We start from the raw sequence: 57,671 nt of genomic DNA on the forward strand, positions 1-57,671 counted from the left end.
CACGGAAGGAAGGTCACGCAGACTTACATTCATCTTTTCACCGCACTTTCATAAATTTTCCATTAATATATTTTCGCACTCCTGGTTAAGCTATTGTTGAAGAAGGTTATTAACTTTCTTCGCAAGAGTGAAAGACGGTTACGGGATTCGTTCAAATGTATATGTTCCTTGAGGGGTGGTTCGCTTGAACAACGTTTAAGAAAACAATCAGCAAGGCATGTCATCAAACGAAAAATGAGGTGTTTACGAAAGATACACATCGATTTGGCCCCACACGACTTACTATTCACTCGACGAAAAAGGTGGTCTTTATTGACCACCTTTTTTTATTTTCCCCCAAAAAATCATTCACCAGTCTCGAATTTTTCTCTTTCTCGCAGTATTTCCTGCTTTTCCAAACAATCTTTGAGTAATCCAGCTGCATAAAAAGCAAGTCCAATTCCTAAAAAAATATATATTCCATTACATAAGGCATTCAAGAAAAACACCCTTTCATTTTTAATTTTACAATAGACGCTATTAACGCTCCTATACCCGGACCTTCTAATACTAATCTTTTCACCTAGAAAAGCTGTTCGAGAATTCGTTTGATACGATTTCCCAAACAGCCATTACCTTCCCTTTATGAATTATTTTTTAAAGTTGTCATCTCATGAATAATTTCTTTATGTTGCGGAAATTCTCCTGTGTCCCATTTCGAATATATTTTCTTTCCATTGACAGTGACTTCAAAAGCACCACCAGAGCTTGGTATTAATTCCATTGATTCAATGTCTGAACGAAGGCTTCCAAAGGCATCTTCTGCGAAACTCGCAGCCTTAGGGGCATAATTTCACTGCATGCAAAATTCAATTTTAACTTTTAAACCCATTTTACATCGCTCCTTTATCTTCATTTATAGGTTTATTGTAGCAAAAGTTTCCCAAGCATGCCATCGGGTAGGTTTGATCATTTGAATGATATTACCGATACTGTTTATAATGGATAGACAAGGAGGTGTCACCCTAACATGACAAAAGATATTACAAGTATACGATTAACATCAATGACTAAAAAAGCTGGTTGAGGATGTAAAATTGGTCCTGATGACCTGGCGCAAGTATTGCGTCACTTACCCTCTTCAAAAGAAGACGCCAATCTTCTAGTTGGACTCGACACATCTGATGATGGCGGTGTCTATAAATTAACAGATGAAATTGCACTCGTTCAAACGGTCGATTATTTTACACCGATTGTTGATGATCCATACATGTTTGGACAAATTGGGGCCGCAAACGCATTAAGTGATGTTTATGCAATGGGCGGAGAACCTAAAACAGTTCTGAATATTGTTGGTTTTCCAATTAAAAAACTCCCTCATGAAGTATTAGCTGCTATCCTTAAAGGTGGAGCGGATAAAGTAAAAGAAGCTGGAGCTGTTATTGCTGGTGGTCATACAATTGATGATGATGAACCTAAATTTGGCTTAAGTTGTACAGGAGTTGTCCATCCAGACCGCATTTTTAAAAATGTAGGAGCTCAGCCCGGTGATCAGTTAGTTTTAACAAAACCAATTGGAATCGGCGTACTAACGACAGCCATTAAAAGGGATAAAGCTTCCGATGAAGAAGCAGAAGCTGCGACGAAAACAATGGCAACATTAAACAAAACGGCAGCTGAAACCCTAAAAAATTATTCTCCTCACGCTGTGACGGATGTCACGGGCTTTGGATTACTTGGTCACGGATACGAAATGGCCAGTGGGAGTAAGGTTAGTTTCAACATTGATTATCAAAGCGTCCCCGTTCTTGATGGTGCAAAAACACATGCAGAAGCAGGCGTCGTTCCTGGTGGGACAATCGACAACCATACTTGGTTAAAGGATAACATCGAATACGATAAAGCACTCAAAGATTATGACCAGTTGATTTTGTGTGACTCGATCACTTCTGGCGGACTCTTAGTTAGCTTATCTAAAGATGAAGCAAGTAAATATGTGGAAGAAATGAAAGAGAAATCCTCTCATGGCGCTTATATCATTGGAGAAGTCACGGAAAGAAAAGAGAAAGACATATACGTGAAATAAGAAAAACGGCATAGCCGTTTTTGTTAAATACAGCGTCAGCTTCCGCCGCCCCCGAGTAGCACCTACGTAGTGTGTGTAGGTGCTACTCGAAAGGATGTGGGTTTCCCTTGATACGTGCGGTGTGAAGGTAGCTGCTAATTTTATAAATTCTTACCTCGTAAGAAAAACGGCATAGCCGTCTTTTGTAATTTCTTTCAAGAAAAAGAGTGTCTACTAAGCCAAAATGGCTTTAGACACTCTTTTCATGTTTTATTCAAGCTCCCTGACCCAAACACGCTCCTGACCATCTCTCTTCGTATAGCCTAGCTCGTCTATTTTTTCCATGATTGGAACAAGGTATTTACGACTTAAACCAAGTGAACTCTTTGCGTCCTGAAGCGTGAATCTGTTCTCAGTATCTTTCTTTAACGTTGTCATGACTTTATCCAATACTTGAGAAGACACGAGATGTTTCTCATCTAAATGGATACAAACGCCCGATCTGATAAAATAATGTTTTAATTCTTCGATAAGAATTTCTGGTATACCTGCTTGCTCAACTATGTGAGAGAAAGTTTCGACCTCTATACCTTGTTGAAAAATGGTTGTCTCGACTTGTTCCATTCTCTTTTTCCACTGCGAAGGATAATGAGGGCGAAACGTTGGAATCAAAACGAATGATCCTTTCTTTTCCAAATCATCCCCTTTAATCGCCCTCTGAATAATCGCCGCCGCAACTTCTTTTCCATAAAATGAAAAATCTTGTTTTACTTGTGCCAGATCTTTACCTTCCCGAAGCGGATTATGATCATGAAAGGATTGAAGATCTTCTTTTATTAACGCCATTGCCTCGTCATAGGTAGCAGATAATAGAAAGAAATTATCTAGGAACAGTATTGTTTCATCAGCTGTCAGCTTTTGATTCAAAGCATAGAACTCATCTTGTTCAATCGCTAATTCATTTAAAACTTCCTTTTCAGTCATTCCTTTGTTTTGCTTCAATACATCAATAAACCGTTCTTCAGGAGTCCCTTCTTTTTTTCGGGACAACTTCTCGATCGTAGCCTCACCAAACTTATATTTTTCACCGGAAGCATCTATCACACTTCCTCCACCAATCGTCTCAGCAGGGCTTGGTCTTCTAAGGATAAAGCGGTCCCCCCGTTTCGTAACAACGGGGTTATCTAACCTTAACTGGCATAGAACATCTTTTCCTTCTGTTAGTTCATTACGATCAAAAAAGACTATCTTTCCATATACTTCTGCTGTTCCAACATGCATTTTCACATACCCGCGCTGCTTCAATGGATACTGAAGTTGCTTAACCGTATCTAATGAAACATCGATCGTGTCCGTTGTTGTATAGTGCTGCGTCGAAACTAGGACATCCCCTCGTTGAATGTCCTGTTTCGATACGCCACCAAGGTTTATTGCCACACGCTGACCGGCACTTCCCTCTTTTTGCGGCTCATGATGAACTTGTAATTGCCTGGCCCTAACCTTTTGTTTTTGGGGAAGAAGTTCTAGAATATCCGCTTCCTTAACCCTTCCTTCATAAACTGTCCCTCGAACAACTGTTCCTTGTCCATGAACGGTAAAGACTTGATCAATAGGAAGTCGAAAAGCTCCTTTAACATCCTTAACAGGAATATCGGCCAAACGCTCTGTAATTTTTTGTTTTAGTTCAGGGATACCTTTTTCAGAAACACTATCCACAAAAAGAAATTCCGTTCCTTCTAGAAATGTACCTTCAATTTGATCATTTATATCCGCTTCGATGAACTCCTTCATGTCCTCTTCGACTTGATCCATTTTTGTGACCACAATTAAGCCCTGATGGATGCCCAGTAACTGAAGAATATCTAAATGTTCCACCGTTTGAGGCATTACGCCTTCATCGGCAGCTACGACAAGAAGAACTAAATCAATCCCTGCCACACCTGCAATCATTTGCCGGATAAATTTCTCGTGTCCCGGAACATCGATAATCGATACTTGTGATTTAGCGTCCAGCTCCAGTCGGGCATACCCTAATTCAATCGAAATAGCCCTTTCTTTTTCTTCTTTCAAGCGGTCAGTTTCTATATTGGTGAGTGCTTTTGTTAATGTCGTTTTTCCATGATCGATATGTCCAGCCATTCCAATCGTTTGAAAACGTTTAGGCATGGTTTTCCCTCCATTGCTTTTAAAGGATCTCTCCTTCATTATCGTACCATAGCGACCAGATTTCACGAAGCGATCAATCCTTAATCCGCATAGGAATTTTAAATTTCACCGAGAAAAAATGAAAATACTGTAACTGCATTCAAAGTGGTTGATTATTATCTCACAATAGCCTATTATTACTTTTGGAGGCAAGCTCATTCTTTGTAAAACACTGTCTTTTATGCGATAATTAATGAACTAAATGGGGCCGGTTGTGTAACTGGTGTTTGCCGAAGTCTTCAAAACTTTATGGGAGGCGCGTGCCGTCTCCGGTGGGTTCGATTCCCACACGGTCCCGCCAAATTACATACTCTCGCAAGGGTTTGCGATGATTTGTCCGATGATTTAAACGATGATACCCCCGTAAGATTTTACGGTGATTTGAACGAGACTCTCGGGGAGAATTTACCGAGACTTCGAGGGTGAAATCTTTAAAATTTAGTTTATTACGTCTTCTATATTCGAAAATAGGAGGCTTTTTATTATGTCTAAAACCGGAAAAATCACGAATAACCGTAAACCTAAAACAGGAAAACGCACTTACGCCAAACGACATTTCAATCGAAACGCTTTAACCGAGGAACCGTTGTCAAAATTGTATGACCGCTTCATGCTCGAAAAAAGAACTCAGGGATTAACTCGAATTACTCTTCAAGGCTACGACATTCATTACGGATATTTCATCTCATTCATAGAGGATAAATACGGAATGAAAGACCTGGCGTATCACGAAATTGTTTCGAGTATCTTCGTAGAATACGTCCATTACCTTACGAGCGAACGTGGGTTAAAAGCAATCTCCGCGAATGTACGTATTAGAACATTACGAGCATTTTTACGATGGTGCTATGAGGAAGAATATATCGATGAACCCATTCATACGAAATTCAAACCGTTAAAAGTTCCAGAAAAACAAGTCGAAGCATTAACTGCCGATGAAGTAAGGAAAGTATTCTCGGTAATTGATAAGGATACTTTCGTAGGGTTTCGCGATTATGTGATGCTCACGCTTATTCTTGATAGCTTACCGCGTGTAACGGAGCTGTGTTCGATTACAAAGGAGAATGTACGCTTAGACGAGAAAGAAATATTACTTGAAGCGGAAGACACGAAAGGTAAAAAAGACCGCGTCTTGCCTATTTCAAATCATTCTCGCAAGCTATTAGAAGAATACTTACTCGAGGTTTCTGACTTTAACGAGGATTATTTGTTCGTCACCTATGATGGACGACCGCTTAATGAGGGAACCTTCCGCAAAAATTTATCGGAATACGGAAAGCTTAGTGGCGTTAAAGGTAAACGAATAAGTCCGCACACCTTCCGACATACAGGCGCATTAATGTATATTATGAACGGTGGCGATCCGTTTAGTCTGCAAAAACTACTCGGTCATCGCGATATTTCCATGACTCGAATTTACGTGAATATGCTCGATGACCGTGTGAAGTTGCAACATGACAAATACTCGCCATTACAGACGTTTTTTAAACGATAACATTAATTGAAGAAATATTCAGAATTATATTATATAATAATTACACTATTAATAGGATGAGCCGTGGATGGTACGTCTTAAATATTCAATTTATCCTGAATAATAGGATGACGACATTATATCGGAGGAAGTATCTAGTAACGTACGCTAGATTAAACTCACTCTCATCTAAAGGGTGTAACCGGTAATGAGTATACAGATTACATTTCAGTGTTCTGTCTCATTTAAAGCGTTTAGAGCAGTTATTGCGCTTTTGTGGGTCGTGTCGCGTTTATATTAAGCGAAGAAGATGGACGTCGAAAGGCGTCTTTTTTCTGTATTGATAGTCCTAAGCGGTCGAGTAGCTATTCATCTTTAAAATAATCATAATCTATAGCTTTTACCACAAATGTATGATTAATATCTACCCCAACACTATGATTAATCATTAACTTTGATAGCTCTATACCATCTATAAGAATAATTTTCTTCGCATCTAGTCGTTCAGCGTATTTCCTAGCATTCTGTGTAAAGTAAGAGGTTGTAATAAAAACGCCCTTTCTCGCACCTTTTCCGTCTAGAGCACCAGAAAAACTTTGAACAACGTCACGTCCAACGGAATTATTAGCAGCATAACTTTTAGCTTGCACATAAATATTATCTAGACCTAATTTATCCTCTTTAATTACTCCGTCCAAACCCTCATCATTTGTTCTTTGTGTAACTTCTCCATCTCCATACCCCATGACAGTTAATAGTTCTACCACTATATCCTCAAATTTCATCCAATGAACACTTCTTAATTGCTTCAATAAATTGTCAGCTAGTTCATTTTTTAATTCATCTAAATTTTCTTTAACAATTGTTAGAGGATCGACTACTTTTTCTAACTCCCCAACTTCTTCATCAATCTCACCTTTACTCTCATTAAGTAATTCGAGACCATCACTTGTTATCTGGTAAGTCAGTTTATTGACTTCTTCAATATAATTTTCTTTTTTTAAGCTGTATCTAACACTACGTACTTTAGAAAGAAATATAATATCTGAATTATTTTCGTATTTCATTAGTCGTTGTATTTCAGTTAGTTTAAAAAAGTCCACTAACTTTTCAGTGATTTCACTTGCCGAGTATGGTTCTCCATCTTTTATCAACTCTAAATAGGGAATCATCATTTCTCCAACAGAAGGAATAGTTCCTTTTACATTTTCATCATAATCTTTATAAGCCCGATCTATCTTGTGTTTTTCAATTATACGCTGTTCTTCTTGTTCGTTTTTAGGCATTCCTTCTTTATTTAGTAACAGTTTAATTTCTGAAGTAGTTAAACCCGCTTCATTAATTTTCTTTAAAAACTTCATTATTCTTAACGACTCCATCGTGTACATAACTTTATTTCTATTTACTTCAGAAGGTATGTAATCTTTAAAGTGTTTAACCCACCGTCTACCATTGGATTCAGACCAACCAACTAATTCTGACATTTTAGTTTTTGATATTAATTTATTATTCTCCATTTGATTCCTCCCTAATTACTCAACTACCTGTTTAGCAAAGTAACCTAAAAAAACAACTTAATTTTTAATATATTCTGTTTATTACTTTAACATAAAATGCCAACTAAAAAGACTTTAATGGTATTCGCTTTTTAAAAAATTGCCACAAATCTCGGTGCATCAGTCGTTGGATTCATTCAAAATAACCGCCCCCCCTCCGCACATATAGTCGAACGTGAAAAAACGAACGAAATCTACTCGAAATAGATATTCGCTCGTCTTTTGTTGATCGAACGGGCTATCGGATAATCAACTTTAAAATATCGGTGGTTATAGTACCTATTACGGCACCTTCTCGATAATCATCTCGTTGCGTCGCTATCGCCTTCCCTCTTGCTCTCTCTCTTCTACAATCATACCTCCAGATAATACATAAGCTTTACAATCACGAGACAGTACAAAAAGACTAAACGACCTTAGTCCTGTGGAATACAAGGCTAAAGCCGTTTAGCATAGTTTTATTATTTCCACTATCTACTTGACAGGGAGCAGTTCAGACTTCGAATCAGCATGTTTTTAATCTATGAAAATAGTCACTTGTTCTCCATTTTGATAAAATTCATAATTCATATCTACTCCATACATTTTTGGAATAGGATCAAAATTAAAAATGAAGTTTTGAGCAAATGATCTAGCTAACGTGTAATTACCATTAGAGTCAAATGTCCAATCATAATCACCCTCTAGAAAGAATTGGAGTACAACTTCCCCATTAACTTCATCAAGTTTAAAATCAGTAATATTTAATTCTTCTCCAGTCTCATAATCAATAGTATTACTACTTCGATCTATTCTGGTTGTAACTTCCTTAAGTAAAGCTTCTTTAACTTCTCCCTCGAGTACTTCATTTTCCGAATTAGATCCACTAATATTCTGAATTGCATCTTCGAGTTGAGCTATTTTTTCTGTATGTTCCTGAACTAGATGAGCTAACCCATTTTTACCTTGTGCAAATACATTCGGATTAACTAACACAAATGCGAATACAAAAGTAAACAATACAATTAATAGTTTTGTTTTTTTCTCCATCCTATCTCCTCCAATTTTATTCACTCTAAATATCCTACCTAAATATTCTACATTTGTAAACATTTTCTCTTTTAATCTATTAAGTATATTTAGTATCTGATATATAACTTCAATCTTCTATCAACATAAAAAGCATTCAGTGTAAAGTAGGAGGTTGTTCAAATCTCTATGCATCAGTCGTCGGATTTATTCGACAATAACCGCCCCCTCCGCAGATATAGTCAAACGTAAAAAAGTGAACGAAAACAATATATAGAAAAAAACGTTCGTCTTTTACTGACGTTTAAATCCATCGATTTGCATTCGTTCTTACCTTCGTCATTAAATCCGAAAGTCTTTCAAACTCGCTGCGATTTCATCCTCACGTATTCCAATGTATCGTTTAGTGGTTGCTTGATCGGAGTGATTGAATATTTCCATGAGCGTCGCTACGTCTTTGTTTAGTCGGTAGTAGTGATATCCGAATGTCTTACGCAATGTATGAGTACCAATATCATTACGTCCTATTAAATCGGATGCTTTCGTCAAAATCCTATATGCTTGAGTAGTTGTAATCGGCTTTTCTCCACTTCGAGAAGGAAACAAATAACCTTCGTTTGGCTCATCTTCTAGGTAATCCGCTATATCACCCATGATTGCGCCTAGTTCCACCGTTCTAACCTTCTTAGTCTTTCCTTCGCTGATTTTCATTTTCGATTTCCCTTTGACGTCCTCTATTCGAAGTTGAACGATGTCGCCTATTCTGAGTCCTGTGTTTACTCCGATATTAAATAGTAATAGATTACGATTAGAGAAGTCGCCCCTTGCCGTCTTACCAGCCACCTTTAATGCATCTCTAAATTCCGAAATCTCTTCCGAACTTCTTAAAGGCTGTACATCTATAATCGATCCTTTTCTATCTTTGGTTTTATTCGCCATCTAGTACCATTCCCTTCGACTGATATTATCGCATTTAACACGTATGCTTTACTCATTATATCGATAATACCATACGTTAAAAAAAGGAGTCAATTACAAAACACTGTTATAAAAGTATTTAACTAGTACGCTTTTAAGTAATAGCATACATTAACGCAATCACTATTCGAAGTCAAAACGATCATTTCTTACGAAGTATCCGCCAGGTTCATATAAGAACGAACGATGTACCGCGACATAAATACTCCTGGCGGTTATGACACGTACTCTACCGCTTATACAAGGCTGTAGTATCGACATTAATGCAAATAATGCAACTCTGTATAAAAAAGCGATTACTAGCGTTTAAACGTCTCTGAGAGAGCGATTCTAATGCAATTAACTTTCGATAGACGTACTGTCATGCGCTCATATCCATATAATGACGATCTCGGCTTTATCATCCGTATATCTCGGTATTTATCACTTATGAGCGTTGTTTTAATAGGAACTATACGGACTAATTTTCGTAAATATGGAACGATAACGTAAAGAGGATAACGAAGTATAATAGTTTAGGATACTATGGCACGACTTTAACGTTTATATATGGCTGTACCGCAACGTTTAAGTTGATCGATAACTATATGTACTATAACGGTAGATAGCGCTGCAACAATGCTTCCCGGAGGTAAGCGTTAATGTTCGGATTTAGTCGTAGTGAGGGCGTATGTTCCTAACCCTCGGTTTTTATAAGGCTGTCTGTCGTGAATAGTTCGCTCAGCGCAGGACATATGCGTTATAATAAAGTGGTAAATAATGGAGGCGTTTTTGTGGATAATATAGGAAAAATGTTAGCAGAAATAAGAGAAAATAAAGGAATTTCACAACGAGAACTCGCTAGGAGAATGGATATAGATCACGCCTATATAAGTAGGATAGAAAAAGGGGTAATCAATCCAAACATCAAATATCTGCAAAAGATTGAGAAGGTATTACAAGTTGGAATCAACTTAACAATACAAAACGAAAAAGAAATATTGGAAAATATAGAATTAACAAACTATGACCATATAAATGAATATAATTTAACTGTAGATGGTAAGAGGCTTTCCCAAAAAGAGATAAAACTTATCGTGAATCTTATCCGCTCATTAAGAGAATAAAATTAAATAACGGTTACAACTCTAATTGAAATACGCACATACTGATAGAAAATCAACGAGTCCCAGATATATTGGTTTCTAAAGATGTTACATGATGAAAGCTTGAATTTTCTAGTTTCTTCTATACTAGTACCTGGTCATAATTTCATGTAACATGATCGAAACTATGAATTACAAAAGCTAAAATCTGTCAGGAGGTGTTGACCATGCAAAAGGAAATAGGTTTTAAAATAAAGACACTTCGTCTAGAAAATAAGATGACACAGGAAGAATTAGGTAAGAGGTTAGGTGTATCAGATGCTTATATAAGTCACATGGAAAGTGGTAGACGCAAAATAAGTATCGATTTTTTAGAAGTAATCGCAGATATATTAGAGGTGACATTACCATATTTTTTCACAGATAAATTAACTGAGTTTCATTTAAATGAAAAGGAAATAGCTTGGATTAAATATTACAAAGTGTTGGAAAAAGAAGGCTTCACCATAGACGACATAAGACTTTGGGTTGAAATAGCAAAAAGCGTAAAAAAGAATATTTGAACAATTTTGCGTTATAATAGTAAATGAGAATTGGGAAGGACGAAGATGTTACTTATTTGCAGTAAGTAGCCTTAGCTTTCGTTCAAATCCTTTCACCCCTCGGCGCTGCAGATATTCTGAAATCGTCATAACTTGTCCCGAATACTCACAAGAAATAGTATCGTTATTCATATGGTAACCTCCCCCATTTTTCGACTCTCGTACTTCGCTTTTCTTTCTGCAAAATCAGACTCATTCTCGAAATGATGATCGAGGAAATATTCGGATATCTCGCCCCACTTCATCTGATACATATTTGTCTTTACAATATTGCTCGAAAGTAGCAAGGCTGGTTCTCGATGCTTCCCCTCTTTTAAATGTGCGTCTTTTGCCACTATTTCAAAATTATTAAACTGCTCTGTCATAAGTCTAATCCCCTTTTTAATCTGTTTTTTTCATGGTGAAGTTTATTGATGCCTAGTTCAAACTAGATTTGCTTTTAAATAACAGCTCATTGAATTTAGATAATTGTTCAGAATTTTTATTTTTCGTACAATTCAAATCTCCTAGTTTTGATAAAAAATTCCACAACTAATTAGCCCAATTTCGAAGCGGCGTTGTATGTCGCAGTATTCAGTTATCCAAATTTAGATTTTATTTTCCGACCAATCTTTTAGTAGTCCTCGCATACGTGACGAAGGCAGATATAATTTTATGGATTCTCCGTTACGGATGCGTGATCGATATACCCACTGTAGTAAATCAGCTACCGCTAGTAAGTCTTGATTCACAGATACACCGTTATCTTCGAAAAACGAGCGTTCTATTGGATTCATATAACGATTGAATACGTAAGCAAGTGCCCATCTGTCTTGGTATTCGTTTGTTGCTCTGGCATTACATTGCAAGAATGATTTCCCATACCCTTTCCCAGCTAATCCTTTTCTGACTAATTCGTGTTCACCTTTTACTGTCGTCCACAAAATTTCCGCTACTTTTGCATTCAACTTATTGCGGAAGTAGTTATAAATATTGTTTCGAACTTCTTCCTCTTTCTCAGCGGACATTCTTTTTAAAAAGGTTGCACTAAATGCGTTAGTTGCTCCGCCTATGTCATTCAATTTCCCTTCGTATACATTCATTAATTCGTATAATTCTTTTCGACTTTCCTTTGTCTTATCATATTCGATCAATTCATACTTTCCATCGTGATATTCAACAGCATGATACTCGTATTGAAAACCATATAAGTCGAAATAGTATCGCTGTATTTGTGCATCGAATAAGTAGGTTAGGATGTATACGTCGTCAAATAATCGAAATACTTGCGGAGGAAATGCCCATATTAGGAATCTTCCGCGATGATAGAAGAGGTTACCTGCTCTCGCTAACATCATTACGCTAGAATACGCAGCTTGTGCATCGTAATCCTCACATGTCCATATAACACGATTGTTTTCTACTTCGATATGTCCTAGTCTTATCAAGTCGGTTATGTCACGGTTTGTAACAGGCGCCTTTTCGATCACGTCCATGACTTCATCGAGAATTAACGTATATCCGCTGTCTGTTAACAATTCTATTAATTCATCGTCTGCGGTCTGAAAAAGTGAGTGCGTTGATACGATGTCTTTACCATCTACAATCATTTCTTTCAAACTTCGCATTTTGCTACCGTCCTTATTACTATTGTTCGGCGCATAGAACGTTCGATCTGTATTCTCTAGAATTCGTTCAACTTCCGCAAGATATGGCGTTATATAAATGAATTTCTCTAGCGGATTAGCTTCGTTCATATGTTGAATTGCATACTGCGTTTTTCCCGTTCCCATAAGAGAATCTATTACTTTAACTTTCGTCATACTAATCGCCCTTCCAATCGTGATTCGTATTTACACGTTTTTTTTACTACTACTAATATTGATCTAATATTGGATTAACTATCGAAGTAATATTGAATTAATTAATAACGAAATGCAAAAACGAGCGTAGCGAGTTATTTGCACGAGCTATAGCGAGTGAATCACTTGAACTTTCTAGCGATCACATACGATGTATCAATATATAAGTGATTAAGTTCAAACCCTTTGCTGGTCTGCAAAGATCGCATCCAGCGGCTAATAATAATAAGTTCTTTTAATACGTATTTAATGGCGATTTTTCTAGCACGTTTATTACCCGTTCTTTAAGGGAGAACGCTTGAAACCGTTGGTATCAAAGGGTTTATTTTCGTATTTAGCACCTTTACTTGCTAGAATCGTTTGTAGTAGTTATTTCGCACGATATATTAGCTACATTTTAAACGATTTAATAAGCCTAATATCTGCTACTCGTACTTATACGCCTGTATAGAAAAGCAAGTTTATTCGTATACGCTCGTACTCTAACGAAATCCGGTTTCGATCTCTTTCTTACATATGCGGAAAATCCTTGTGGTCACGCGTTATTCCATTCATTTCGTCCCCCTCCTTTCTTATCTACGACCGGCGTTATTTCCTCGTAGACTTCCCATACATACGTTTATTTTTTTATCCATACTTCGCTACTTCGCTGTAGGAAAATTTCCGTCACACGTACCCCAGATGTTTTAATCGTGTTTTCGTTCGATCGTTTCTCCCTTCACATGTAACTACCCGGCCGACCTCGTTTTGTCACACTTTTTACGAAAATAGTTTAAAGTTTTTTTCGCAGCTTTACGTATGTTACGTAACACGCCAGTCCGAAACATGATATTTGCACGCTGATAACACGATTACAAAGCGTTTAGATAACGCCAAAAAAAGCCTACCCATTGATTGAGTAAACTATTAGTGAGATATCGTACTTCCTAGCGATACACATTCTCTTCTATATGAGTACATCACACGTCGAACATTATCGCAATCCGTTCTCTTTATATACATCCTCTCTAACTCAATCGCTTATGAGACATCTTACAAGTGGTAAAACCGTGTTTCTAAAGGCTGTCCAACTGGTGCAGTTGTATAAAGCTGAGGATAGTAGATAATGTCGGCTATCCCATTCGATTATTCGCCTTCTATGGACAGTTCTGACTTCGCATGATCTACAAACCCAGCCATTACAGTATCTAACGTTTCAATATGTTCTATAAGCGATCTCAGTTCGGAAATGACTCCTTCTTTGTTTACAAATCGGCGTACAAACGCATTTTCATTCTCGAATACAATGCCTAATTTGTGCGACTTATCCAGCGTAAAATTACATAGTGCGGATTGCCTTTCGTTTTCAATAGTTTTAGGCGGATTAAAGTCATTGTCTTGCGATGATAAATTAAATGTATCGTCACCTTTCAATATTTCGGACAAATCAAGTCGCTTAGCGAACGTCTCTAAGTAAGCTTGATATTCGTTCATGTGATCGACTCCCTTTTCTTATGATTTCGGCTCGTTATAATAACGATACGTTCGCCCTTTCCACTATTAACCCGAGATCTATAAAATATACTATCGCTGTAACACGACTAACAAACGTATGGAGAACGAAAAAAGAGCCTGTCCAATGTATGAACAAGCTCGATGAGAACGTATTGATTTCGATGATTCTTGTTTTATCTGCGTTAATCCTCGTATCTCTTTCGGTTGTCGGACTCCCTGGCGTGATAAATCAGGAGATTACGGTTATGTAGCGCCAGAGGAATATTCAGTAAGAAGTAATATATGACGGTATAATGCTTTATAAATTACTATTCTAGGAAGTTCGAATTTGCTCGTCTTACTTTACTAACTTATTTTAATTTCTAAATAACTAACGTTCTCTTTTTTCCTATCATCTACTTTACCTACGCATAGTGTCGAATTTTGAATAACGAATTTTATGGTTTTACTATATACGGTTTGCTAGAATTATTTTACAGGAGAAAGTTACAAGGAAAGGGTGTTGAATAAATGAAGAATAAGAAATTTCTTTATATTTTATTGTTTTTCTCTAGTTTTATTGTTTTGGCTAGTATAGCAAGTGCTAATGAATCTCCAAAAACCATACCTATTGAAAAAGTAGGAGAAGACGGAGAAAGTTACACAAAGTATGTATCTCATGAAGCTGTAAACATTCTTATTTATGACGAGATTAATGTGGTAGTACACGAAATTTTAGGGCTAGAAAACCTTCAAATTAAAGGTAACTCGATTTCCCATGATGAAGGCACACATATTGGTATAAATCCTAGACATATAATTGTACCAGTAACAAATGAATTAAGAGTAGGCGATGAAATCCCCCAAAGTTTAATTGATAACTATGATCCATCAAAGTATATTGTCTATACAGAAGAAGAACTAACTGAAATAGTAAAAACTATGGAAATTAAGTTAGCCGAATACGAAACAAAAATAATAGAATTAGAAAAAACAATTGGTTCTATTGAAGAATTACAAAATAGAGTAGATAATTTAGAAGAAAAACTTCCACAAACTAGAAGACCAACTAACTAAATTAAATAACAAGATTCAAAAAGCCTTTCTTAGCTTAATGTTAAGGTGGCTTTTTTTTTATTTTTTTCTCGTAATCAATTCCTTCCCAATTCGCCGAACCACACTCTTTACGTCACATAATATGACTCTCTGTAAACCGTAGCACCTTCCAGCCATGACCCTTCAAATATGCGTCTTTTTGTCTGTCGTTCGTTTTATCTTTTGGCGCAGTATGATTTGCTTTACCGTCTGTTTCAATCGTCAATAGACTCGCAATACGTTTCTCAATACACAGTTGTCATTCCCTATTAAATAATATTATTTAAACTCTAAAAACTTTCTTTCGATGTATCTCTAAGGCCTTTAGTGATGGTGACAAAGGATGTTGCGCTTAGGAAAGAACCTTAAATTCTGCTTTTGAGCATTGAGTTTAACTTTGACTACGTGACAAAATTTTAACAGTAAATTGTATTCGTCAGAGGAGATGACCTTCATATGGGCGATGTCATTACGAATTGGCTTCGAACTGAGAAGAAAAGTAAGTTCATCGTATTCAAAGTAGTTTCTAAATAGAGGGTGTTTTTCGTAAAGATTGAGGACTTCGCGGAACAACATATCGTCTAGTGGCTTTTTAAATTTGAGATATTCTTCCCACCTCCAACCGTGTTTCCTAAAAAGCGTTGAATGAACGTGATACTTTAACTGCGTTTCAATTTCGTATAACATTCGATATGCCGACGTCATATAATCAACATCTAATTCGTGCATGAGCGTGGCTCCTTGCGAGGTTAGTGTGATAGTACGAGGTAATTCTAAAAAAAATTATAGCCTAGAATAATCTGAAAAGATATACATTTATACATACTTTTACGAAAAATAACTGAATTGTTTAACTTTTCTTTAATACGACGATGATAATTCTGAGGTGAGCATATGGAAACATTCGTCTTGGTGTTTACCGCTTTGTTAGTACTGGCGGTATATGTAACGTATAAAGAAATGAAGACATTCGATCGCACTTCCCTTCCAACTTTCGATAGTGAATGGAGTAAAACCGAGAGTCCCATTCAAAGGCGCTTACTTAAAGCGTTAAGAAATAACGGCTATTCTCCATTAACTGAAGTAACAGTCGGTAAACGTAAATTACGTATAGATATCGCTTTTCCTTTTCAGAAGTTGGCGATTGAAACGGACGGCAAGGCGAACCACACTTCGCCAAAAGATAAAGCGAGAGACCGTCGTAAGGATAAGTATCTACAAGAACACGGTTGGCGAGTGCTACGCTTTACAGGAACTAGAATTCATCGGGATATGAAAGGAATTTTACGAAGGATAGAATCGGAGCTTCAAAAAGAAAGCTAACGTGCTATAATACGATATAATAGAAGACGTAATACTATCGGACTCAAAACGAAACCTTTGGGGGATTCCTCGAAAAATACTTAAGGAACGTTGATTTTGCGGTGATTTATCGGAGATTCTCCGTAGAGAAGTCTTCAAAACTTTATGGGAGGCGCGTGCCGTCTCCGGTGGGTTCGATTCCCACACGGTCCCGCCAATATTCTTCTACATATACCAACTTCTACATACAACCTTCTGCCTTATATATATGGCTGTTGTCTCTATCTCCCACCGAATTACTTCTTCCCACGACAAATCAGAATAAATTTTGTAATATCAATGACTTTCTAACCCTAAAAGGAATATAATATAACAAGGTCCGATTGGTTCTCTTTTGGAACAATCTAGATTCTAAGATAATTTTTGGAGGCTTCTTTAATGAAAATGAAAATGTCCGACTTACCAGGTGTAGGCAAAAAAATGTCTTTCCTTACATCCGAAGAGCAAATGTTAGTGCTAATCTCTCATCACTCAGGTAAAAGAGAATTACATCTATTTGATGATGAAGATGATGATGAGCCTTGTTTTACCGTGAAACTAAACGCCTATGAAACAAAGGAAATTGGCGCCCAACTATTAGGAGCCATGAACCAACACGTTGATGCAGATACAATGAAAACATTCAATAAACACCTTGTTATGGAATGGTCAGAACTGAAAGATCATTCATTCCTGATTGGTAAAACATTAATTGACTCGAGAATAAGAGAAGAAACCGGAGCTTCTGTAATGGCTATTATGCGCGCTGATGATATGATTGTTAGCCCTGATCCTTCCGAAGTATTAAGAGCCGGGGATACTTTGATGGCAGCGGGGAAAAGTGATCAAATCAAAGAATTTGAGCTATACGTAACAAGAAAAGGTAACTGATGAATGGGATAGAGTTGCCGATAGTCCTAACTGCAGGTATTGTCCTATTACTCTTGTTTTGTGTAGGTTTTATTGGCATTAAAATAAAAATCCCCGGGGTTATATTATATATTTTATTAGGGATTGTTATAGGAGGTCTGTTCACGGACAATCACCTCCTGTACATAGCCGGTGAAATAGGCATTATACTCTTGTTTTTCATGTTAGGCATGGAGTTTCCAGTCAAACGATTAATACAAGTAGCCAAAAAAATTGCCCCAGCAGGGTTTCTCGATGTACTTTTAAGTCTAGGTGTCACCACCGCAATTTGTTTGTTGTTCGGGCTGGACTGGATAACTGCATTCTTAATTGGCGGTATAGCATATGCAACAAGCTCCTCTATTACAGCTAAAATGCTCGAGAGTTCCAAACGAATGGCAAACCCTGAATCTGAATACATGTTAGGAATACTTATTTTTGAAGATTTAGTCGCGCCTATTGTTGTTGCTATTCTTGTAGGTTTAACCGCAGGTGACGGAGTAACCGGATTAGATTTTAGTATCATCGTTTTAAAAATTGTTCTCTTAACAGTGTTTGCGGTTCTATTAGGTACGAAAGTATTCTCAAAACTTAATAGATTTTGCGATAAATATGTTACCGAAGATGTGTTTATTTTATTTATAGTCGGGATTGCTCTTTCCTATGGAGGCCTTGCATTATACCTTGATTTATCCGAAGTACTTGGAGCATTTTTAGCGGGTATTATCTTAGCAGAAACAAAACGGACAGAACCGATAGATCAATTATTGTTGCCGATAAGAGATTTATTACTTCCACTATTTTTCTTGTACTTTGGGACCTCCATCGTATTTGGAGAAATCCCAATGCTTCCGCTGTTAATCATTGTATTTGTTTGGTCTATTATTGCAAAAATTATCATCGGGATTGTTGGCGGGAAATGGTTCGGATTATCCAAGAAGGTTTCTTTAAGAGCCGGATTATCCATGACATCACGAGGAGAATTCTCTGTTATCATTGCCAGCTTAGCCACTGCACCGATAGCATTGTTTAGTAGTATTTTTATATTAGCATCAGCTACGGTAGGTATTGTTTTATTCGTGTATGCGCCTAAAATTACGAATAAAATCTATCCTAAAAAGATAAAAGTAAAAGAGACTGCAGCTACTTAAGTTATAAATAAACGTTAGAAAGTGCTTTGAGCACTTTCTAACGTTTATTTTATTCTTCCCTGCTTCTTGAAAACTCTGCTAATCGAACAACTATTTTATCCTCTACTTCTTTTGGAACATCACCAATGAAGTTATTTATAATGATCGAAAAAATTAATTCTTCATCGTCTTTGGTCATAACATATCCAGATAACGAAGTTTTCGAGGTTATAGTACCAGTTTTAGCATGTACCTTTCCCGCTGCCGCTGTTCCTTCCATCCTATTCTCTAGCGTTCCACCTACCATACGATCATCTGCCGCTGCAATAGGAAGCGATTGATAGTAAATATCAAACCATTCTTCCTTTTTCACATGTTGTAAAAGCTGTGTCATCTCTTTCACAGGGATTTTATTTAAATGAGACATCCCTGAACCATCTCGAAGTTGAATGACATCGGTATTTAATCCCGCGTCTAATAAATACTCTTCGATCACTTCTAGTCCAGCGTCCCAACTACCTTCTCCCTTTACTTCCTGTCCCATGGTTTTTGTTAAAACTTCAGCAATTGAATTATTGCTAAGTTTCATAAATGAATCAAACATTTCTTCTAACGTCATTGATTTTCGAACAGCTAATTCCCGAGCATCCTCAGGCGTTTCCCCTAGCCCTGAATTCCCTTTAACCTCAACTCCATGATCTTTTAATGCTTCATGAAATAAAGTTAGTACAAGCTCTGTTGGCTCCCAGATTGCAACCCCATTACGCCAGGTCTCTCCATCTGCTGGTATGATCCCCTTTAGGAAAATATCATTGTTTCCATGTTCTCTACCCCAATCAATATTTCTGCTTTCATCCTCCTTAACGGTCTCCACTTCATTTAAAACTGTAATGTAATCTGTATCAGGGAACACCATTGCTTCCGTTCTATCACCGACATGTCCACCCGGAATAACTTCAACAATCACAGAGCCTGCATTATAATCTTTATCAGGCGATATGGTTAATGCAGAAACTTGTGCAGCAGTTACACTTCGTTGGTTGCACCAAGACATATCCAACGATAAGCGCATATCATCGAAGAACGTGTCGTCAGCAATAAGATCTCCTTGAATAACTTTAATTCCAGATTCAGCTATTTCTTCAGCTAGCTTCTCATAGTCTTTCGGTAACATCGTTGGATCTCCTTTTCCTTTAAGGAAAAGATTGCCCTTGAGCACTTCGCCAATTTGCTTTCCATCTGTGTAAACTCCAGTCGTAAAAGTATAATCTCGTCCAAGAGTGTCCAAAGCTGCAGCACCGGTTAAAAGCTTCTGGCCCGATGCGGGTACCACACTAGTTTTTTCGTGATAAGTAAACAGTACATCTTCTGTTTCAGAGGATTGTACATGAACCGCTGGAAGTGCACTGTCAAGTTCTTCTGATTGAACTATGGCAAACAAATCAATGTTTAGCTGCTGTTCCGCCAATAAATTGGAGTCATCAGCTGTCACCAACATTTGATACACTCCAAAAAGCGTAAACACAACCAATGTAAACGTGAAAACAGATACCTTTTTTTTCGAGAAAATAAAACGTCTCTCCTTTCTAAACCACTGACAATATAAATATACATGCTTATGAATATCTTTTATTATCTAGTTAAACGTGTGTGTTTATGTAAACATTGGGTCTATATGGTATATTCAATATCCATTGTTAGGTTTGCTTTAAAAAGATCTTTTTCATGATTTTAATGTATTTCTCTTTTCAGAGTGGTTTAAATATCGTAAAATAACTAGGAGAGAAGAAAAGAGGTGTGACCCGATGGTCGGAGATTTATATATGTGGTTTATTTTTCTATGGTCTGTTGTTGTTTTTGTCTTAGTTGCAATAGGCGGTTATTTTATGTTTCGAAAATTCCTGAAAAAGTTGCCGAAAGAAGACGGAAAATCAATCCTCGATTGGCAGGGTTATTATATAGACGAAACACTTCATCTATGGACAGATGATAAAAAGAAACTATTAAATGAACTTGTAGAACCCGTACCAGAATTATTTCGGGATATTGCGAAAGGCAAAATCGCCGGAAAAATTGGCGAATATGCTTTAGAAGAAAATGCAGATAAAATGACAGAAGAACTCATCATTAAAGGGTATATCGCAGCTACCCCTAAGAGAGATCATAAGTTTTTAAGAAAAAAACTGAAAGAAAAAAAGATCGATGCAAGTCCCTATGAACCATATTTTAATCAATAAGAAAAACGCAAAGCGTCTTTTATTAAATACAGCGTGATCTTTAAAGCCACCCCGAGTAGCACCTACGTAGTGCGTGTAGGTGCTACTCGAAAGGAGGCGAACTTCCCTTGATGCGTGTGGCGTAAAGATAGCTGTCAACTTATAAATTCTTACCTTGTAAAAAAAAACCAGCATCCTGATAGTGCCGCTATCAAGGTGTTGGGTTTTCTGTTTGAACGTGCCAAGTATTTTGTTTCTTCGAAGATCTTTGATCATCTAGTTGTTGTTTTACTTCCTTGTATTTATAATACATCGCTATTCGCCATGGTAAAATCATACCAAAAGCTAATACGAAAAACATTCCTGCTAAAACTTCAAATTCAAAGTGAATCCCGAAAATTAATTTAAATAAAACACGAATAACTAACAAACCCGTTAAAATAAATGGAAAAAGCTTTGAACGTTTCATAAAAACATCATTTTCACGGATCTCAAAGGCAGAAGTTTTAATCAGTATAACTGAAAATAATACTCCAACTGAAAAAGCTTCGATTATTTCTAATGAAGTAATTTCTCGCACTGGCGGGTACACAAACATTAAGAAACCAGTAGACATTGCAACAGGTGGAATAAGGATTTTTCTCACCGATGCAGGCCGCTTCATTGCTTTCATACGAATAAACATAGCAAAAATAGCCATAAATACAGCTAATATTGAAAAGATGATCCCGTACATGTCGTTTCCTCCTAAAGCCAATCTAACGCCAAACTATTATACCATAGTTATCCGTCAAAATCGCACGCCCTTCTGGAGAGTTGAAATCAGAATAGAAGAATATGTAGGAGATTACTGATTAATCTTTAGGTCCAAAACTATTACTACCATATACTAACGGAAGCATCACAAGCTGGCAGATAAAGGTTCCATCAAGGGAGCGGAAGAGCAGAAAAAATCCCTTCCTGCAGAATTCTTCTAATGAGAGAAAAGAACTTTTTAAACGATCGTTTAAAAATAAAAAAAGTGCTAAGAACCGCAGTTCTTAACACTTTTCTGAAGGGTTTATTAAAGAATACCTAAATAACATCGTACCCTTGTTCTTCAATTTCTTCTTTCATTTTCGCGACTGTCACCGCACCTTCTTCATAATCAACAGTAACGTTATTGTCAGCTAGATTTACATCCGCATTGGAAACACCTTCCAAGTTTTTCAATGCTCCTTCGACAGATGATTTACAATGGTTACATGTCATACCTTTTACAAGAATAACTTCTTTCTTCATCATCAATTCTCTCCTTTATTTTAAAATTTTATTCAACCTTCACTCTTTTCAGGCGAAGGGAATTCGAAACAACAGAAACAGAACTAAACGCCATAGCAGCTCCAGCAACCCATGGTGCCAGCAATCCTAAAGCAGCAATAGGAATTCCAATGGAGTTATAAACAAACGCCCAAAACAGGTTCTGTTTAATATTTCTCATTGTTAAGTGACTTAAGCGAATGGCCTGCGGTATCGAGCGCAAGTCTCCTCGCATCAACGTGATATCCGCTGCTTCCATAGCCACGTCAGTACCAGTACCAATTGCCATACCAATATCTGCCGTTGCAAGTGCTGGGGCATCATTGATCCCGTCCCCTACCATGATCACTTTCTTCCCTTCGTCTTGTAGCTGTTTCACTCTCTCTGCTTTTTGTTCTGGCAAAACTTCGGCAAAGACAGAATCAATCCCAACAGATGCAGCGATAGCTTTAGCCGTTCTTTCATTATCGCCTGTAATCATAATAACTTCGTAGCCCTGGCTTTTCAACTCCGACACTGCTTGTTGCGATGTCTCTTTGACCTGGTCTGCCACTGCGATTGCGCCCATCAACGTCGAATCAACAGCTAGAAGCATAACCGTCTTTCCTTCTTGTTCCAAAGCTGTAATTCTAGCTTCGGTATCCCCAAGAGAAATATTGTTGTCCATCATAAGTTTTCGTGTGCCAACGTATACCTGACTATCAGCTAATTTTCCTGTTAGTCCATAACCTGGGATCGCTACAAAACCCGCAATTGTTGAAAACGGAAGCTGGCTTTCTTTCGCCTTGTTTACGACCGCTAAACCAAGCGGGTGCTCAGAGTAACTTTCAATAGAAGCAGCAATTTGTAGAATTTTATCCTCTGATTCCGTTGAAAACGCTAGTAAGTCCGTCACTTCTGGAGACCCTTTCGTAATTGTTCCAGTCTTATCTAATACAATTGTGTCGGTATGATGGGCCCTTTCTAAATGTTCCCCGCCTTTATAAAGGATTCCATTCTCCGCACCTTTACCAGTACCGACCATGATTGATGTTGGTGTAGCTAAGCCTAGAGCACAAGGACATGCAATAACCAATACTGCGGTAAAGTTTATCAGTGCCACCTGGAACGAAGCACCAGCAAAGAAATACCAGCCGATAAAGGACAGAATTGCAATCAAAAGTGCAGTAGGAACAAAATAGCCAGAAATAATATCGGCCATGCGTTGAATTGGAGCTTTGGAGCCTTGGGCGTCTTCCACTACTTTCACAATTTGAGCAAGCGTTGAATCTTTGCCGACTTTTGTGGCGTGGAAAGTAATAGAGCCTTGTTTATTGATTGTTGCCCCAATAACCTCATCGCCAACAGTTTTATCGGTTGGAATACTTTCACCTGTTAACATCGATTCATCAACAGAGGATTGACCCTCATGAACAATACCATCTACAGGTATTTTCTCACCGGGTCGAACTTTCACTAAGTCTCCCGATTGAACATCCTCTATAGCAATCAGACTTTCTTCCCCGTTTCGAATCACTGTTGCTTTTTTTGCCTGAAGTCCCATTAATGTTTTAATTGCCTCAGACGTACTACCTTTGGCTTTAGCTTCTAGTAACTTCCCTAGTAAAATTAAGGTGATAATGATCGCACTAGTTTCAAAAAACAGATTCACCTCACCCAGCATGACGAGATAAACAGAATAAAAGTAAGCAGCCGAAGTTCCCATTGCGACTAATACGTCCATATTGGCACTGCCACCTCTTAAAGACTTATACGCCCCTTTGTAAAACTGAAGTCCAGCATAGAATTGTACCGGTGTCGCAAGTGCCCATTGTAAGTACCCATTCATCAACCAATGAGGGAGTAACATCGCATTGGAGAAATGGTCGATCATCGTAATAAATAAAGGAATCGAGAAAACCAATGCGAATAAAAACAAAAATTGTTGTTTTTTCACTAGTTTATCTTTCTTATTTTTTTTACCATCCTCATTTTCACGATGGCGTTTGGCACTGTAACCAACTTTCTCGATTCGTTTTATGATAGTTTCTTCATCAATGAGCCCGGGAGTGTATCTCACTTTCCCTCTTTCCATTGTAAGGTTCACGGTTGCCTCTTTTACACCATCTAATTTACCAATTACTTTTTCAATTCGAGCTGAGCAGGCTGCACATGTCATCCCTTCGATAGAAAGATCCAAACTTTCATCTTCTACGTGATAGCCTAGTTTTTCAATTTTTTCAACAGCTTGCTGAGGAGAGAATAATGCTTCATCGAACTCTAACGTCGCTTTTTCCATCGTTAAATTAACAGTAGCGTTTACCCCTTCTTGTTTATTTAAGACTTTTTCAATTCGAGAAGAACAAGCCGCACATGTCATTCCTTGAATAGGTAATTGTATTTTTTTCGTCATATTCATTCCCTCTCCTATCTCATTACGACTTAGAAAACTGTTGAATAACTTTCATCAATTCATCAATCGATTCTTCGCCATCACCAAGTTGGATCGCATTTGTCACACATCCTCTAGTATGATCCTCTAGTAATTTATATCCTACTTTTTTCAAGGCAGCATTTATAGCAGAAACTTGAACAAGAATATCTACACAATAACGGTCCTCGTCTATCATTTTTTGAATCCCTCGTACTTGCCCTTCCACTCGTTTCAACCTTTGCAGCAATTGTTTCTTTTCAGCTTCTGATCGCATATTTACTGGTTCTTTGTCCGACGTGAGTGGAATCGTTAATCTATCATCCAAAGCGAGCACCTCTATTCGTGTTATTTCTATACATATACCATACCCCCGGTGAGTATTAATGTCAATAATTACGAATCGTTTTTAAGTAGGGGTATCATCACCCTATATTTTATATAGAGTTTTCAATAAATATACTAAAAAATAATAAAAGATTACAGTATATAAACTGTAATCTAAGTGGGGGTATATAATAATCGATTTATCTTCTACTAAGCACTCTAATTCATCTAGTTTACCATAAAATAATTATGTAACCATAAGATGATTCACTTCTTCTTCCACTGTATCCATAATCTCTTCTTCTGATAAATCATGAAGTAAAAGCTCTCGTTTTACAAAATCAGATTCATTTGTTGCACGTTTATGGCCATACTTTTTATCGTAATACTCCGTGAGCAAAAGTTTAGAAAGTTGTTTAAAATCTTCTTGCTTTAATAGTTCATCCATTTCTTTCTGAAATACTGTTGGTAAACCTTTTCTAATAATTGCGCTCGCATGTTTAAACTCTTCTACATACTCATGAGGTTGATAATCTTCTAACAATCGATCAACTCTTCTATCAAGGCCATCATGAATTTCAATGTAATGACCATTTTCTTTTGTTTCCATAATAAAATCAGGTAATACGATACGACCGATTCGTTTACTTTCAGCTTCTAGTATCATGGTTTTACCTGGAGAAATTTTTGAGAGTTCCTTCGCCAGTAAAAATTCAAACTGCTTTTGACTACGAAACGTTTTTCCTATTTGTCCAAACACAGACCCACGATGATTAGCTAAACCCTCTAAATCAATGACTGGATACCCTCTTTGTTTTAGTTCCTCAAGCCACTTTGTTTTCCCGGTACCAGTGTTCCCTTCTAGGACAATCGTTTTCCAATTCATCTGGGATAAGCTCTCTAATCGCTCCTGTACATGCTTTCTAATCGATCGAACTCCTCCTTCCAACTGGAGAACAGGAATGTCCATCGCATGCATGACAGAAACAAATGATGCACTTCTCATTCCTCCACGCGCGCATGCAACCACAGCCGTTTTCGGCGCATATTTTTCATTAAACTTCATCCATTTAGCATAAAACTCCGGTAATTTCTTCGAGTAAATATTAACGCCTATTTCTTTTGCTTTCTCAGGACTTTCCTGCTTATAAAGAGTGCCGATTTGGGCTCGTTCATCATTAGTAAAAAGCGGGACATTTATACTTCCGGGTTCATGAAACTCTTCAAACTCTGCGGGTGATCGAACGTCAATTAAATAATGCGGATGTTCTAACAGCTCACGATACTGGATAGATGGTAATATACGTTCAGACATACTTTATCTCACCTTTTTCTATAGTAATTTGACCTTTTCATGTTGCTTCCCTACATATGAAAAAACACCCCATCACGGAGTGTCCATTCTTATTTTTGATTCTGCATTGCTTTCATCATTTGATTAATCTTCTTCTGTGAAATATAGGACTTTTAACCTATAAACTTTATCCTAACGTTGATTCAATAGGGTTGTCCTAATCCAAAAAAACCACTTTTCCGTTGAGGAAAGTTTACCATAATGGATATGAGTTGTCTACTAAAGCATTAGGATAATGTATGATTGTTGGTTAATCCGTCACATATTAGTGCAAAATATCAGAACTTGGGTTGGACTAATTATTCTTCTCCGTTCAATTTCCACATTAAGTTCAGAGGCTATCTCATTACCACTCAAGAAGGTGAAAGACAGTAGACTACCTTTAGGTACTATCTCTGTTATGTTTTGATTCGGATTATTAGTAAAAGAGTATACAACAATTCTTTTCTCTTCAACACCACCAAGGGCTAATGTTACTTTTACTTTAGACAAAGGTACTTCTTCTACTAGCTGAGACCTTAATTGTTCAGAGACCACTACAGCCAATAGAAAGTGGGATCGGTTGGTATATAAGGGCTCATCCATCCAATACCCCTACATGCCTGAAGAAGGCATGCTCGAGGAATGGGAGCTGAAAATCCATCAGTCCTCTCACGCACGTTATTTCGAGGACTTCTTAAAATATGTAGAATACAATCGATCGATGGTGGAAATCATTCGAGCTAAAGTTGTCGAAACAGCTCAACAATATATCGCCGAAGCTTATGAAGAAGACAGTGAAGAGCGGGCACAGGAAAAAGAATCAATCGAAGCATGGTCTAATACACCTGAACGCCAGCTACAGGAAAAATGGACAACAGAGCAGGTCGTAGAGGCTTCTTCCCCGATCATTGATCACCAGCCGGAGGTCGAGTTAAAGCAGAAGTTGGATCATATGGAAGTAAAGGCTCTCTTATCTGATTTCAGTGAGAACCTGCACATCGCTAAGGTAAACGGGAAATATGTGATATTGATTGAAGGAGAAGCATTTTCTTTTGATAAAAGTGCCTCGCTAGTGGAGTTTTTTCCTACAAAACCTTCAGCCCCAAAGCTACCCATAAACTAAATTATTTTTTTATTTTCTCGACGGATATTCTTAATTCTCCGATACATTGTTTTATCATTTAATTTATAGAAACTCTTTATACCGGGACATAAATTCCCCTCGATAATCCATACGTGACCCTCTCTATCTATCCCAACATCCAAACCCATGATTGTTTGTTTTTTCCAATAGGAAGCAAGTTCTTTTGTTGCAATCAATACGACTCGTTCTATTTCCTTCATTATTTCTTTTCTATTCCTTGCTATATCATCATTTGCTTTTCTTAAAGCAGAAGTTACTGGAAGGATTATTCCCCCACCTGATCTATCGTTGGTTACCATAAAACCTTTTCCAGCCACCTTTGATACCATCCCTGTTACATGCCACTCACTCGACTCCTTTCGCTTTTGTACAATCACTCGGATGTCAAAGGGTTTGTTTTCATAGGTTGCAAGGTCAATGTATCGTTGAACAATATACGTTCGTTGAAGAATATGTTTTCGTTTGCTAATAAACTTTTCAATATAAGCTAGCGTTTCTTTCTCACTGGTGTAAATATTTTTTTTATTTTTTAAATGAATTTCATATCGGGATTGACCTAAACGAGAGACCTTTAAAATATTCCTTCCTCTTCTTCCTATTACTGGCTTCAAGACGACTTTATTGCATTTTCTTAAATAGCTCCACAGTATTTCAGGTGTGAATTTAGCCGTTTCCGGTAAATGGGGTTGTACCTTTGTATTTTTAATCATAATCTTGTGCTTTTTCCATTTGCTTCCTCCAGTGTATCTCAAAGTTCTTCCTCCTTATTCATATAATAGTTCCAATCCCTCATATAACTTTGTCTTGCTTTAAAAGCCTTAAGGTACAGTCTGAATCTTACAGCACCCATTGTTTTAATAATATATGTAAAGAGAGAAGAGGTGGTGTAATGAAGGTAACCACATATTACAAATTTAACGAAAATATAGATAAAGAAAACAGCGAGGAACGAGTTCAAGAAGAAGAGTCGATCGATGCCCCTCCCTGAGGGTGTGGGGTTATGAATCGATGTAGGAGGATGAGGGGTGTCAAATGTATTCTAAATCTCTCTATATTCCTCTGAAATTTAGCCTTTTCCCAATCGTAAGTGCTGTTTTTTAATGATAATTGTTTACAATGCGGCTTAAAAATTTTATAATCAATCTATGGACAAGCTACTTAAGTGTAGGACATGGCTATTTAAACATAGCTATTGCTCAATGAAGTCGTTAAATGTTTAACATCTTTATTCTAAGTTAATCATAAAATAAAAAATGAGCCGAGATGTTGGTAGCATCTCGACTCTCACAAATGTCATTCGGCAAGATAGCGGCCAGTCGGCATTGTAAATAAGTTAAACTTTTGCTTTTGGACGCAGGGTGGGTTACTTTTTCGCCAAATTTATTAACAAAACTACAAAAGTAAGTAATGCAATAAGAAAAATTCCAGCAGTAAAAAGTAATTGTAACTCCATATCCATCACCTCCGAAATACCGAAGGATTTACCGCCCCCCTGCTCACAACATTTGATATATCCTTATATTACCATCTTGAAACGAATCGGTCTATTTAAGTTTAAAATTCATCATTATTCGGAAATCCCCCCCCACACAAAAAACCAATGAACACTGCGCTATAAAATGTTTATTTCGAACTTCAATAACCCATTTGCGTTACAGAAGAAACAGCAGTAAATAAGTTAATAGAGTCTTGATTGTTTTGTTATCGATATGAATAATAAATGTAAATTTCAAACTCTTTCACTCCCTTCTTATTGACGGTTTGGCAATAAATTTAACCCCCCTTTTTTTCGATTCCCGTATAATATAGGAGAGACCAGGTAAATTTTAAATTTAACCGTAATAATTATGAATAGTTGTAAAAGAGAGCAAAATACCCTCCACGACCAGTGCAGTTATAATTAATACTAATGGAGTTTTAAGAGTGCCGCAGAGTCCGTTGGGGAGGTTTTAATTAAGTTTTAATTGTACACAAGTCATCAACATCATAAAACTTCACCAACGGACTCTTAGAGTGCTATAAATTTATTTGAGAGTTGAACAATCATATTTTAAATTTATAACCACAAACGGAGAGAGTGCCCAGTTATATACACCCCAATTTTGTGGTTGTATATCATGGAATGCCCATCTATACACACTCTGTGTTTGATGGGTACTTTACGTTGCTTTGCAATAGCTCTTCGAGATCAATTTAAGTTCTAAAGACACCAAAGAAACCCTTTAATAGCAACGCATTTTTTAAAAAAAGTCTATCAATTTTAATGATACAAAATGAAGGCTTAGTATCATCGTTAAAAAGGAGGGATTAAGGTGGCTAATAAACCGTCAAGAAAATCAATAAAAATGATGTATCAAATGTTTTACGATAAATCATTGCCCAGGTGATTAGCTAAGAAGAAGAAAGAGGATAAGAAAAAAGATTAACATAACGTTTCTTATGGTTGATTTGTATATGTACCAACGACAAAAAGAGTATCAGTTGAATTGATACCCTAAAAAGACTGTTTTGTTCTCCTGGTAAGGACATTTTGAAGGGCTACGAAAAACTTTACCCTTAGATAATAGATTAGTCTATATACTCCCAAAAATCCCTTATAAAAAAATTAATCTATAATTCTATATATATCTTATAGTGGTAAATGGTTTCTTCATATGTTTTCGGGGGGGGGGGTTCTTGATATAAGGTGAGGATTTCACGGTACAGTATTATCTCTAATGGTTTTTTCAGGGATATAAATTCTTCCCATCTCCATCCGTGTCTATTAAATTAGGTTGAATGAACATTGCCACCCCCATTAAGTGGGTGGTTTATTTCTCATATTCATTAACGGGCTACTTGAATTGGTTTTTTTAGACAATTGCTCATCGCTTATGGAACTTAAATATCTTTGCGTGATACTAACATCTGAATGCCCTAACAAGCGACTCAGTGAGTATAAATCGATGTTACTCCCTGTGAGCGATTGTACCGCAAAAAAGTGTCTAAAGCAGTGTGCCGAGCATCGCTTTCCTTCTATCCCTAGCCTGCTTCCTTAACAATGTCAAATAAACCAACATTTGACAATTATGTTCCTTTATAGGAAAGAAAATAATGAGAAGTTGTATCTTTGTCTTTAAAATATTCCTTCTTTGCTCGTTCATACTTAATCAGTGTTCGTTTCAATATTGGACTAATATAAGCCAATCGTTCCTTGTTTCCTTTTCCGTACACTAGAATATCTGTATCTCGAACGTTTTCGGATTGTAACCATCGTATTTCAGACGATCGGAGTCCACAATCGCTTAGTAACATGATGATTGTTTTGTTTCTAACCTCTATATATCCGTTGTACGTAAAAGCGTTTACCATCCCTTCTACGTCTTCTGCTGTGAAAGGATTCAAGACAACTTTCGGTACTTTAGGTAAGTCCACTCTTTTCGCCACATTTGTCTTTAGATATTCTTCTCTTTCACACCAACTAAAGAATGCCTTAATTATTTTAAACATAGATACGATACTTTGAGGTTGCAGTTGCAATGCCTGTTCCTGCTTATACCTCATATATGACCTTAAAACACCTATAGTAACCTCTTCCAATTCTACAATCTGCTTCTGTTCTGTTAAGAATTTTAAAAACTTGTTGTACTCTGACCATTTATTAAGCATGGTCTTCTTTGTGTACCCTCTCATCTTACACACGTAATAATACTCTTCCAACACATCTACTAATAACAATAAAAAAAACCACCTTTCTCGGATTAATCTTTCAACGAGAAAAGAGGTTTTTTGGTTTTAGTATTCAGAAGTAGAACCGATAAAATAAACTGCAGAGGAAAGATTCATAAGAGAGACAACGTTTAGATGAAAGATTAATCACCAAATTTTCTTCCAAATCGCTGTAACCCTTGCGGCACACCCCATCACGGAGTGTCCATTCTTATTTTTGATTCTGCATTGCTTTCATCATTTGATTAATCTTCTTCTGTGATGGGTTTTGCCCCATTTGCATCATCATCACTCGAAGCATTTTTTCGTTAATTGGCGGATTTTTCTTCATGTAATTCATCATGTACTGTCTAGCAAGAAAGAATCCTAGTGCGACCCCTGCTAACAGAGCGATGACACCGATTAAAATATTTACCCACATCGGCGTTGACCCTCCTTCATTCTTTCAAGTTATTGTTTCGACCTTTTTCTCTCTCAACCCTGTTTATTATACATGAACAGTTATGATTTTGAAAGGGAATTCCCTAAAACAAGTCAACACTTTTTAATATTCTATCGCCATATCTAGTGGTCGTATTGGTTTTAACCAGCCATACCTTTTAGATTGGACGCTGATTGCTAAGAAATAGGGTCTAAAATTACGTAGCACTTCAAAAAACATTGTCTCTGCGTCCAAACTTCCATCTGCGTATAAAATAATTTTATTTTTGGATAAGATTAATCTTGCGTAACTTTTATACTTATCAAGCTGTAAAATATGCTTTTCAAAGGAATAGTGGTAGTCATCTTCTTTACCTAATGCTTCAAAAAGAAATGTATCTAATTCATCAATGTGATAGTCATTTTTTATATAATTTATTTGTAAGTCAGTAATTGTCTTTAATATCCCTTTGGCATAATAGTTTTCAACAAATAGATGAAAAAGTTTTTTTTCCATACCGTTGTACATATATGCTACCTCTTCATTTACTAAAATGATATCATACCTTCTCATAGACATTCTCCTCCTAAAGCTTGTACCTACCTTAATTATAGAAGAACTACCCTAAAGGATTTGTCAGAATGTGTTAGGAAAGCTGACTAATTTTGTCATATAAAAAAGATGTCTCAAAAGGTCATAACAGACCTTTTGAAACATCCCATTCTAACAATTATTTTTCTAGTAACTGCTTGAATTTCAAAACAACATTTTCTGATGTAAAGCCATACTCCTGTAAAATTTTATCTCCAGGCGCTGAAGCTCCAAAACCATCAATTGCCAATATAGAACCATGATCTCCCGTGTAACGATCCCAGCCCATAGATACTGCCATTTCAATTCCTAAACGATTTTTAAGATTTGAAGGAAGTACAGACTCTTTATATTCTAGTGTTTGTTCTTCAAAACGATCCCAGCTTGGCATACTAACTACGGAAACGTGAATTCCTTCTTTTTCTAACGCGTGTTGTGCTTCAACCGCTAGAGAAACCTCTGAACCGGTTGCCAGTAGTAAACCGTCTGTCTTACCATTCGATTCAGAAACAACATAGGCACCTTTTTTCACGCCTTCATATGCTTTCTCTTTCGTCGAAGCAAGTGTAGGTAAACCTTGACGAGTAAGCACTAAAGCTGTTGGTTGGTCAGAACTTTCCAATGCAATTCTCCATGCTGCAGCAGTTTCATTACCATCAGCCGGACGAATAACAGAAATACCCGGAATAGCTCTAATAGCAGCTAACTGCTCAACAGGCTCATGAGTAGGACCGTCTTCCCCTACTGCAACACTGTCATGCGTAAACACAAACGTTGTAGGGATTTTCATTAGTGAAGACAATCTTAACGCTGGACGTAAGTAATCCGAGAAAACAAAGAATGTTGCGCAATAAGGCTTTAAACCACCGTGCAATGCAATACCGTTTGCTGCAGCGGCCATCGCAAACTCACGAACACCGAACCAAATATTTCGACCGGAGTAGTTATCACGAGAAAAAGCATCTTCTCCGTTCATCATTGTTTTTGTAGAAGAAGCTAAATCTGCTGAACCACCAAACAAACTCGGTACAGAGTTTGCCAAAGCGTTAATTACTTCTCCACTGTGCGCACGGGTAGCTGCCTTGTCTCCTTCTTCATATACAGGAATATCTTTATCCCATCCTTCAGGTAACTCGCCTTTAATAGCAGTAGCTAGTTGGTTAGCGAGCTCAGGATGAGCTTTTTTGTATTCTTCAAATTGCTCATTCCAAGCGTCTTCTTTCTTTTGACCTTCTTCTTCGAGCTTCTTGTAGTGCTCTCTCACTTCATTTGGAACATGGAAATCTTCTTCAAAAGTCCATTTATACGATTCCTTTGCTAATTTGACTTCATCTTTCCCAAGTGGTGCACCATGAGATGCTGATTTACCACTTTTGTTCGGAGAGCCAAAACCAATCATTGTTTTTACTTCGATTAATGTAGGACGCTCATCTGACTTAGCGCTTTCAATTGCCGCACTAATTGCTTTAAGGTCGTTACCATCTTCAACACGAATTACTTGCCATCCGTATGCTTTATATCGGTCTTCGACACTTTCAGAGAAAGATTCATGTAAATCACCATCTAAGGAAATATCATTTGAATCATACATAACGATAAGTTTTCCTAATTTCAGGTGACCTGCTAATGAAGACGCTTCAGCAGAAACACCCTCCATTAAATCTCCATCTCCGCAAATGCTGTATGTATAATGGTCAACAACATTAAACTGGTCTTTATTATAAGTTGCAGCTAAGTGCTTTTCAGCCATAGCAAAACCAACTGACATAGCAAAACCTTGACCTAAAGGACCTGTTGTAGCTTCTACTCCTGGAGTATGTCCAAATTCGGGATGCCCTGGAGTTTTACTTCCCCACTGTCTGAATCCTTTTAAATCATCTATAGAAACGTCATAGCCATGGAGATGGAGTAAGCTATATAGAAGCATAGATCCGTGACCCGCAGATAAAATAAAACGATCACGATTAAACCAATCTGGATTTTTTGGATTATGATTCATGTACTTACTGAACAATTCATAAGCCATTGGTGCCGCACCCATAGGCATTCCCGGGTGACCTGAATTCGCTTTTTCAATACTGTCAATTGATAGTGTTCGGATCGTGCTAATAGATAAATTCTCGATGCTTGTAGCCATTCTTGATCAGCCTCTTTTCATAAAAATTTTATCAAATATACTTTTATCATATACTTTATAGAGAGGTTAGACAACCATATTTAGCATGTTAGTTAAAAATATAACACATTTACAAAAAACTAATTTCATTTAAAACATCTGATAATGAATACATTCTGTAATTTACAGAGTGTATTGCGGCTATGATATATATTAGCCTAATTCTATTAAGAACAGAGTGGAACTCGAGTCCGATAAATGCGCATGCTTTCCTTCCTCGGTTTTTCGATTAAAATAACAATAATACTTATAGGTGAAGAATATTCAAATAAAAAAAGTAATCAGTTTCCCAAATAACAATAATGGAAAATGGATTACTTTATATAAACAAATCAAAAGATATTTCAAGAGAAATTAGTGTAAAGAATCATTCTCTTTTTCCTTTTTTAATTTAGCGGGTGTTACATCCGTACCCTCTTCGTCAACAACTTTCACCGATTTTAATTGGTTTTTAAATGACTTGCGAACATTTTTCAAATATTCATTCCTTAATTCTTTTTGCTCTTTTTGTTCTTTTAATGATAATCCTTCACTTTTTGCTTTCCTTGCTAAAATGTTTATTCTATCAAGTTTTTCTTTATGAATCATCTGAATCCCTCCGTTTGTTGATAGGCATATTTCATTTTAAAGCAATGAAATAAAGGATTCAAGTTTACTGCCTAATCGATGGACAAGCTTTTCATATGTTCCTGATATCTTCGATGTGCCGTTGCTTTTGAAATCGAATATCCCATCCCTCTTAGCATTAGGGCCAGTTCATGAAAAGTCATTCCACTCTCTCTTAATCTCAAGATCTCTTTGAGTGGAACCTCTTTTCTCTTTCTTCCTCCACCACGGGTTGCACCCAATAGATTCATAGACGGATCAAAGCCATTACTAACAGCTCGCTTCATCCCTCTTTTTATTTTAACATTTTGAAGTTTACGCTGATACTCCTCCACAATAGCGACGATATCCAACACCATTGAGTCGGTCTCAGATAATGCTAATTCACCATTGTCTTTTAGAGAATATATCTTTACATTCATTTTATTCAACTGGTGAATGAGAGCCATTTTAGCATTCCCACGACCAAGTCTTGTGTCGTCTTGAATAAGTAATATATTAGCCTCTTGTTTTTTAAATCGTTCGAGCATGATAAATATTCCGTCTCTCTCTATTTCATAGCCACTTGCTTTTTCTTCTATTATATCAATAACCTGGATGTTTTCGGCTTCTGCAATTTTCACTAGTTCTTCTTTTTGTCGGATAAGAGATGTTTGTTGTGTTTCTTTGTCAGTACTCACTCTCGTATATATTATTCCTCTCACTCTTGAGCAACTCCTGTCAGCTGAGTTGGAACGTCTAATCGTTGACCCGGAAAGATACTCTCATTATCCAAATCATTTTTTGATTTCATCCATGAAATAGTCTGTTCAATTGTCATATCATGGTCATCTGAAATTGAACTGGCAATCGCCCATAGAGACTCTCCATCTTCAACGGTCCATTCTGTTGACACCTGATACTTTTCTTCAACTGGTGTATGATTATCTGAAAAATAAGTCCATGAGTATAATACACAGGATAAAAGAAGTATAAAAACAGATCCGTCTATGTACTTTCGTAAAGATTTATATGTTTGCATTGCTCATCACCTCATAGTAAGAATGTTTGTTCCCTTTTACTATAACTAGAACATTTGTTCGTGTCAAGCGCATAAGTAGAACGAGTGTTTGCGAAACTAATGTTCTCATGGTATAATGTTCCTGTAAATGTTTCTTAATACTAGATTGCTATGATATACAACTATTAAATAGAACAAAATACATATAACGAGGTGTGAAATATGACAAAGCTCTCTTCTAGACAGCAAGCTATTTTTGATTTTATTAGATCAGAAGTTAAAGATCGTGGATATCCCCCTTCGGTGAGAGAAATCGGAGAAGCAGTGGGCTTAGCATCTAGTTCAACTGTGCATGGTCATCTATCAAGACTAGAGAAAAAAGGCTACATCCGCCGTGATCCAACTAAACCGCGCGCTATTGAAGTTTTGGGATTACATGATGATTCCTCTCAAGTAAATCACACGGCATCCATACAAATTCCTGTAATTGGTAAGGTTACTGCAGGACAACCGATCACTGCGATTGAAAATGTGGAAGAATACTTACCATTGCCAGCAAGCTTCGTTCAGGATGAACAGTCCTTTATTCTTGAAATATCTGGGGATTCTATGATAGAGGCTGGTATATTTGATGGCGATTATGTCGTAGTTAGACAACAAAGTCATGCAAATAATGGAGAAATCGTGGTCGCTATGACAGAAGATGATGAAGCGACTGTGAAACGATTCTTTAAAGAAGACAATTACTTTCGACTCCAACCTGAAAATTCTACATTAGACCCAATCATTTTAGATAATGTTACTATTCTTGGCAAGGTCATCGGCGTTTTCAGAACACTTCAATAGAATACAGGGAGAAGAGATCAGGTGAAACTACTTGGTCTTTTTTATCGTTTTGCGAGAGTAGACTTCTCTTCAATCGTGTGAAGGGGAAAACCCAACGATAAGGGGAAGATGACTGTCGGTTAGGCGTTAGCCTAAGTTTTTTGGTATCTGATATGATCAATCATAGTTAAGTACAATACTGATATCATTGTGAAATTAGATAGTAATAATCATTCAGTGTTCTTGATGTATTATCACCTTATATTGGTAGTCAAATACCGAAGAAAAGTAATAACTTCCGAAACTTAGGCGTATTCGTTTTGCCAAATCAAGACAAGTCGAGAATGAAAAGGAAAACATCTTTTCAACTCTCCTTTCATTTAAAGGAGCACCTACACACAGACCATAGGTGCTGCTTTGTCTGTCCAGTTTCTACGTCGGTGTTAAAAGCGCAAGCACTTTTGTTCCTTACGTTCGAATTTTTCCAAAGTACGAGTAAATAACCACATCATCATATATGACAAAACGCTACCAGAGAAAAATAGAATAACTACTGGAAAAGCCAATGACATATATGCTCCCTTCCATAAAATGAGAAGAAACAAAAACGCGATGTGAATTCGTCCAACAACAAACAATGATGTCTTCTGAAGAATTTCTCGTCCGTTCCCTTCAAAATGAATTGATTCAGGAATAACTGAAACTATTAACAAATAAACGAGCACCACCAGGATAAAAGCGATAACAATAAAAATAGGAATTTCCGCCCCTAAGGCAACCATGACCCGATAATTCCCATAAAGAACGATACCAGCTAGAGCAGTCATCCATCCGTACATATTCGCTTTCATAACGCGCCCTTTAAAACTCGTCCAAAACGTCTTCACAACTGGAATTTCTTGATCCCCTTGAACCCATTTCCTTGAGACCGAGAACATCGCGACCGTCGCAGGAAATAATCCGATTAGCCAAGACCAAGAACGGTGAAAGAAAGCCACAATATATTTAACAATGCAAATGTGAAATGATTTTTAAAAATTGATCTAGCTTTTCCATCATATTGTTCATCCTTCTATCCATGGTTCTTGATTCCTGGTTCATTAACCTTTTCCCCCCCCATATGTATCCAGCGATAAAGAATCGTTGAAAAAACAAGAACAAGATAATAATTGCGCAGAATCCCTTCGTTATAAATATATCCTACGGCAGTTAGCCCTATATTACCGGGAGAACTCGTTTCCCAGAAAACAAAACTTTCTTCAAACATTCGGAACCCGTTAATGATTGAGATCGTTGTCAAGAAAATGACCACTGGTTTGATAGCTGGAAACGTCACATTTTTGAACTTTTGCCAAACATTAGCGCCGTCAATATCAGCCGCTTCATATAAGTCATTATTCACATTTTGTAGTGCAGCTAGAAAAGAGATGATATTAACCCCCCATCCACCTCCAAGATGCAAGTGTAACCATCAAAAACATCCCTGAACCTACTCCGTACCGCCATTCAATCGGCGATAAACCGATAAAGGATAGGACCTGGTTTGCAAGTGCTCCATCAGAATCGCCTAATATCATCCGGAAAATTGTATCTGTCACAATGACGGAGGTTAGTGCCGGGATAAAAATTGCTGCCCGGATAAGGGTTGAATCTTTCATCAATTTATGATTCAAGAATATCGCAAAAATCATAGGTAGTGTCGTTAAAATCAAGATTGATTGTCTACTATGATCCATGTTTTTAATCTCCTTTCAATATTACTTTCTATATTGCACTTGGAAAATGATCTACAAGCCAAAAATCTATGCTGAACAAGAAAAACTAGAACCTCTACGGAACTAGGGTTAATTCTATTAAAATCTGTACTTATTCGTAATATCAACGATTTCATAATTAGTATCTCTTATCAGCAATTCCTATTACCCAACCTTAGATGTAGCATTACTTTCTTACGTCCCCTTCCCTTTAACACTTACCCTACAAGAAGTTCGAAAATAATTTTTGAAATAAAGCGACTAAACACTGGCCTGTTCCCCTGACAGGGTTCCAGTCACTCCAACTACAACATACAAAAGAGATGTTAGGAATCTTGGTATATACCTATAATTCTATGAGACTTCTCTCACTAAATATCATAAAAAGGCATAATTCCTGATCTATTAGTCCATCCGAAACTTCCTTCTTATTCATAGATTAATAAAAAGGGGGTCTGGTTTTAAATATCAAGCCGAAACCTATAAAAGACGGTGAGGAGCTATATTTTGAGCTCTCAAAAAGGGGGATGAAGTAATGACGAAAATAAAAGGTAGGAATAAGTGGAAAATGTATCAAGCTATGAGAAAAAATAAAAAACTTGCCCCTTACCTTGTCTACACAAAGCAATGGAACAAGAAAAACTTTAATGGAATGTTATCTAAATACAATGCTATTGTTGTGAAGCCTAATAACGGTTTAAAAGCTAGAAGTATTTATTTTATTTCGAAAAAGAACAGTGGATTTAAAGTGCAAATATACGAGCGAAAATATTTTTTTTCAACCAGTGAAAATGTTTATGATTTTATGAAAAAGAGAACACAACGTGTTTCATATATTATCCAAAATCACATTGATATGGAAAAAATAAACGACAGGCCATTTGATATCAGAGTAATCATTCAAAGGAGATCAATAGCTTATCCATGGACTGTCACTGCGTATAAAGTTAGGGTTGCCGGGGCGGGAAAAATGGTCACTAACGCTAGTAAAGGTGGGAGAATTTTAACTTTTAAAGATGCGATGCAAAAATGTGATATTCCGAACCAAGTACAAGGTCACTTATTAGAGCGCCTTAAATACGTTTCTATCATAGCATCATTAACCCTAAGTAAGTATTACCCTTACAAGCGTCTTTTCGGTATCGATATAGGAATTAAAAAAGATGGTTCTCTTCATATATTTGAAATCAATCGCCAACCGCTATTAAGAGGTTTTTCGAAATACCAACAAAGAAAAATTAGAAGATTTAAACATCCAAAGTAATGAACAATTAAAAATCCTTCTGGAGGTGTATTGCAGTGACAGTGAGACTAACAGGTAGAAACAAATATAAAATGTATTTAGCATTAAAGAAAAATAAAAACCTGCTACGACATCTTCCTGATACTAAGATGTGGAGTAAAGTTAATTTTTATAATATGTTAGAAAAATATAAGTCCATCGTAGTAAAACCAAACAATGGACAGCAAGGTCAAAGAATATATTTTGTGAAAGCAATTAAATCAAGATACGAACTATATATTAATAAAAAACGAAAGGTATTTAAGAAAAAGAAAGACCTTTATAACTACATTAGAATTGCTACACTTAAAAGAAGATTTATTATTCAACGAGAAGTGGATCTTGCTAAAATTGAAGGAAAACGTTTTGATTTTAGAATTATCGTTCAAAGGAAAACGAGAATGCTTCCTTGGGTTGTCAATGGAGTCTTAGTAAGGAAAGCAGGAAAAGGGTATAAAGTAACCAATAGGCGCCGACATGGAATAGTCTTGTCGCTAGAAGATGCACTAAAGAGCATGAATGTAACAAACGAAAGGAAAGAATTTAAGGTAAAAGAAATTCAAAAGATTTCCCACATGGCAGCAGAAACATTAGGACGCTCTTTTCCTAATCAAAGGATCTTTGGCGTAGACATAGGCATGAAAGAAGACGGTTCTCTTTATATTTTTGAATTGAACCGCTGGCCTCTGCTACATGGGTTCCGATTACTAAAAGACAAAAGTTATATTAGAAAAATTATGACTTACAAATCGAGAAGGAAGGGGTGATTAGCCCCTTGACCACACACCCTTAAGAATTAAGTCTTTTAACTTTTAAATAATTAATTAATCGAATCTTACCGACAGATCAGTATGGAACATAAATTCCTTTCCAGAAAAACTGTTTCAGAAATTAACTTCATTAAGTTTGTCACTAGTTCAATGTTTCTTAAACAGTTTTTTCTTCTTAAAGTACCAAACCTCATGTTCAATGAAAAATGCTTACTGTCGATTCGACTGCTGTTAAGTTAGCTTAGCTAAGCATGCAAATGGTTTATCTACATCAGTTACTTGGCGTGGTTTAATTACGTTGCCTTCACGAACCAAAATCCATGTGTTGATACAGAATTCCCCAGTTTTCTTGGTCTTTTGTATTTTATTTTTTTCTTCTGTATTAATTTATTCCTTTTAACGTTCTTTCGCAACTCCCATTCGCTCTGACTGTTATGAAGGGCTTCTTTCACATGCTGGTTGCTCTCTTCACTTACGATAGCTTCCTCGGGCTTGTTGCTTTCTTCACTCACAACAGCTTCCACAGATTGGTTACTTTCTCCTTCCCATCCTGTTTCTTCAAGTTTATCTTTAGCATATAGGAGTATATTGACCATGGTTTGTTTTACAGTATTTTCACCATAAGCTTTTAATAGTGACACTTTTGCACTCTGGGAATTACATTCAATAAACTTGATTTCTAGATCTTTTGTCAAGCCAAAATCAATTCCAATCTCCCCAAATTCCCCATACTTAAATTCAGTCTCAGTATAGATTTTATATAAAAAGGTTTCGATCCTTTGTTGCATTCTTAATTTTTCTTTGGGAGAAAGGTTTATCCAATCAAATAATTCACCCACTGGGAAGGCATGGGAATGAATAGTAATCGGAGAGTTTTCTTGGCTCACTCTTGCACTAATACCACTAATTTCAATTCCCTTTTTTTTGTTTCTTTGTAATTCGGCTCGTAAATCTATCCGTCTATTATTCACTTCCAATAAGTCTATAGCTTCTTGAATCATAAACTTTTTCCCTTTGTAAAATTTGTCTATGAAAGGTATCATTTCATCTAATTTTTCATAACTCTTAGAATGAATTTCGTCTTGGATATAATCGAAATGCTTACATAGATATTTATCGCCGGGAAGATGTTCTACCCTCACCACATTTTGCCCTTTTCTACCTGTGACACCCTTTAGGTAGATTGTTTGATGCTTTTTCATCATATCAAATAAATCTTCAGGACCTTCATATAAAATTGTATCTAACAAAAAAGACTTTAATGGTTTAAGGGTACCGAAATAGTTATAAATATCCCAATTTCCCAACGATGAAGGATTTAAGCACACCGTTTTCTTTTCATTACATTGTTCGATAAAGGTAAGATATTTGTTCCTATATTTTTTAGATGCTCCACCACGACGATAAAGAACATCAGGATAGGGAAAAGTGTCTTTTTCCCATAAATTATTTGTAAAATCAAAATAGTACCCTGTAATTAATTGTTTTTGGATATCTACTGTATTGATGGAGAAAAAAAACATATTAAAATTAACATATTCATTGGCTTCCGACAATTTTTCCAACCGATAATGAGGATTATTATTAGTAATGCCTTTCCAGGCTCTATTTGACACCAACACCCCGAGATTACCAGTTAACTTTTTCTGTTCAGTCAAGTTTCTTCACCCTTTCTTCTGTAACTTGCTCATGCATAGCATATTAATAAATAGCAAAAAGGTGAGTAAATCACGGCTTATAAGACTTAGAGTCACACCCAAATTCATTATCAATAAAAAAGCCTTCTTATATTACTCAGAAAAAAGTCAAATCTATACCCTCCTTGATAGCTGCTTTGATGGTTCTTGATAAAAGACACGTCCCATACGATAAAGAAATAGTAAACACAGACCAAAATCTACCTGGATAGTTATTTATTCTTCTGCCATAGCATACTCTTCAATGAAGTGTTGTTAATACTCCTTCTTATAACAGAAGCCGAGAATGGTAAAAAGGTCCTTTATCAGCTCATTATATTGTAATACCCAACGTTAATTGGAAGGAGGCTTACCCTTGTATATCGAATGGATAACAACAAATGAGGTCAACGAAATTTATTTGCCAGAGGATCTTAAAAGAGAAATAATCACTTCGTCAAAAACAATTACTTTTCATTTCGGTTCATGGAATAAGGAATTGTATTTACATTTTATAAAAGAAATACCTAATGACACCATTGGCCTTTCTGAAAACCTAAGAAAGGATGTTTTCATTCCCGAGGAACTGATCTATGATATAAATATGACAGAAAAAAGTCTTAGTCTAGGTCCAGTAGTTCTATACTTAGTATCTAACAGACTAATAAAACGTTTGGATAAATTAAAAGAGCGTATAGAAAATTTTGTCCCCTTAAATGGTTTAATTATAATTAGCAGTAGTTTAGGTATTAACACGGAAAAAGAAACAATCGAAGGGTATTATTTTCAACCTAAAACAGAAACAATCAACTCAAAATTGATGAAAGAAACCTTTTCATACCCAGGCGCCATATTTAAAAGAGCTCTCCTTTCACCGAGCATAGATACACATTTATATGAAAAGATGGGTGGACGAATATTTAATTCTAAATTTTTTAATAAATGGGAAATGTGGCAGTGGTTAACTTCTAACGATTTTTTAAAAAATAATCTTCCCCACACAAAAGAATTAAAAAGCTTAGAAGAGGTTAATGACATGTTGGACGTATATCATTCGATTTATTTAAAGCCTAAAAAAGGATCTAATGGGAAAGGAATTATTCAGATTGAAAAAAATGATTTTTTATTTCATATAACTAATGATAAATGTATTTCAACAAGGGGTGAAAGCTTAGAGAACCATCCTTTAATTAAAAGTGTTTTCGAAAGGGAAAATCAGTATATAATTCAGCAAGGAATTCCTGTCAAGCATCATTCAAGACATGTTGATTTCCGTATTTACATGCAAAAGGATGAGACAATGCGGTGGAAGTGTTCTGGGTTCATTGGTAGATTTGCTATACCGGGAAGCATAACTACCAATTTACAAAATATTGATGATATACTTCCAGGCCAAGAGGCTTTGAGGCTAATCTTTGAATTAGAAAAAGAAGAAGTAAGGTTAGTTGAGCAAAAAATTATTACTATTTGCACAGAAGCGTGCCAACTACTTGACCAACATGGTTGTTACGGGGACATTGCTATTGATTGTATAGTAGATAATGATTTACATGTCTGGATATTAGAAATGAACAAAAGGTATGGATATAGAAGTTTTTATTTCCTTGAAGATCGTAAATTATTCAGTAAAATAATACGTAACCCATTTCTTTATGCTAGTGCCCTAGCTGGTTTTAGTGGCGCAAGGGAACGACAAAAATTGTAAAAATAAGAGAATAAAGGCAAGGTCATTGTGATAAGCTCTTAGTCTCATCAACTATTCATACTAAAACCTAGTCTACTATCGATCTTTAAAGTTGGTTCATGGCAAATAACCCCCATTCCACTTATTATGGTGATTTGGGGGTATTTTAGGATTGAATTTCAGGACGAACTCCTATTGGTATTCTCCAAGCTCTGTTCTGTTACAACTTTTTTCTTTTGTAGTACCAAACAACATGTTCAAAAGGGACCCGGTGATGCTTGCTGTCAATTCTGCCTCTGTAGGGTTTAAAATTCGCTTCCAGAAGCCAAATTTTCTCTTGTTTGTCTATTGCGATATCCAGACCTAAATCAATTACTTGTGGGTATTTTAATTCCAGCGCTTTAGCTATTTTTATACATGATCGTTTGATTTCTTCCTTCTTTTTTTGATGAATTAAAGGTGTTAATCTGAATTTGAGGAGTCCGCCCTGATCACGGTTCGTAACATTCAAACACTTATCAGCCACTCTGGCGTACATACCGATTACCTTCCATGCGCCTGACTTAGTTTTTTGCGGCGATACTCTAAAATCAAACTTTTTCCCCTTATATTCTTTGCTTTCAACTCCTTGTTGGACGATAAACCGTTTTGGAGATGAAAATGTAGAAGAATAATAGGTGTACAGCTCATTTTTTGGTATCTTTTTGATTGTTTCTTTTGTCTTCAAAATGTGTGTCATAGTATATCCAGTGTTTGTTTTTTCTAGGACATAAATATTGTTTCCCTTGCAGCTTCGTTTTGGTTTAATGTAGATTTTATTAAACCGGTCTATCATCCCAACCATTTTTAAAAATGATAAGGTTCCTGTCTCCGGTAATAATGAAGTAATTTCATCGATCGATGCCAGATATTCATGAATTTTATATTTGCTTCTGTCTTTATTTTTTATGACATTAAAGAATATGATGTCATGATTTTTAGTAAGGTATTCAATTTTCCGGATCAATCCCTCTCCTTTTAGAAATGATGTGCTCCGATATAAGTTCACTTTCGGAATGGCGGTTTCTCTCCTTAGTAGCTCATCATTTTCATGTGAGTATACCATTGCTTTTACGGTCTTGTTTATTTGAGAAATACTCTTCATGCTGTAAAAACATATATCCACTTTATTTTTTTGGGCATGGTCTTTATAAAATTGCACGATAGAATCCGGTTTTTTAGAAATTGTATTTTTAAATATTCTAGATGGCAAAATAATACCAATCATAACAATTGCTCCTTTTTTTGATGGTGTCGACAAAGACATAGGATCATAAACGGTGCAAATTACTTGAATTATTTTTTACGTTTTAAAGCCATAATTCGATTGATCTGCGTTTTATCTTCTAGGCTTCGAAATCCTCCTAATAGCGGCCAGCGATTTAGTTCAAAAATATAAAGAGAACCGTTCTGATTCATCCCAATATCAACGCCAAAGATCGTTTGATTAGGAAAAGAGCATCCTAATGTTTCTGCTGCCACTAGCGAAATCTTCTTAACTAGTTTCACCTTGGAGGCTTTCGTTTCGTCTGTTACATTCATGCTCTTTAGTGCATCTTCTAGCGATAAAACTATTCCATGGTGTCGTCGATTTGTTACCTTGTAACCTTTTCCTCCTTTTCTAGCAAGAATACCAGTTACCTCCCAGGGAAGTTCATTCGTTTCCCTTTGAACGATAATTCTAAAGTCAAAACGCCTTTCGCCTATTTTGGCAAGATTCACTTCTTGTTGAATAATAAACTCCCTCTTGATTGCTGCTTTTTCTATATATTTAAAAACATCTAGATGATTTTCAAATACCTTCCGTTTTTTATTGATATAAACGGCGTAGTTTAATTCAGTTTTGTCCACAAAGTATATACTTTGCCCCTGTTTTCCGTTATTTGGTTTAACGACAACTGATTTATACTTACTTAACATCCTTAAAAAGTTTTCATAGCTCCACATCATTGTATCAGGAAGATATCGTTGCAACTGTCTATTTTTCTTCATTACCAAGTACATTTCATATTTATTTCTACCTCTTAATAGCACTGCCATTTCGCTTCACCCCTTTCTTCTCATCCCCCTCCAATTCACCTTCAAATTAAATATTTACAACACCATCTTCTTTTCTCACTAAAGTGAGTTTTCCCTTCCTTTCTACCCCTGCTTTTTCTGCAAGTAGATATTTTGCATATAAGACTATATTTAACATCGCTTTATTTAACGTATTCTTACCGTGAGCTTTCAATAGTGAAACTTTTGCACTCTGGGAATTACATTCAATAAACTTGATTTGAAAGTCTTTTGTCAGGGCAAAATCTATTCCAATTTCTACAAATTGCCCATATTTATCTTCGGTCTTTTTATAAACCGTGTATAAAAAGTTTTCTATCTGCTGCTTCATTTTAAATTTTTCTTCTGAAGAAAGCTTTTTCAAATCAAACAACTCATCCAATGGAAAGGCATTGGCATGAATCGTGATCGGAGAATCCTTTTTGCTCTTCCTTGCACTAACACCGCTAATCTCTATTTCCCCTATTTTGTTTCTTTGTAATTCGGCTCGTAAATCTACCCGTCTATGATTCACTTCTAACAGGTCGATAGCTTCTTGAACCATAAATTTTTTACCTTTGTAAAATTTATCAATGAAAGGTACTATTTGATCTAGTTTTTTATACCGTAATAAGTGAACTTTTCGTTTGGTATGATCGTAATATTTACATTGATATTGATTGTCAGGAAGACGTTCTACACGCACCACATTTTGTCCTTTTCTACCTGTGACACCCTTTAAGTAGATGGTTTTATGCTTTTTCATCATGTAAAATAAATCTTCTGGATCCTCATATAAAATTGTTTGTAACAAGTACGGTTTTAAAGGTTTAACACTACTAAAATAGTTGTAAATATCCCAATTTCCTAACGAAGAAGGGTTTAAGAATAACGTTTTCTTTTTGTTGCACTGACGGACAAAGGTACGATAACTTTTTCTTTCTTTTTTACACACTCCGCCACGTCGGTAAATAGTAGCTGGATAGGAAAAAATAGCAGTTTTCCATGAATTATCTGTGAAATCAAAATAATACCCTTTAATCAATTTTTTTTTCTTATCAACTGTATTGACGGTGAAAAAAAACAAATTTAAATTAGCATTTGCATTGGCTTTCGCCAATTGTTTTAATCGGTAGTGAGGTTTGTTTTTACACAAGGCTCTCCAAGCTCTATTTGATACCAAGACTCCGAGATGACCAGTTAAATATTTTTGTACGTTCAATATTCTTCACCCTTTCTTCTGTAACATGCTTATCCATGTTCATTCATAGCATATTAAGAAATTGTCTGTAAGTAACGGCTATGTGACATGGTGTTCCACCCAAATATTTTGTTAATATAAACTTTCGAATAACAGAGCATACTGTTTCATGTCCCTTCATCTATCAAATGAAAAGTTAGTAAATATCGGATGAAGATCGTAGGTCCACGTAAAAACATCCTTAAAAATCGAAGCTGACTCAAAAGAAGGGCACTGAAAAAGTAAAAATCGACTTTTTCAGTGCCCTTAGTGATTTCCCCGAGGAGGCTAAGGCATTGCCCGCGGCAAGCGAATAAATTTTCAAAATCGATCCGATAACACATTGTATGTATGTCTTCTATTTAAACAAGAAAACAGCCTGCTATTTTCAATTTGAGAAAATAACAGGCTGTTCAATTTAACTATCGGACTTTTTCACTGGCCTCCTCAAAAGTCAGCTTCTTTTTGAATAAAGTATGGCAATGGTTTCGTTCGCTCCGCGCTCGCTATGAGAAAACCGCTCATTGCGAGCTTTAAAATGGAGCAATGTTGCTCATTGCTTTTACGGTGTCTCAAAAGGTTTTTTCGACTTTTTCAGACATCCTCGAACGAGAAATGTGAGAACCTTTACTTTTGCCTTTTTTTCTTCTTCGCTTCTTCCTCTTTGGAGGGAACCCAGCTATACTCATGGCATACAGAAAGGGTGTACTCTTAACTTTAGGTGCTAACTTTGGGTCTTCTACTGGATATACTTGCCTAAGATTCATCTCTAGGATCCAAACATGCAGGTTTTTGTCTACGACAAAATCGATGGCAATATCTCCGTAACTACCTTTCTTGTCGATCGTTTTACAAGCACGAGTACAGATATCAATTATTTGTTTTTCTAGGGAGGAAGCACCTATCCTCCCTAGTTTGAAAATTCGTCGAAAGGCTTTACGACCTGTTAGCCAATAATCCAAGTTTCGTATATTAGTTATAATGCTCCCAGGATTAGAAATCCGGGCGGTGATACCTGAGGATTTCCAATGTTTGAATTTATTCTTTTGCATGTAGATACGAAAATCTATATTCCTTGATTGATGCTTAGTCGGCACGCCCTGTTGAACAAGATATGGTTTTGATCCGTTGATCCGCTTTTGAAGAATAGAGTGGTCCTCTAAATTTGTAACACTCGTTTTATTCTTTTTATCATTTGTGATGTGGATAATAGATCTATCACGCTCTAATTGCATAATTCCTCTACCTTCTGAACCTTTGATTGGTTTTAAATAAACGGAAGAATAAGTTCCAAGCATTTCCTTAACTTGTTCAATCGAGTTTACCTTTTTTGTGTAAGGAATGTATTTTTTTAAAGTTGAATCTGGGGACAACCATTCCCACATTTCCCACTTATTGAAAAAGTATGAATTAAATATGCTACCCTTGGTCAACTTGTAGAGATGCTCATTTGCTGTTTTGGCTAGCGGTACTCTTTTATAAACAGCACCAGGAGAGGAAAAGGTTGCTTTTTTCCACTTTGAGTCCCCATTCGGCATTTGTGGTTGGAAATAGTACCCTTCAATCTTCTGTTTTTTGGTATTGATTCCCTCTTCAGCACAAATACAAATCATTCCTCTTACTTGAACATATTCTTCGATCCGTTTTTGTAATTTATTTAGTCTTTTGCTCAGTCGCTCATTCGTGTTGGCTGCAATCCATAATATCATTGGTCCTACTTGCAATGTTTTTTTTGTTATTCTGAACTCATAAGAAAGATCATCAGGAATGAAAAGTTCATTTTTAAGATTTTCAGATAGACCAATAGTGTCATCTGAAAGGTCTTTATCAAATCGGACAGTCATCTTTCTACTCCAAGAACCAAAATGAAAATCAATCATCCCTGAGGAAATTTTTCCCTCACTTCGAAAGCTCACTGGCAAATGGATATCCCCATTTTTTTTTATACGTATATACTTTATTTTAAGCATCTAGGCGCCTCCCACCTTCTATTTTTTAATATTATATGAACATACAGAAAGATCGGAGTGGACGAAATAAAACTAAAGTATTTAATTGAGTAATTAAAATCAGAAGTTAACAAATTATATTAGCAGTAGCATATATGTGTTTAGAAGATCTAACTCGGTGGGTAACAAGATAACCCTTTACGTAACTTCCCCTTAGATGCAGCGAAAACGCACATATTTTATTAATAGCCTAATAATCAATTCTACTAGTCAAAACACCAAGCACAACATTTAATAATACATAGGATAACGTACAAGAATAATTCTTAAGGGAGGAATAAAAATGGGCGTAGCTAATTTAAGTCTAGTTAGTGTAGAGATTACAGCGCTTGATGGGGTGGACCTTATTGAACCACTTACAGTTTTTACAGGCCAGTCATTTCCAGAAGTGAATGGGAATGTTATGTTTGAAGTATTTGGTGAGCAGATTATTGCGCCATCTCCAACAGTGGATCTTGTTGAAGAAGAAGATATTGATGTAGCAGGTATTGGAATACTTACTCTATCAATATCAGTTCAACACATTGAATAGAAAAGTTCTTCTCCGTCTTTTGAAAAGCGATATGAATTTTAACAAATGCCTCCTCAAGAAAATGGATCAGCGAGGTAATTGTTCATAGAATCTAGAATATTTAATCTCCGTGTCCTTTCAGTAATTACTGAAGGAAAAGCTGCCTTCATTCAGTTACAATTCCCCCCATATAGCCATGGATGTATAACGGTAAATTCATGGTTCACCACCTACACCTCAACTATACAACAGTCATCTCCAAGTTTGCCACGCAAAAATTTTCTATCTCTTTTTAAACCCTTCTTATAATTTAATAGCCTAATAATCACTCCAACTAGTCAAAGAACCAAGCAACGTTTATAAAAATGCATAAGATGGTTAAAGTCCAAAGAATAATGTTCAGGAAAAATGTTGCAATAGCAACCCATTTATTTAGTATCCTAAAGCATTAGCTTATAAGATCACTATATAAACATTATCAAATTGAGTAATTTTCTATTTACAGTAAAATATAGATTAACAAAATTCGAGGTGTTGATTGTCTATGGCTAAAAAACCTTTAATTGGTATCTTAGTGAGAAACCCTACAAGGTTACGATATTATGAGATGACGAAGCCATTAAACGTTCATTTATTAATATTTAACTCTAAAGGAATAAATTGGACAAATAAAAGAATTGATGGTTTAGTATTCGACGGCACCAAATGGAAAAAAAAAAATTGTCCCTTCCCTTCCGTAATCTATAATCGGTGTTATTCTATAAAACAGCATTTGGTGACCAAATTAGACGAAGTTATTGGTAAAGGAAAAGTATTTAATTGTATTACGAGATTTGACAAATGGAGAATTCATCAAATATTACAAAATAGTTCTGTAGGAAGTTATTTACCAAATACGCATCTATTTCACAATAGCAATTTATTAGACCTACTATCAAAGTACAGAAAACTTATTCTTAAACCATGTATAGGAAACTTTGGAAGACGTGTTTACTTGATTGAACAGACTGATAATAATAAATTTAAATTATTCATTAATATAAACAGGAAAAATATTAATGAGCAAATATCCAAAGATAATCTAAACCATTTTCACACCGAAAAATCAGTAGGTGAAACTAATAAAATAAATATACAGAAACTTCATGCATTAATAAATGATGAAGCGTTTTTAGACGCAGCAATAATAAATACTTCAAACCCCCAAAATTTCACAAAAGGTATCGATGATTTAATAAAAAAAGAAAGGTTTTTAGTACAAAAGTTTATTCCTCTGGATCAAACCGATCAAAAGATCTATGATATCCGGATGTACGTGCAAAAAAATGAGCAAGGAAAATGGATAGTTACTGGCGGGCTTAGTAGAGTTGCCCATCCCACTTCATACATTACTAATTTGTCAACAGAAATAAAAAGCTTTATTAACATCCTTGAACGTAATAACAACCTGTCTGTTATTATATTAAAAACCATGAAAACCTTAAGTGTACAAATTGCTCATGAAATTGAAAAGAAAATAGGTCATTTGGGCGAACTGAGTGTTGATTTTGGTTTAGACGAACAAGGAAATCCATGGCTTATAGAAGTAAATGGTAATCCACAAAGAAAAATTGTGGAACGAATAAATGATCCTAAATTAACTAAAGATCTATATGTTATGCCGATTAAATATGCTCTCTTTTTGGCATCCAATAAAATTAAAAAGCCTTTTTTGGTTAATTCACCTGTTTCTAATAACAATTTGTTACAAAAGGAACGAATGAAAGATCAAGAACCTATAAGCAAAATAAAACAATCCAGTAAAACCATGGAAACTATCCTTAGTAAATCTGTTTTACTAGAGCAATTAACTTCTTCCAGTATCACAGGAAAAATTTTAATAAACTCAGCAACATTGGGACCTCTCCAGAAAATACATCGCATCGGTCCGGCTAGGGCAAAGCAAATTATTGCTATGCGTGAGTCACACCCATTTAAATCGTACGACGACTTGCAAAACATCAAAGGTGTGGGTCCTACTTTAGCTAATGATATTAAAACACAAGGCTTAGTCTCTTTTGATTAGTTTGTTAATGAAGCATGTTTTCGGTTTCTGACTGTATCAAGCGATTATAATAACCCTTATATAAGTTTCTTGCCTAGATTGTCCCACTTTTTTTACTGTCACTTAGATTTCTGTGATGGTATTTATTAGCAGATTTTTTTCAAGCAAGTCACTTCTGGACGTTAGCACCTAAACCACTAGCATAGGTGCTAATTTTTTCATCGTTTCGGAAATTATGGATTTATGAATGACGGATAGCTTTTAGAGTGAAGAGTGCCGTCTAGCTCGTCGCAGATAAACATTGCTATCTTAGGCGCTTGCGTTTTTGTTCTTAGACAAACCCACTTATGCTTCATACTTCTTAATCGTTTGATACATTCTTAAATCATTTAAAAAACGAAATCCTTCAACTTTAGGAGTCCCGTTCACTTCAATGACCCAAACTTTCCCATTTCTATCTTCGCCAAAGTCGAACCCCAAAATGGTTTGTTTTGGAAATGATAAAGTTAAACATTTTGTAGCGTTTAAAGTCAGCCAGTTCAAATCGGATATGATTTTGTTTATAGCTGAATCTTTAACATTTGACTTTTAAAGGGCTTCTCTCACGGTAACTACACGGGCTCCTTTTTTCAAATTTGTAATAATAAATCCAGCTCGCGCTATTTCTCCATATGTTCCTGTAATTACCCACTTCGTTTTCGTTCCTCTCCGCTGAACGATATAGCGAAAGTCGATTGGCTTTTTATTTACTTTTACCGATTCAGGGAAGTGGGGTGCTAGGTTCTTATTCTTGATTAAGAGTTTGTGTTTATCCAATTTACACTTTCTATTCATATCTATTAATCCCTCCCCACATGAATGTTTCTTATACTATGGTTATATGAGTTTTTTACATAAATGATTGTATAAGTGACTCATTTTTATAAAAATAGGACAATGCCGGATACATCTGAAGAGGAAAAGAATAGAGTATTAAATGTCGCAAGAAAAAATTTAAGAAGGGAGTTTGCTTTGAAGCCCCTATACACTCTTTTTGATATATTTGGACCTGGGTATATTTTTAATGGAAAAGGATCCTATCAAAAACAGTCAATGGCTTACCGATACACCATTTCGCAGAATTTATCAACGGGAAGATTATTAACTGCCACGGGAAAGACGCCTTTAATTATTCATAAAAATGTAATCGCAATATGATAATAAGAAAAAGTAATAAGGTCTTTTTAACGACAAACTGGGCCATTCATTGCACAAACTATCTTTTCAATAATAATATGAAGTACTGATAGAAAAATAATATAACTCTTCCTAGGAGGGAAACTTATGGCATCAATTGTTCCTAGAATTCCAGCGATTGGAGTGACAGGGAGTGCTGGAAAGTCAACAACCACCGCATTTATTTACGCTATTTTTAAAACCAGATGGAAACATGTATTGAAAACGCGTGGGAATCGTAATTTACCTCGTCATACAAAGGAGAATGTCCAAAGGATTAGACCTTCTCATAAAGCAGTTATTTTAGAAATGGGCTTAGGCAGAGCAGCAGGAAAACATCATTTTCGTTATATTAAACCTAATATTGGAGTCATAACTAATGTCGGGACAGCTCATTATGGAAGACTAGGAAATAGTATAAAAGCAACCGCTAATGCAAAATCTTCCATGATTAAATATATGAATCCTAAAGGAACACTGTTGATAAATCAAGATGACCAAAATTCAAAATTGCTAACTACGCAGAAATTTAAAGGCAAGCTCGTGACAGTAGGTATAAAAAATAAAGCAAATTACCAAGCCAGAAATATTAAATATTTAAAAAATGGTATGACTTTTCAAGTTCCTTTAAATAGAAAGTTAGAAAGCTTTTTTATTCCAACATTCGGGGACCATAATGTGATCAATGCATTGTTTGCAATTGCTATAGCCCATCGACTACGTTTTTCTCCATCCAAAATAAGAGTAGGGCTAAGAAAGTACAAAGCCCCGGCTCGTAGGTTAAATGTTATTCCTCTGCCTAAGAAATCTCTTTTAATAGATGATACGTTTAATGCCAATCCGCAATCAGTAAAAGCAGCGACTGATGTACTAGTAAAACTTGGCAAGGGTAAAAATAAAATAATAGTGGTAGGAAGTATGCTTGAATTAGGAAAGTATTCTACTAGAGGACATCAAGAAGTAGGAAGATATTTAGCAAAAAAAGGAATTCATAGAATTTTCGTGTTTGGAAAAAAAGCGAGGGCGATAAGACGTGCGGCTATTGCTGCTGGATACCCTCCTAAAAGCATACACTCATTTACCAACCGTATACAATTACACAATATGTTAAAAATTCATGTCACACCTAATAGTGTCATTTTAGTAAAAGGATCACACCGTATGAAAATGAAAGACACAGCCGGATTTTTAGCAAGATACAGTCTTAAATACAATCGAAAGACACGGTTGAAACATAAAGTTGATTTACCAACAAAAATGTCTCCGCAATCACCAAAGAGTATTGTAAAAAAAAACGTGGTTGTTTTTAAGGAAAAGGAAAAACCTGTTGAGAAAGTAATTGATGAATGTGAAATATGCCAGGGTGAGAATATGTATATTAAAGGGACAAAAACCATTATGCCATGTCCATCATGTAATGCGACATAAGGATACTTGTCATTTGAACCGAATCAAAATGAGACACGTTAGACCCTTAACGATATCGGTTTCTGTAGGACTACATTTATGAGGGGGTTAATTATGAAACTAAAAGTTGGGTTACTTTTTGGAGGCAAGTCACCGGAACATCAGGTTTCTTTGCAGTCAGCAAAGAGTGTCTTTGAAGCCATCGATAAAGATAAATATGAGATTCTACTAATTGGAATTGATAAAGAAGGAAAATGGAACCTTTATGATAATTTAGACACATGTCTCTTAAATAACAATAACCCAAATTTAATAGAATTAAAAAAATCAGACAAGAGCATTGCACTTGTACCTGGAGAATTGAGTAATCAGTTTCTAGAATTACCCAGTGGTGCTTCATTAGGAAAAATTGATGTCATATTTCCTTTAGTGCATGGAGGTTTAGGCGAAGATGGCAGTATGCAAGGACTACTTCGATTTGCTAATATACCATTTGTCGGGCCCGGTGTTTTAGCGTCTGCTGTTAGTATGGATAAAGATGTTGCAAAACGGCTGCTCTCCGATGCTGGACTAAGAGTAGCCCATTCCTTGACATTTACAAGAAAAATGAAAGATACGATCGCCTTCAAGAAAGTAAAAAAGAAGCTAGGAACACCTATGTTTATTAAACCTGCTAACCATGGGTCATCAGTGGGAGTCAGTAAAGTCGAGTCAAAAGAAGAATTTTATCAGGGAATCAACCATGCATTTTGTTATGATCAAAAAATCATAGTCGAAGAAGCGATAGTTGGAAGAGAAATAGAATGCGCTGTGTTAGGGAATGATGAGCCAATTTCATCCTTACCAGGAGAAATTCTAACCCAAAATACATTTTACTCTTATGATGCAAAATATATAGATGAAAAAGGAGCTCAATTAACTATTCCTGCTGTACTTGAGGATATTGTCATTCAAGAGATCAAAGAGAAAGCAATTAAAGCTTTTAAGGTCTTACATTGTGAAGGATTGGCCAGGATAGACTTCTTTTTAACCCAAAATCAAAAATTAATTATCAATGAGATTAATACACTACCAGGATTTACAAAACAAAGTATGTATCCAAAATTATGGGAAGTTAGCGGAATACAATATAAAGAACTTATTAATACGTTAATTAGTTTAGCGATCGAAAGACACCAAATAAGCATTTAACACGATTATATTAGAATAGGATCCGCCTTTCACCATTATATATTCGCTCCTAAAAATGTTTTTGCGTGATATCCCCCTATACTCATTGCCTTCATCCACATACACATACAGTACATGAAGTTATTCCAAAGTTAGCTCACTCAATAAATCGTCCTAAGGGGGAAAATTGATGACTCGTCCGATTATAGCAATATCAGGTAGTGCAGGAAAATCAACAACAAAAGAAATGATTTCTTCTATCTTACAACAAAGGTGGAAAATTGTTAAAACCATAAGGAATAAAAATACGATACCAAATACGAAACTGCACGCCTAACGAATAAATCCATCACATAAGGCTATGGTTGTCGAATTCGGAATGAGTAGACATGGACACATTAGATCACACTTGCGTTATATTCGTCCAAATATAGGTGTAATCACCAATGTAGGTAGTGCGCATATTGGGAATTTTGGAGGTCGCGTGGAAGGATTAGCCAGAGCAAAATCAGAATTAATTAAAGGAATCACGTCTAATGGAACATTGTTAGTGAATGCCGACGACTCTAATTCAAAATTACTTCATACGCAAAAATTTAAAGGAACAATGATAACGGTAGGTATTCATCATGAAAAGGCCAATTATCGTGCCACTAATATTGAATATACGAAAAAAGGCATGTCTTTTCAGCTAATATTAGACCGAAAATCACAAAAATTTCAGATTCCTATTTATGGTGAACACAATATTTATAATGCTATATTTGCCATTGCTGTCAACCATTATTTGGGGTTTTCACATACTGAAATCAATACAGGGTTAAAAAAATATCGAAAACTAAAAAGACGTTTAAACATCAGGCGTATTAGGTCTGGTATAACCATTATAGATGATTCCTATAGCGCAAACCCTCATGCTGTGAAATCGGCTATTGATGTTTTATCACACATTGGAAAAGGCAGCAATAAAGTAGCTGTTTTAGGGAGCATGACTCGATTGGGTGCTTATCGCGTTAAAGGACACAAAGAAGTAGGGAAATATATTGTTGAACGAGATATACAGCACTTATATACCTATGGGAAAGACGCTCAATGGATAAAGGATAGTGCAATAGAATACGGTTTTCCTAAACAGAACGCATACCATTTTACCGATAAACGAGCCTTACACTATCATTTATTAAGAAAGATTGCCTCAGAATCGCAAACCACCATTTTAATAAAAGGTTCGAATAAAATGAAAATGGGTAAAACTGTGCAACTATTGATTAAACACAAATAATGAAGTAGGAAAATGCACCTCCCCCCCTTCATTATCATGATCGTTAAAAGAAAAAATTCCGTTTTTCGTTTACTAATTATGGATTTCATTTTAAAGGCAAGGGGTTATACAATATGGAAAGATGTCATCTCATAGTTTATGGAAAAGTTCAGGGAGTAGGCTTTCGCCGCTACACTCGCAGAAAGGCTATTCTATATCAGATCAAAGGATGGATTTGTAATAAAGACAATGGCACCGTTGAAATAGTTGCTCAAGGTTCGCCCGTAAAAATGAGAAGTTTTATTAGGGCAGTAAAAAAGGGTTCTAAAAAATCAGAAGTTAATCGAATAAAGTTATTCAAATCTGATGACATAAATAGTTATCGGAAGTTTATAGTAAGGTATTAATGTTATGCTACAAATTAAATTCTTATGTATTGAGCCTTAACATGGTCGAAAACTTGTTAAGTATATGAACAAAAGCACAAGCACCTTGATCATCGACGTAGAAGCTCGGTTAGCACCAACTCCAGTAGTACCCATGAATGACGTGTAGGTGCTACTGGCAAGGGTGCTAAAGATGAGGAGGTCTCATACCCGTGTCGATGTTTTAATTCGCTATTTTTAGCTTCAATTTTGTATCTGCTTTTTGATTTTTCTTTGAAAGGTTCTGAGTTTTGAAAGGCTCAATTAACCGGCGTGTTCTTCTGATTTAAGAGAGACAGAGTATGTGTTTGATTTTGCCCCTGGTTTATAGCATCCCTCTTGCAATG

57 protein-coding genes, 1 tRNA gene and 5 pseudogenes (2 of these 63 cut by a window edge) are annotated in these 57,671 nt (G+C 36.1%); 24 read left to right on the top strand and 39 right to left on the bottom strand.

What is annotated here, in order from left to right:
* From selA to CEF18_RS27140, 3 genes and pseudogenes are all read right to left on the bottom strand, one after another.
* Positions 1-33 carry the 5' end (the start) of an L-seryl-tRNA(Sec) selenium transferase gene (selA, locus tag CEF18_RS09240; RefSeq protein WP_110936199.1) on the bottom strand. The gene continues 1,389 nt to the left of window position 1, outside the view, so the window shows 33 of its 1,422 coding nt (coding positions 1-33); its start codon is at positions 31-33; the stop codon falls past the left edge of the window.
* Between the two features lie 311 nt (positions 34-344).
* Positions 345-479, bottom strand: coding sequence for a hypothetical protein (locus CEF18_RS26830; RefSeq protein WP_259457887.1), 135 nt, complete (start codon positions 477-479; stop codon positions 345-347).
* Positions 480-622: 143 nt separating this feature from the next.
* Positions 623-820, bottom strand: a pseudogene (locus CEF18_RS27140) (SelT/SelW/SelH family protein); the annotation flags it as partial.
* A 201-nt stretch (positions 821-1,021) separates the two neighbouring features.
* Between CEF18_RS27140 and selD the strand changes: the two are divergent.
* Positions 1,022-2,065, top strand: a complete 1,044-nt coding sequence (gene selD / locus CEF18_RS09250) for a selenide, water dikinase SelD (protein ID WP_407690415.1) — start codon at positions 1,022-1,024, stop codon at positions 2,063-2,065.
* A 249-nt stretch (positions 2,066-2,314) separates the two neighbouring features.
* On the opposite strand, the gene selB is transcribed toward selD, so the two are convergent.
* Positions 2,315-4,210, bottom strand: a complete 1,896-nt coding sequence (gene selB / locus CEF18_RS09255) for a selenocysteine-specific translation elongation factor (RefSeq protein ID WP_110936202.1) — start codon at positions 4,208-4,210, stop codon at positions 2,315-2,317.
* A gap of 243 nt (positions 4,211-4,453) precedes the next feature.
* Between selB and CEF18_RS25865 the strand changes: the two genes are divergently transcribed.
* Positions 4,454-4,550, top strand: a tRNA-Sec gene (locus CEF18_RS25865).
* A 183-nt stretch (positions 4,551-4,733) separates the two neighbouring features.
* Positions 4,734-5,744 (top strand): tyrosine-type recombinase/integrase, encoded by a 1,011-nt coding sequence (locus CEF18_RS09260; RefSeq protein ID WP_110936203.1) that lies wholly within the window; start codon positions 4,734-4,736, stop codon positions 5,742-5,744.
* Between the two features lie 344 nt (positions 5,745-6,088).
* On the opposite strand, the gene CEF18_RS09265 is transcribed toward CEF18_RS09260, so the two are convergent.
* The 3 genes from CEF18_RS09265 to CEF18_RS09275 form a co-directional block, all read right to left on the bottom strand.
* Positions 6,089-7,240: a restriction endonuclease gene (locus CEF18_RS09265; RefSeq protein WP_110936204.1), complete on the bottom strand. Its 1,152-nt coding sequence runs from the start codon at positions 7,238-7,240 to the stop codon at positions 6,089-6,091.
* A gap of 555 nt (positions 7,241-7,795) precedes the next feature.
* On the bottom strand, positions 7,796-8,308 hold the full coding sequence (locus CEF18_RS09270) for a hypothetical protein (protein ID WP_110936205.1): 513 nt from the start codon (positions 8,306-8,308) through the stop codon (positions 7,796-7,798).
* A gap of 321 nt (positions 8,309-8,629) precedes the next feature.
* The gene (locus tag CEF18_RS09275) at positions 8,630-9,226 is read right to left on the bottom strand and encodes a tyrosine-type recombinase/integrase (protein ID WP_110936206.1); all 597 of its coding nucleotides are present in this window, start codon (positions 9,224-9,226) and stop codon (positions 8,630-8,632) included.
* Between the two features lie 812 nt (positions 9,227-10,038).
* Between CEF18_RS09275 and CEF18_RS09280 the strand changes: the two genes are divergently transcribed.
* Positions 10,039-10,371, top strand: coding sequence for a helix-turn-helix domain-containing protein (locus tag CEF18_RS09280; protein WP_183040923.1), 333 nt, complete (start codon positions 10,039-10,041; stop codon positions 10,369-10,371).
* Positions 10,372-10,577: 206 nt separating this feature from the next.
* Positions 10,578-10,913, top strand: a complete 336-nt coding sequence (locus tag CEF18_RS09285) for a helix-turn-helix domain-containing protein (RefSeq protein WP_110936208.1) — start codon at positions 10,578-10,580, stop codon at positions 10,911-10,913.
* 48 nt (positions 10,914-10,961) lie between these two features.
* Here the strand turns inward: CEF18_RS09285 and CEF18_RS26835 are convergent, their stop codons facing one another.
* The 4 genes from CEF18_RS26835 to CEF18_RS09300 all read right to left on the bottom strand — a co-directional run bounded on the left by CEF18_RS26835 (position 10,962) and on the right by CEF18_RS09300 (position 14,266).
* Positions 10,962-11,084, bottom strand: coding sequence for a hypothetical protein (locus CEF18_RS26835; RefSeq protein WP_259457886.1), 123 nt, complete (start codon positions 11,082-11,084; stop codon positions 10,962-10,964).
* The gene (locus CEF18_RS09290) at positions 11,081-11,317 is read right to left on the bottom strand and encodes a hypothetical protein (protein WP_110936209.1); all 237 of its coding nucleotides are present in this window, start codon (positions 11,315-11,317) and stop codon (positions 11,081-11,083) included. The genes CEF18_RS26835 and CEF18_RS09290 overlap by 4 nt, the downstream gene beginning before the upstream one ends.
* A gap of 222 nt (positions 11,318-11,539) precedes the next feature.
* Entirely contained in the window at positions 11,540-12,754 is a 1,215-nt protein-coding gene (locus CEF18_RS09295; RefSeq protein ID WP_110936210.1) for a hypothetical protein, read from the bottom strand.
* A gap of 1,164 nt (positions 12,755-13,918) precedes the next feature.
* Positions 13,919-14,266, bottom strand: coding sequence for a hypothetical protein (locus CEF18_RS09300; protein WP_110936211.1), 348 nt, complete (start codon positions 14,264-14,266; stop codon positions 13,919-13,921).
* 149 nt (positions 14,267-14,415) lie between these two features.
* On the opposite strand from CEF18_RS09300, the gene CEF18_RS26840 reads away from it, so the two are divergent.
* The gene (locus CEF18_RS26840; RefSeq protein WP_259457885.1) at positions 14,416-14,538 is read left to right on the top strand and encodes a hypothetical protein; all 123 of its coding nucleotides are present in this window, start codon (positions 14,416-14,418) and stop codon (positions 14,536-14,538) included.
* Positions 14,539-14,797: 259 nt separating this feature from the next.
* Positions 14,798-15,343 carry a hypothetical protein gene (locus CEF18_RS09305; protein ID WP_110936212.1) on the top strand — a complete coding sequence of 182 codons (546 nt, stop codon included), beginning with the start codon at positions 14,798-14,800 and terminating at the stop codon, positions 15,341-15,343.
* Positions 15,344-15,455: 112 nt separating this feature from the next.
* Here CEF18_RS09305 and CEF18_RS27145 read toward each other — a convergent pair whose 3' ends face one another.
* Positions 15,456-15,587: a DUF559 domain-containing protein gene (locus CEF18_RS27145; protein ID WP_183040922.1), complete on the bottom strand. Its 132-nt coding sequence runs from the start codon at positions 15,585-15,587 to the stop codon at positions 15,456-15,458.
* A 668-nt stretch (positions 15,588-16,255) separates the two neighbouring features.
* Here CEF18_RS27145 and CEF18_RS09320 point away from each other — a divergent pair.
* From CEF18_RS09320 to CEF18_RS09330, 3 genes are all read left to right on the top strand, one after another.
* On the top strand, positions 16,256-16,684 hold the full coding sequence (locus CEF18_RS09320) for an endonuclease domain-containing protein (RefSeq protein ID WP_110936215.1): 429 nt from the start codon (positions 16,256-16,258) through the stop codon (positions 16,682-16,684).
* 417 nt (positions 16,685-17,101) lie between these two features.
* Positions 17,102-17,593 (top strand): cation:proton antiporter regulatory subunit, encoded by a 492-nt coding sequence (locus CEF18_RS09325; RefSeq protein ID WP_220693802.1) that lies wholly within the window; start codon positions 17,102-17,104, stop codon positions 17,591-17,593.
* Positions 17,593-18,762, top strand: coding sequence for a cation:proton antiporter (locus tag CEF18_RS09330; RefSeq protein ID WP_223292280.1), 1,170 nt, complete (start codon positions 17,593-17,595; stop codon positions 18,760-18,762). The genes CEF18_RS09325 and CEF18_RS09330 overlap by 1 nt, the downstream gene beginning before the upstream one ends.
* A 49-nt stretch (positions 18,763-18,811) precedes the next feature.
* On the opposite strand, the gene dacB is transcribed toward CEF18_RS09330, so the two are convergent.
* Positions 18,812-20,239, bottom strand: coding sequence for a D-alanyl-D-alanine carboxypeptidase/D-alanyl-D-alanine endopeptidase (dacB, locus tag CEF18_RS09335; RefSeq protein ID WP_110936216.1), 1,428 nt, complete (start codon positions 20,237-20,239; stop codon positions 18,812-18,814).
* Between the two features lie 307 nt (positions 20,240-20,546).
* Here dacB and CEF18_RS09340 point away from each other — a divergent pair, with 307 nt between their 5' ends.
* A complete protein-coding gene (locus CEF18_RS09340) occupies positions 20,547-20,978 on the top strand; it encodes a DUF2621 domain-containing protein (protein WP_110936217.1) in 432 nt (143 codons plus the stop codon).
* A gap of 190 nt (positions 20,979-21,168) precedes the next feature.
* Here the strand turns inward: CEF18_RS09340 and CEF18_RS09345 are convergent, their stop codons facing one another.
* The 6 genes from CEF18_RS09345 to CEF18_RS09370 form a co-directional block, all read right to left on the bottom strand.
* Positions 21,169-21,693 carry a CcdC family protein gene (locus CEF18_RS09345; protein WP_110936218.1) on the bottom strand — a complete coding sequence of 175 codons (525 nt, stop codon included), beginning with the start codon at positions 21,691-21,693 and terminating at the stop codon, positions 21,169-21,171.
* A gap of 338 nt (positions 21,694-22,031) precedes the next feature.
* Entirely contained in the window at positions 22,032-22,241 is a 210-nt protein-coding gene (gene copZ / locus CEF18_RS09350; RefSeq protein WP_407690389.1) for a copper chaperone CopZ, read from the bottom strand.
* A 25-nt stretch (positions 22,242-22,266) separates the two neighbouring features.
* A complete protein-coding gene (locus CEF18_RS09355) occupies positions 22,267-24,654 on the bottom strand; it encodes a heavy metal translocating P-type ATPase (RefSeq protein WP_110936219.1) in 2,388 nt (795 codons plus the stop codon).
* Positions 24,655-24,670: 16 nt separating this feature from the next.
* Positions 24,671-24,943 carry a metal-sensing transcriptional repressor gene (locus CEF18_RS09360; RefSeq protein WP_110937645.1) on the bottom strand — a complete coding sequence of 91 codons (273 nt, stop codon included), beginning with the start codon at positions 24,941-24,943 and terminating at the stop codon, positions 24,671-24,673.
* Positions 24,944-25,240: 297 nt separating this feature from the next.
* Entirely contained in the window at positions 25,241-26,308 is a 1,068-nt protein-coding gene (mnmH, locus tag CEF18_RS09365; RefSeq protein WP_110936220.1) for a tRNA 2-selenouridine(34) synthase MnmH, read from the bottom strand.
* 297 nt (positions 26,309-26,605) lie between these two features.
* Positions 26,606-26,932: a hypothetical protein gene (locus CEF18_RS09370; RefSeq protein WP_110936221.1), complete on the bottom strand. Its 327-nt coding sequence runs from the start codon at positions 26,930-26,932 to the stop codon at positions 26,606-26,608.
* A gap of 28 nt (positions 26,933-26,960) precedes the next feature.
* Between CEF18_RS09370 and CEF18_RS09375 the strand changes: the two genes are divergently transcribed.
* Positions 26,961-27,452: a DUF3898 domain-containing protein gene (locus CEF18_RS09375; protein WP_263053810.1), complete on the top strand. Its 492-nt coding sequence runs from the start codon at positions 26,961-26,963 to the stop codon at positions 27,450-27,452.
* Here CEF18_RS09375 and CEF18_RS09380 read toward each other — a convergent pair.
* From CEF18_RS09380 to yneA, 10 genes are all read right to left on the bottom strand, one after another.
* Positions 27,449-28,225, bottom strand: a complete 777-nt coding sequence (locus CEF18_RS09380; RefSeq protein WP_110936222.1) for a YheC/YheD family protein — start codon at positions 28,223-28,225, stop codon at positions 27,449-27,451. The genes CEF18_RS09375 and CEF18_RS09380 overlap by 4 nt on opposite strands.
* 611 nt (positions 28,226-28,836) lie before the next feature.
* Positions 28,837-28,932 (bottom strand): putative holin-like toxin, encoded by a 96-nt coding sequence (locus CEF18_RS27150; RefSeq protein ID WP_407690390.1) that lies wholly within the window; start codon positions 28,930-28,932, stop codon positions 28,837-28,839.
* Positions 28,933-30,270: 1,338 nt separating this feature from the next.
* Positions 30,271-30,492 carry a tyrosine-type recombinase/integrase gene (locus tag CEF18_RS26420; protein WP_223292366.1) on the bottom strand — a complete coding sequence of 74 codons (222 nt, stop codon included), beginning with the start codon at positions 30,490-30,492 and terminating at the stop codon, positions 30,271-30,273.
* A gap of 47 nt (positions 30,493-30,539) precedes the next feature.
* Positions 30,540-31,190 (bottom strand): tyrosine-type recombinase/integrase, encoded by a 651-nt coding sequence (locus CEF18_RS09390; RefSeq protein WP_223292282.1) that lies wholly within the window; start codon positions 31,188-31,190, stop codon positions 30,540-30,542.
* 202 nt (positions 31,191-31,392) lie between these two features.
* Positions 31,393-31,602 carry a YneF family protein gene (locus tag CEF18_RS09395; RefSeq protein ID WP_110936224.1) on the bottom strand — a complete coding sequence of 70 codons (210 nt, stop codon included), beginning with the start codon at positions 31,600-31,602 and terminating at the stop codon, positions 31,393-31,395.
* 123 nt (positions 31,603-31,725) lie between these two features.
* A complete protein-coding gene (sirA, locus tag CEF18_RS09400; protein ID WP_183040921.1) occupies positions 31,726-32,175 on the bottom strand; it encodes a sporulation inhibitor of replication protein SirA in 450 nt (149 codons plus the stop codon).
* A 157-nt stretch (positions 32,176-32,332) separates the two neighbouring features.
* Positions 32,333-34,330, bottom strand: coding sequence for a transketolase (gene tkt / locus CEF18_RS09405; RefSeq protein WP_110936226.1), 1,998 nt, complete (start codon positions 34,328-34,330; stop codon positions 32,333-32,335).
* Between the two features lie 393 nt (positions 34,331-34,723).
* Complete coding sequence (locus CEF18_RS09410) at positions 34,724-34,957, bottom strand: DUF896 domain-containing protein (protein ID WP_110936227.1); 234 nt, start codon at positions 34,955-34,957, stop codon at positions 34,724-34,726.
* A 71-nt stretch (positions 34,958-35,028) separates the two neighbouring features.
* Positions 35,029-35,679, bottom strand: coding sequence for a YneB family resolvase-like protein (locus CEF18_RS09415; protein WP_110936228.1), 651 nt, complete (start codon positions 35,677-35,679; stop codon positions 35,029-35,031).
* Entirely contained in the window at positions 35,676-35,996 is a 321-nt protein-coding gene (yneA, locus tag CEF18_RS09420; protein WP_110936229.1) for a cell division suppressor protein YneA, read from the bottom strand. The genes CEF18_RS09415 and yneA overlap by 4 nt, the downstream gene beginning before the upstream one ends.
* Positions 35,997-36,197: 201 nt before the next feature.
* On the opposite strand from yneA, the gene lexA reads away from it, so the two are divergent.
* Positions 36,198-36,821 (top strand): transcriptional repressor LexA, encoded by a 624-nt coding sequence (gene lexA, locus CEF18_RS09425; protein ID WP_110936230.1) that lies wholly within the window; start codon positions 36,198-36,200, stop codon positions 36,819-36,821.
* A gap of 189 nt (positions 36,822-37,010) precedes the next feature.
* Positions 37,011-37,103 (top strand): annotated as a pseudogene (locus CEF18_RS09430) (transposase); the annotation flags it as partial.
* Between the two features lie 140 nt (positions 37,104-37,243).
* Here the strand turns inward: CEF18_RS09430 and CEF18_RS09435 are convergent.
* The 3 genes from CEF18_RS09435 to CEF18_RS27010 form a co-directional block, all read right to left on the bottom strand.
* Positions 37,244-37,798 (bottom strand): YesL family protein, encoded by a 555-nt coding sequence (locus CEF18_RS09435; protein WP_110936231.1) that lies wholly within the window; start codon positions 37,796-37,798, stop codon positions 37,244-37,246.
* Positions 37,799-37,872: 74 nt separating this feature from the next.
* Positions 37,873-38,262, bottom strand: a complete 390-nt coding sequence (locus CEF18_RS27005) for a carbohydrate ABC transporter permease (protein WP_317624103.1) — start codon at positions 38,260-38,262, stop codon at positions 37,873-37,875.
* Positions 38,234-38,536 (bottom strand): hypothetical protein, encoded by a 303-nt coding sequence (locus CEF18_RS27010; protein ID WP_310793562.1) that lies wholly within the window; start codon positions 38,534-38,536, stop codon positions 38,234-38,236. Before CEF18_RS27010 ends, CEF18_RS27005 begins: the two co-directional genes overlap by 29 nt.
* 553 nt (positions 38,537-39,089) lie before the next feature.
* Between CEF18_RS27010 and CEF18_RS09445 the strand changes: the two genes are divergently transcribed.
* Together CEF18_RS09445 and CEF18_RS09450 are read left to right on the top strand one after the other, a co-directional pair.
* Positions 39,090-39,818: a YheC/YheD family protein gene (locus CEF18_RS09445; RefSeq protein ID WP_110936232.1), complete on the top strand. Its 729-nt coding sequence runs from the start codon at positions 39,090-39,092 to the stop codon at positions 39,816-39,818.
* A 35-nt stretch (positions 39,819-39,853) separates the two neighbouring features.
* Positions 39,854-40,603, top strand: coding sequence for a YheC/YheD family protein (locus tag CEF18_RS09450; protein WP_110936233.1), 750 nt, complete (start codon positions 39,854-39,856; stop codon positions 40,601-40,603).
* 296 nt (positions 40,604-40,899) lie between these two features.
* Here CEF18_RS09450 and CEF18_RS09455 read toward each other — a convergent pair whose 3' ends face one another.
* Entirely contained in the window at positions 40,900-42,264 is a 1,365-nt protein-coding gene (locus CEF18_RS09455) for a YheC/YheD family endospore coat-associated protein (RefSeq protein WP_110936234.1), read from the bottom strand.
* A gap of 394 nt (positions 42,265-42,658) precedes the next feature.
* Between CEF18_RS09455 and CEF18_RS09460 the strand changes: the two genes are divergently transcribed.
* Positions 42,659-43,987, top strand: a complete 1,329-nt coding sequence (locus tag CEF18_RS09460) for a YheC/YheD family endospore coat-associated protein (protein WP_110936235.1) — start codon at positions 42,659-42,661, stop codon at positions 43,985-43,987.
* A 199-nt stretch (positions 43,988-44,186) separates the two neighbouring features.
* Here CEF18_RS09460 and CEF18_RS09465 read toward each other — a convergent pair whose 3' ends face one another.
* The 4 genes from CEF18_RS09465 to CEF18_RS09480 form a co-directional block, all read right to left on the bottom strand.
* Positions 44,187-45,233 (bottom strand): YheC/YheD family protein, encoded by a 1,047-nt coding sequence (locus tag CEF18_RS09465; RefSeq protein WP_183040919.1) that lies wholly within the window; start codon positions 45,231-45,233, stop codon positions 44,187-44,189.
* A 68-nt stretch (positions 45,234-45,301) separates the two neighbouring features.
* A complete protein-coding gene (locus tag CEF18_RS09470; protein WP_110936237.1) occupies positions 45,302-46,045 on the bottom strand; it encodes a YheC/YheD family protein in 744 nt (247 codons plus the stop codon).
* Positions 46,046-46,091: 46 nt separating this feature from the next.
* Positions 46,092-47,264 (bottom strand): YheC/YheD family protein, encoded by a 1,173-nt coding sequence (locus CEF18_RS09475; RefSeq protein ID WP_183040918.1) that lies wholly within the window; start codon positions 47,262-47,264, stop codon positions 46,092-46,094.
* A 590-nt stretch (positions 47,265-47,854) separates the two neighbouring features.
* Positions 47,855-49,252: a YheC/YheD family endospore coat-associated protein gene (locus CEF18_RS09480; protein WP_110936239.1), complete on the bottom strand. Its 1,398-nt coding sequence runs from the start codon at positions 49,250-49,252 to the stop codon at positions 47,855-47,857.
* Between the two features lie 322 nt (positions 49,253-49,574).
* On the opposite strand from CEF18_RS09480, the gene CEF18_RS09485 reads away from it, so the two are divergent.
* Positions 49,575-49,823, top strand: coding sequence for a hypothetical protein (locus CEF18_RS09485; RefSeq protein WP_110936240.1), 249 nt, complete (start codon positions 49,575-49,577; stop codon positions 49,821-49,823).
* Positions 49,824-50,346: 523 nt separating this feature from the next.
* Positions 50,347-51,867, top strand: a complete 1,521-nt coding sequence (locus CEF18_RS09490; RefSeq protein WP_110936241.1) for a YheC/YheD family protein — start codon at positions 50,347-50,349, stop codon at positions 51,865-51,867.
* Positions 51,868-52,191: 324 nt separating this feature from the next.
* On the opposite strand, the pseudogene CEF18_RS27155 reads toward CEF18_RS09490, so the two are convergent.
* Positions 52,192-52,680 (bottom strand): annotated as a pseudogene (locus CEF18_RS27155) (YheC/YheD family protein).
* A 489-nt stretch (positions 52,681-53,169) separates the two neighbouring features.
* Between CEF18_RS27155 and CEF18_RS09505 the strand changes: the two are divergent.
* The 5 genes and pseudogenes from CEF18_RS09505 to CEF18_RS09525 all read left to right on the top strand — a co-directional run bounded on the left by CEF18_RS09505 (position 53,170) and on the right by CEF18_RS09525 (position 57,306).
* Positions 53,170-54,489 carry a UDP-N-acetylmuramoyl-tripeptide--D-alanyl-D-alanine ligase gene (locus CEF18_RS09505; RefSeq protein ID WP_110936244.1) on the top strand — a complete coding sequence of 440 codons (1,320 nt, stop codon included), beginning with the start codon at positions 53,170-53,172 and terminating at the stop codon, positions 54,487-54,489.
* A 93-nt stretch (positions 54,490-54,582) separates the two neighbouring features.
* A complete protein-coding gene (gene ddlA / locus CEF18_RS09510; RefSeq protein WP_407690391.1) occupies positions 54,583-55,659 on the top strand; it encodes a D-alanine--D-alanine ligase in 1,077 nt (358 codons plus the stop codon).
* A gap of 169 nt (positions 55,660-55,828) precedes the next feature.
* Positions 55,829-56,404, top strand: a pseudogene (locus CEF18_RS26425) (Mur ligase family protein); the annotation flags it as partial.
* Positions 56,405-56,425: 21 nt separating this feature from the next.
* A complete protein-coding gene (locus tag CEF18_RS26430; protein WP_223292367.1) occupies positions 56,426-56,920 on the top strand; it encodes a glutamate ligase domain-containing protein in 495 nt (164 codons plus the stop codon).
* A gap of 113 nt (positions 56,921-57,033) precedes the next feature.
* A complete protein-coding gene (locus tag CEF18_RS09525; protein ID WP_110936247.1) occupies positions 57,034-57,306 on the top strand; it encodes an acylphosphatase in 273 nt (90 codons plus the stop codon).
* An 89-nt stretch (positions 57,307-57,395) separates the two neighbouring features.
* Here the strand turns inward: CEF18_RS09525 and CEF18_RS09530 are convergent.
* A pseudogene (locus tag CEF18_RS09530) lies at positions 57,396-57,671 on the bottom strand (IS1182 family transposase) (it continues 1,142 nt past the right edge of the window).

This window comes from Salipaludibacillus neizhouensis, from assembly GCF_002886185.1.
GTDB lineage: Bacteria > Bacillota > Bacilli > Bacillales > Salisediminibacteriaceae > Salipaludibacillus > Salipaludibacillus neizhouensis.

Excerpts from the sequence above, each read along its gene's own strand:
- selB (WP_110936202.1), bottom strand. The coding sequence starts at position 4,210 with ATGCCTAAACGTTTTCAAACGATTGGAATGGCTGGACATATCGATCAT.
- CEF18_RS09260 (WP_110936203.1), top strand. The coding sequence starts at position 4,734 with ATGTCTAAAACCGGAAAAATCACGAATAACCGTAAACCTAAAACAGGA.
- CEF18_RS09265 (WP_110936204.1), bottom strand. The coding sequence starts at position 7,240 with ATGGAGAATAATAAATTAATATCAAAAACTAAAATGTCAGAATTAGTT.
- CEF18_RS09270 (WP_110936205.1), bottom strand. The coding sequence starts at position 8,308 with ATGGAGAAAAAAACAAAACTATTAATTGTATTGTTTACTTTTGTATTC.
- CEF18_RS09275 (WP_110936206.1), bottom strand. The coding sequence starts at position 9,226 with ATGGCGAATAAAACCAAAGATAGAAAAGGATCGATTATAGATGTACAG.
- CEF18_RS09285 (WP_110936208.1), top strand. The coding sequence starts at position 10,578 with ATGCAAAAGGAAATAGGTTTTAAAATAAAGACACTTCGTCTAGAAAAT.
- CEF18_RS26835 (WP_259457886.1), bottom strand. The coding sequence starts at position 11,084 with ATGAATAACGATACTATTTCTTGTGAGTATTCGGGACAAGTTATGACG.
- CEF18_RS09290 (WP_110936209.1), bottom strand. The coding sequence starts at position 11,317 with ATGACAGAGCAGTTTAATAATTTTGAAATAGTGGCAAAAGACGCACAT.
- CEF18_RS09295 (WP_110936210.1), bottom strand. The coding sequence starts at position 12,754 with ATGACGAAAGTTAAAGTAATAGATTCTCTTATGGGAACGGGAAAAACG.
- CEF18_RS09300 (WP_110936211.1), bottom strand. The coding sequence starts at position 14,266 with ATGAACGAATATCAAGCTTACTTAGAGACGTTCGCTAAGCGACTTGAT.
- CEF18_RS26840 (WP_259457885.1), top strand. The coding sequence starts at position 14,416 with ATGAACAAGCTCGATGAGAACGTATTGATTTCGATGATTCTTGTTTTA.
- CEF18_RS09305 (WP_110936212.1), top strand. The coding sequence starts at position 14,798 with ATGAAGAATAAGAAATTTCTTTATATTTTATTGTTTTTCTCTAGTTTT.
- CEF18_RS09320 (WP_110936215.1), top strand. The coding sequence starts at position 16,256 with ATGGAAACATTCGTCTTGGTGTTTACCGCTTTGTTAGTACTGGCGGTA.
- CEF18_RS09325 (WP_220693802.1), top strand. The coding sequence starts at position 17,102 with ATGAAAATGAAAATGTCCGACTTACCAGGTGTAGGCAAAAAAATGTCT.
- CEF18_RS09330 (WP_223292280.1), top strand. The coding sequence starts at position 17,593 with ATGAATGGGATAGAGTTGCCGATAGTCCTAACTGCAGGTATTGTCCTA.
- dacB (WP_110936216.1), bottom strand. The coding sequence starts at position 20,239 with ATGTTGGTGACAGCTGATGACTCCAATTTATTGGCGGAACAGCAGCTA.
- CEF18_RS09340 (WP_110936217.1), top strand. The coding sequence starts at position 20,547 with ATGGTCGGAGATTTATATATGTGGTTTATTTTTCTATGGTCTGTTGTT.
- CEF18_RS09345 (WP_110936218.1), bottom strand. The coding sequence starts at position 21,693 with ATGTACGGGATCATCTTTTCAATATTAGCTGTATTTATGGCTATTTTT.
- copZ (WP_407690389.1), bottom strand. The coding sequence starts at position 22,241 with ATGATGAAGAAAGAAGTTATTCTTGTAAAAGGTATGACATGTAACCAT.
- CEF18_RS09355 (WP_110936219.1), bottom strand. The coding sequence starts at position 24,654 with ATGAATATGACGAAAAAAATACAATTACCTATTCAAGGAATGACATGT.
- CEF18_RS09360 (WP_110937645.1), bottom strand. The coding sequence starts at position 24,943 with ATGCGATCAGAAGCTGAAAAGAAACAATTGCTGCAAAGGTTGAAACGA.
- mnmH (WP_110936220.1), bottom strand. The coding sequence starts at position 26,308 with ATGTCTGAACGTATATTACCATCTATCCAGTATCGTGAGCTGTTAGAA.
- CEF18_RS09370 (WP_110936221.1), bottom strand. The coding sequence starts at position 26,932 with ATGGATGAGCCCTTATATACCAACCGATCCCACTTTCTATTGGCTGTA.
- CEF18_RS09375 (WP_263053810.1), top strand. The coding sequence starts at position 26,961 with ATGCTCGAGGAATGGGAGCTGAAAATCCATCAGTCCTCTCACGCACGT.
- CEF18_RS27150 (WP_407690390.1), bottom strand. The coding sequence starts at position 28,932 with ATGGATATGGAGTTACAATTACTTTTTACTGCTGGAATTTTTCTTATT.
- CEF18_RS09395 (WP_110936224.1), bottom strand. The coding sequence starts at position 31,602 with ATGTGGGTAAATATTTTAATCGGTGTCATCGCTCTGTTAGCAGGGGTC.
- sirA (WP_183040921.1), bottom strand. The coding sequence starts at position 32,175 with ATGAGAAGGTATGATATCATTTTAGTAAATGAAGAGGTAGCATATATG.
- tkt (WP_110936226.1), bottom strand. The coding sequence starts at position 34,330 with ATGGCTACAAGCATCGAGAATTTATCTATTAGCACGATCCGAACACTA.
- CEF18_RS09410 (WP_110936227.1), bottom strand. The coding sequence starts at position 34,957 with ATGATTCATAAAGAAAAACTTGATAGAATAAACATTTTAGCAAGGAAA.
- yneA (WP_110936229.1), bottom strand. The coding sequence starts at position 35,996 with ATGCAAACATATAAATCTTTACGAAAGTACATAGACGGATCTGTTTTT.
- lexA (WP_110936230.1), top strand. The coding sequence starts at position 36,198 with ATGACAAAGCTCTCTTCTAGACAGCAAGCTATTTTTGATTTTATTAGA.
- CEF18_RS27010 (WP_310793562.1), bottom strand. The coding sequence starts at position 38,536 with ATGGATCATAGTAGACAATCAATCTTGATTTTAACGACACTACCTATG.
- CEF18_RS09445 (WP_110936232.1), top strand. The coding sequence starts at position 39,090 with ATGACGAAAATAAAAGGTAGGAATAAGTGGAAAATGTATCAAGCTATG.
- CEF18_RS09465 (WP_183040919.1), bottom strand. The coding sequence starts at position 45,233 with ATGATTGGTATTATTTTGCCATCTAGAATATTTAAAAATACAATTTCT.
- CEF18_RS09470 (WP_110936237.1), bottom strand. The coding sequence starts at position 46,045 with ATGGCAGTGCTATTAAGAGGTAGAAATAAATATGAAATGTACTTGGTA.
- CEF18_RS09480 (WP_110936239.1), bottom strand. The coding sequence starts at position 49,252 with ATGCTTAAAATAAAGTATATACGTATAAAAAAAAATGGGGATATCCAT.
- CEF18_RS09485 (WP_110936240.1), top strand. The coding sequence starts at position 49,575 with ATGGGCGTAGCTAATTTAAGTCTAGTTAGTGTAGAGATTACAGCGCTT.
- CEF18_RS09490 (WP_110936241.1), top strand. The coding sequence starts at position 50,347 with ATGGCTAAAAAACCTTTAATTGGTATCTTAGTGAGAAACCCTACAAGG.
- CEF18_RS09505 (WP_110936244.1), top strand. The coding sequence starts at position 53,170 with ATGGCATCAATTGTTCCTAGAATTCCAGCGATTGGAGTGACAGGGAGT.
- ddlA (WP_407690391.1), top strand. The coding sequence starts at position 54,583 with ATGAAACTAAAAGTTGGGTTACTTTTTGGAGGCAAGTCACCGGAACAT.
- CEF18_RS09525 (WP_110936247.1), top strand. The coding sequence starts at position 57,034 with ATGGAAAGATGTCATCTCATAGTTTATGGAAAAGTTCAGGGAGTAGGC.